The organism is Streptomyces sp. DS1-CR2, from assembly GCF_055760475.1.
Window position 1 is genome coordinate 3,709,773 of record NZ_CM147085.1, and the last position, 57,671, is coordinate 3,767,443.

A 57,671-nucleotide genomic window follows, 5' to 3' on the forward strand; every position below is an offset into this window, starting at 1 on the left:
CAAGGGCGTCGAGGACGTCCGGGGCCGCGAAAGCCGCAGCGGCAGCTCTGACCGCGGGCGCCCTCGCGCTGACGCTGACCGCCTGCGGCGGCGGGGACGGCAAGGACAAGAGCGGCAAGGACAAGAGCGGCGGCGGCGAGAGCAGCAGCGCCTCCGTCAAGCTGCCCAGGCTCGACGGGCAGACCCTGGAGGTCGCGGCCGTCTGGACCGGGCCGGAGCAGGACAACTTCACCAAGGTCCTCAAAGAGTTCGAGAAGCGCACCGGCGCCAAGGTCAACTTCGTGCCGACGGGCAACAACACCGCCACGTTCCTCAGTACGAAGATCGAGGGCGGCAAGCCGCCGGACGTGGCGTTCCTGCCGCAGGTCGGCGTGCTGCACCAGTTCGCCGACAAGGGCTGGATCAAGCCGCTGGGCAGTGACGCGCAGGCCCAGGTCGACAAGAACTTCTCGGCCGGGTGGAAGAACCTCGGGGCGTACAAGGGCAAGCAGTACGGCGTCTATGTGAAGGCCGCCAACAAGTCGCTGGTCTGGTACAACACCGCCGCGTTCGAGGCGGCCGGGATCTCCAAGACCCCGGCGACGTGGGACGACTTCCTGTCCACCGCGCAGACGCTGTCCGACGCCGGCTCCCCCGCCGTCTCCATCGGCGGCGCGGACGGCTGGACGCTCACCGACTGGTTCGAGAACATCTATCTCTCCCAGGCGGGTCCGGAGAAGTACGACCAGCTCGCCACCCACAAGATCAAGTGGACGGACCCCTCCGTGAAGGAGGCGCTGACCACGCTCGCCAAACTGTGGGGCAAGGACGATCTGATCGCGGGCGGCCGCAAGGGCGCGCTCGCCACGGAGTTCCCGAAGTCCGTCACGCAGACGTTCTCCGGTGACACCCCCGCGGCGATGGTCTACGAGGGCGACTTCGTGACCGCCAACATCAACGCCGACACCAAGGCCAAGGTCGGCACGGACGCCAAGGTCTTCCCGTTCCCGGCGGTCGGCGACAAGGCCCCCGTGGTCAGCGGCGGCGACGTGGCGGTGGCGCTCAAGGGCGGCGCGGGCGCCCAGGCGCTCGTCACGTTCCTCTCGTCGACCGACGCGGCCGAGATCTGGGCGGCGCAGGGCGGCTACATCTCCCCCAACAAGGAGATGGACACCGCCAAGTACAAGGACGCGGTCACCCGGGGCATCGCGAAGGCGCTGCTCGCGGCGGGCGACGACTTCCGCTTCGACATGTCCGACCAGGCGCCCGCGGCGTTCGGCGGCACGCAGGGCGTCGGCGAGTGGAAGGGCCTCCAGGACTTCCTGAAGAACCCGAAGGACGTCGCCGGGACCCAGCGCCAACTCGAGGCCGACGCCGCCAAGGCGTACAAGAACGGCTGACGGCGCGGTATGCCGTCCTTCGTGACGAAGGCGGGGGGCGCCGGCGCACTGCCGCCGGCGCCGTCCGCAGCACCGCGCAAGAGCGTGATCGGGACCCGGCCGTGGGTGGCGGCGCTGTTTCTGCTGCCCGCGCTCGTCCTGCTCGGCGCGCTCGTGGTCTACCCGATCGGGTACTCGGTCTGGCGCAGCCTCTACGACTCCGGCGGCTCGGAATTCGTCGGCCTCGACAACTACAGCGACATCTTCCGCGACCACCAGACGCTGACCGCGGTCAGGAACACGGCGATCTGGGTGGCCGTGGCGCCGGCCCTGTGCACGGCCCTCGGCCTGATCTTCGCGGTACTGACCGAACGGGTGCGCTGGGGCACGGCGTTCAAGCTGATCGTCTTCATGCCGATGGCGATCTCGATGCTGGCGGCGGGCATCATCTTCCGCCTGGTCTATGAGCAGGACCCGAACCAGGGCGCGGCCAACGCGATCGTGACGTCCGTGCACGACGCGTTCGCCGACGCCTCCGTGTACCCCAAGGCGCGCCCTGCCATCGGCAGCGACCTCAAGGCGTCCGGCGGCGGTTCGTTCACGACGAAGCAGACCGCTCGGGCCGGTACCCCGGCGTTCCTGCCGCTCGTCGGTATCGCACCCGACAAGGTGCCCGGCAACCCGCGGAACGCCAAGCCGGCGAGCGCCGCGGGCGACAAGGTCACCGGGACGGTCTGGCTGGACTTCAAGCTCGGCGGAGGCGGCACGAAGGGCGCCGTCGACGCGGGCGAGAAGGCCCTGAAGGGCGTCAAGGTGGAGGCGCTGAGGGGCGGCAAGGTCGTCGCGTCCACCACCAGCGGCGACGACGGCACCTTCACCCTGCCCAAGTCGGCCGACGGAGCCCAACTGCGGCTCCCGGGCTCGAACTTCGCGACCGCCTACAATGGCGTCGAGTGGCTCGGCCCGGCCCTGGTGACGCCGTCGATCATCGGCGCGTACGCCTGGATGTGGGCGGGCTTCGCGATGGTCCTGATCGCGGCCGGGCTCGCGGGCATCGACCGTAACCTCCTGGAGGCGGCGCGCGTCGACGGGGCGAACGAGTGGCAGGTGTTCCGCAAGGTCACCGTGCCGCTGCTCGCGCCGGTCCTCACCGTCGTGCTGGTCACGCTGATGATCAACGTGATGAAGATCTTCGACCTGATCTACATCATCGCCCCGCAGCCGTCCCAGGACGACGCCAACGTCCTGGCCCTCCAGCTGTTCCTGTCCGCGTTCGGCGGCCAGGGGAACTTCGGCGCGGGCAGCGCGATCGGCGTGCTGCTCCTGCTGCTCGTCCTCCCGGTGATGTGGGTCAACATCCGCCGGCTGCGGAAGGAGCGTCAGCGGTGACCGCACTCGACACGTCCGTGCGCGCCAAGCGTTCGCTCGCCGCCCGGATCGCGAGCGGCGCGGCGGGCGGGGCGCTGCGTGCCTTCCTGCTCGTGGTCGGCCTGTTCTGGCTGGTGCCGACCTTCGGGCTGCTGGTCTCCTCGTTCCGCGATCCGACGGACATCGCCGCGTCGGGCTGGTGGAAGGTCTTCACCGCCCCGGCCCAGCTGACGACCAAGAGCTATCAGACGCTCCTGGAGAAGGACGAGATCACCCACGCCCTGTTCAACACGATCTGGATCACGGTCCCGGCGACGCTCCTCGTCGTGATCATCGGGTCGATGGCCGGATACGCCTTCGCCTGCATGGACTTCAAGGGCCGCGACGGCTGGTTCATGGCGGTCGTCGGGCTGCTGGTGGTGCCGGTGCAGGTGGCGCTGATCCCGCTGTCCGAACTCTTCGGGAAGATCGGCATCTTCGGCAGCATCATCGGCGTCATCCTGTTCCACGTCGGCTTCGGGCTGCCGTTCGCGATCTTCCTGCTGCGCAACTTCTTCGCGGAGATCCCCCGTGAACTCCTGGAGGCGGCACGGCTCGACGGCGCGGGAGAGGCGCGGCTCTTCGCGACGGTGGTCCTGCCGCTCGGCGGCCCGGCCATCGCGTCGCTCGGCATCTTCCAGTTCCTGTGGGTGTGGAACGACATGCTGGTCGCGCTGATCTTCTCCGACTCCGGCTCGCAGCCGCTGACGGTCGCGCTCCAGCAGCAGGTACGGCAGTTCAGCGGGAACATCGAGATCCTGGCGCCCGGCGCCTTCATCTCGATGGTGATCCCGCTGGCCGTGTTCTTCGCCTTCCAGCGGCAGTTCGTGTCCGGTGTGATGGCAGGAGCGGTGAAATAGCCCGCATCCGCGGGCGAATTGGGGGGCGGGCCGGTCACGGTTCGCCCCTCTTCGGCTACCGAGGGGTCCCTCGTATGCCACATCTGGCGTAACCGGATCACTCCATCGGCCGTTGCCGGGCAGTATGCCCGTGCCGACCCATGGATGCGCCTTGCCCCGGTTCAGTGTCATCGTCCCCGTGTACAAGGTGCAGGCCTACCTGCACGCGTGCCTCGAATCCGTCCTGGAACAGTCGTGTTCCGATCTTGAGGTGATCGCGGTCGACGACTGCTCGCCGGACGCGAGCGGCGCGATCGCCGAAGAGTTCGCGGCGCGGGACAAGCGGGTGCGGACGGTGCGTCTGCCGGAGAACGTGGGGCTGGGCCGTGCCCGCAACGCGGGTCTCGAACACGCCACCGGGGACTACGTCCTCTTCCTCGACAGCGACGACACCCTTACGCCGGGCGCGCTCCAGGCGATCACGGACCGCATCGAGGAGACCGGCGGCCCCGACGTCCTGGTCTACGACTACGCCCGCACGTACTGGACGGGCGAGGCCGTGCGCAACCAGTACGCGGACCGTCTCACGCAGGACGGACCGGCGCCGTTCGCGCTCGCCGACCGGCCCGAGATCCTCCAGCTCCTCATGGTGGTCTGGAACAAGGCGTACCGGCGCGCCTTCATCGAGGAACAGGGCTTCGCCTTCCCGCCCGGCTACTACGAGGACACTCCCTGGACCTATCCGGTCCTGATGTCGGCGCGGACGATCGCCACCCTCGACCGGGTCTGCGTCCACTACCGCCAGCGCCGCCGGGGCAACATCCTGGGCACCACGTCCCGCGGGCACTTCGACGTCTTCGACCAGTACGACCGTGTCTTCGCGTTCCTCGACGCGCACCCCGAACTCGCGTCCCTGTGGCGCCCGTTGCTGTTCCGACGGATGGTCGAGCACTTCGCCACGGTGTTCACGCACCCGGACCGGCTGGCGCGCGGCGCCCGTCCCGACTTCCTGCGCAGGGCCCGCGCGCACTACCGCCGTTACCGCGTTCCGGGCGCGCCCGTCGCCGCCCGCGACCGCCTCCGGCACGGCCTGGTGCGGCTCGGTTCGCACCGCACGTACCGGTCGCTGGCCGCGGCGATGCGTCTCGTGCGGCGGGTCCGGGGGTTCACGGGCCGGCTGCGGCGTACGGCCCGGGCGGCCGTCCTCCAGGCGCACTACCGCGTGCAGCTGCGCCTCCCGGTGCGCGCGGACCGGGCCGTGTTCTCCAGCTACTGGGGGCGCGGCTACGGCTGCAACCCGGGTGCCCTGGAAGCCGCGTTCCGCGCGCACGCGCCGCACGTCGCCACCGCGTGGATTGCCGGGCCCGAGCACCACCACACCCTGCCGTCCGGTACCCGCGCCCTGAGTCCCGGGACCGCCGCCTACTGGACGGCGCTGGCCCGCTCCAAGTACCTGGTCAACAACGTCGACTTCGACCGCAGGCTGGTCAAGCGCCCCGGCCAGGTCGTGATCCAGACGCAGCACGGCACGCCCCTGAAGAAGATGGGCCTCGACCTCCAGGACCACCCGGCGGCGGCCCGCGGGCAGGACTTCGACCAGCTCCTGCGCTCCGTCGACACCTGGGACTACGTCCTGTCCGCCAACCGGCACTCCACCCTCGTGTGGGAGCGCGTCTACCCGTCCGCGTACACGACGCTGGAGTACGGGTATCCGCGCAACGACGCCTTCCACCGGGCGAGTTCGCGGGACATGGCCCGTATCCGCGAGAGCCTCGGCATCCCACAGGGCGCGACGGCGATCCTCTACGCGCCCACCCACCGCGACTACCGCCGCACCCAGCGCTGCGCTCTCGACCTGGAGCGGGTGCTGCGCCGGCTCGGCCCGGACTTCGTCGTCCTGACCCGCGCCCACCCGCTGCACCAGGCACCTTTCGCGCAGGGCACCGGCCGTGTCGTCGACGTCTCCGACCACCCGAGCGTCGAGTCGCTGTGCCTTGCAGCGGACGCGCTCGTCACCGACTACTCGTCCCTGATGTTCGACTACGCCAACCTCGACCGGCCCATCGTGATCCACGCCGACGACTGGGAGGCGTACGAGGCGTCGCGCGGCACGTACTTCGACCTGCGCGCGTCCCCGCCCGGCGCCGTCGCCCGCAGCGAGGACGAGCTGATCGACATCTTCGCGACGGGGCACTGGCGCGGCTCGCGCTCGGCGCAGCTGCGGGCCGCGTTCCGCGAGCGCTTCTGCCCGTACGACGACGGGCGGGCGGCCGAGCGGGTCGTGCGGCACGTCGTGCTCGGCGAGGGCGAGCAGGCGCGGTCCGTGCGCGGGGTGCCGCTCGCCGGGCCGCGCCCGGAGCCCGCGGGTGAGCGGGTCGGCCCGCGCGCCTGAGCAAGGAAAGCGCGGGGCCGGGCCTCACCGCTCCAGCAGGGCGAACAGCTCCTCCCAGCGTTCCAGGACGCGCTCCTCGGAGAACCGCTGCACATTGACCCTGGCCCGCTCCCCCATCGCGTCCCGCAGCCGCGGGTTGCCGGTGAGGCGCAGGAGGCGATCGGCGAGGGCCGCGATGTCACCGGGGGGTGCAAGGAGGCCGTCCTCGCCGTCGCGCACGATCTCCCGCACCCCGGGCGCGCAGTCGAACGCGGCGCACGGCACGGCGCTCGCCATGGCCTCCATGAGCGCGAGGGGGAAACCCTCGCCGCGCGACGACTGGACGAACACGGCGCTCCCGGCGAGCGCCCCCGCCACGTCGTCCGTGCGGCCCATCCACTCCACCGAGCCGTCGAGGCCCAGCTCGGTGCACTGGCGCCGCAGGTCCGGCTCGTCGGCCCCGGCACCGTAGATCCGCAGGGTCCAGCCGGGCCGGCGCGGGGCGACCTCGGCCCAGGTGTCGACGAGCATGTCGATGCCCTTCTGGTCGGCGAGGCGGCCGATGCTGCACACGACCTTCGCGGTGCGCGGCGAGGGGATCTCGGGCAGGTGGGCGAGGGCGTTCGGCATGGCGCCGACGTTGTGCATGCCGTCGGCGATCCAGTCGTCGGCGTCCTCCTGCGTGAGGGCGAGCCAGCGGTCGGCGGACGGGTAGTTCCGCTTGACGGACCGGTAGCGGTGGCAGGCCCGCGTATAGGCGTACGACTCGTGGCTCATGCCGATGATCCGCAGGCCCGCTGTGTCCGCCTCGCGCAGCCACTCCATGGGCCACACCTGGGTCACGACAGCTACGGCGCCGGGGCGGGCGGCGCGGAAGAGCCCCGAGAGGCGGGCGACGGCGCGCCCCCGGTCCGCGCGGCGTGCGGCTTCGCGGCGGTGCGCGGCGGGGCTGAGGCGGGCGAGGCCGCGCACGGGGCGCGGGGTCGGCGGGTGGGTGCGGTAGAGGCTTGTCACGTCGTAGCCGAGGTCGGCGGGGAGGGGCAATTTGAGTTCCGCCTCGTGGACGCCGATGACGTGGACCCGGTGGCCCGCGCGCTGGAAGAGGCGGGCCATCTGGTGGGTCCAGGCGGTGACTCCGCCCAGTTCGTCGACGGTGTTGGCGACGAGGAAGAGGTCGCGGCCCGTGCGCGGGACGGCCGGGGTGGTCGATGCGGACATGCTCAGCCCTTCTTCCCGTGGATGAGGTCGGCGGCCGCGCGGGCGGCGCCGCCGTCGTCGTAGGAACCGAAGCCGGCGGCGAACGCGCGGCGCGCGGCCTGCCATTCCCCGTCGGCCTTTTTGATCCCGTCGATGGTCCGCAGCAGCTCCTCCTGCGTCTCGACGACGGGCCCGGCGGCACGCGTGCGCAGGTCAAAGTAGGTGCCTCGGTCGGCCGCGTAGGCATCGAGGTCCGGCGCGAAGTGGACGAGGGGCCGGTCGAGGAGGGCGTAGTCGAACATGATCGACGAGTAGTCGGTGATCAATACGTCGGCGAGGACGAGGAGTTCACTCACGTCGTGGTGGCCGGAGACGTCGATGACGGTGCCGGGCGGGGTGACGGGCAGGCTCGCCGCCTCCATGTAGTGGGCGCGCACGAGCAGGACGTGCGTGTCGCCGAAGCGCTTGGCGAATTCCCGTACATCGAGCGGTAGCTGGACGGTCCGCCCCTTCTTCGGTACGCCGCGGAACGTGGGGGCGTACAGCACCACCGTGCGGTGGTCCGGGATGCCGAGGTCCGTGGCGGGCGCCGGGCGCGGGAAGCGGCCCTCGCGCTCGTCGCGCGCGCGGGCCTCCACGAGGCGGTCGTTGCGCGGGTATCCGGCGCGCAGCAGCCGCTCCTCAGGGATGCGGTACGCGCGGGCGAGCGTGCGCACGTCGTGTTCCGAGCGGACCATGAAGTGGTCGAACCGATCGACCGCGCGCCGCAGCTTCTCGCGCTCGGGCGCGTTCCGCGTCCTGAGCTGCGCCTCGTCGAACCCCATGCGCTTGTAGGCGGATCCGTGCCAGGTCTGCAGATACGTGGTGTGGCGCGGCTTGTCGAGGGCGTGCGGGAACCCCTGGTTGTCGACCCACCACTCGGCGCGGGCCAGGGCCCACAGATACCGCCAGGACCAGCGGCGCACGAGCCGCGCGCCGTCCGGGAACCCGGCGGGGGACGTGGCGTACGACCAGACGCAGCGCACCCGGGCGCCGCGCGCCAGGAGTTCCTCGTGCACGGCGCGCGGGCTGTCCCCGTAGCTCTTGCCCATGTGGTTCTCGAAGACGACGAGGCCCTTGCTGACGGGCAGCCTGGTCAGGATCCGCCGGTACACACGCAGCTTGACCCGCTGGGAGTGCAGCGCCTCGCGCTTCTTGTTCAGGGCACGCAGTACGGGCTTCAGCTTGCGGGCGGGCCTGAAGTGGGTGACGTAGTGCAGGGCGGCCTGGGCGGTGCGGGCCGCGCGGCGGCGGGGCAGCAGGCAGACGGCCAGGTGGTGCTTGGCCGTGACGTAGGGCTGCCAGGTGTCGGCGGTGAGGCGCGTCAGGCGGGGGCGGGCCGGGAGAGCGGTGGCCCGGGCGGGAACGGCCGCCTTGTCGGCGGCCAGGTCGGTGGTGACGGGAACGCCGTCCACGGTGAGGACGAGCCGCAGGTCCCATACGCGGTCGCCGATGCCGCGCGGTCGCAGCGCGCCGGTGAGGGGCAGCTCGGCCCGCCACACGACGCCCCCGTCCTCCTGGCGTACGTATGCCACCGGCACGGAGAGCGTGTGCGCGCGGCCGTCGCGGACCGAGACGTCGAGGCGGGCGGCGAGCGCGGGCCGGTCGTCCAGGAGGCCGAGCGGCGCGACGAGCCGCCCCTCGACGACAAGCACCGCGCCCTGACGCAGGCAGTGTGTGACGCGGTTCAGGAGACGCAGGTCGGTGAACTGCCGGTACTGGTGGCCGAGTTCGGTGACGTCGAACGTGTCGTCGTCGGCGTGTTCAGCACTCCAGCGGACGCGTCCGCCGCCCGTCATGACGAGCGGGGAGACGACGGTGCCGGGCCGGGCCAGGGCGTACGCGGCGGCCTGCACGCCGTCGGCGTCCCCGTCGACGAGGAGCTGAACGCCGATGCGCTCGACGGGCGGCAGGGCGCGCAGCGCGTCCGGGGCGACGAGGCCTTGCAGGCTCGGGGCGAGAGAGTCCGCCGTCTCCCGGCGGTCTTCGGGGCCGAGCGCCACGAACGCGCGGACGCAGGGGATGACGTGGTCGGTGAGGAAGGCGCTCTCGCGGGCCGCGCGAAGGGCGTCGTCGCCGTCCAGGAGTTCCAGCGTGCCGCGCTGGGCGTCGGCGGCGCGGGGCAGGTCCCGTACCGGGTCGGCCGGGGCGCATCCGGTGGTGATCAGGTTCGGGACGAGCGCGATGCGCCGGGCGGCGAGCGCGGCCCGCACGCCGAGGGGGGCCCGTCCTGCGCCGGACAGCGCGCCGAGTGCGCCGCGCCGCACGCAGAACCCCGCGCTCAGGCTGTCCCGCGTGACGAGTTCGGGCGCGTCCGCGAGGTCCTCGACGACCCGGGACCTGGCGTGCAGCTCCCTGTGCCAGGCGGGCGCCTTGTCCCGGCGGCCCGCGACGAGGTCGGCGTCCGTGCGGCGGCCCGCCTCGAAGAGGTTGCGGCAGGCATGCCGTTCGAGCCGCTCGCCCGGGGCGGCGACCATGACGTACCGGCCGCGGGCGGCGGCGAGGCCCAGGTCGCGCAGGACGCACGCGTGGCTCTCGGCACCGGCGTGGACGAGCCGGATCCGGTGCGGGTCGCCGGCCGCGAGCGACGCGGCCGTCTCGTCCGCCCCGGCCGTGACGAGGACGGCCTCGGTGCCGGCCAGGGTCTGGTCGAGCACGGACCGTACGGTGGCGCGCAGGGCGGCGGTGTCCGTGCCGCAGACGACGACGCAGCTGATGTCGTACACCTCGGGCGTGCTCATCGGCGGCCTCCCGGCAGCATGGCGTCGGCGACATGGGCGGCGGCGCGCCCGTCGTCCAGGTCGCAGAACACCTCGCGGAAGCGGCGGTACGCGTCCGCGTGCCCGGCGGTCGCGGCGGCCGGGTCGCGCAGCGCCTCGACGACCTCCTCGCCGGTGGTGAGCAGCGGTCCCGGCGCCTGCGCGACGAAGTCGAAGTAGAAGCCTCGGAGCGTGTCCCGGTAGTGGTCGAGGTCGTAGGTGTGGAAGAGCATCGGCCGGCCGGTCTGCGCGAAGTCGAACATCAGCGACGAGTAGTCGGTCACCAGCACATCGCTGATCAGGAGGAGTTCACCCACGTCCGGATGACGGGTCACGTCGCGCACGAAGCCGGACGTGGTGCCCGGGACGGTGCCGCCGACGAGGTAGTGGCGGCGCACGAGGAGGACGTGGTCCTCGCCGAGGGCCCGCTCGGCCGCCGCCAGGTCGAGGCGGAGGTCGAGCCCGTAACGGCCGCCCCTGCGCGGCTGGTTCTCGCGCCAGGTGGGCGCGTAGAGGACGACGCGCCTGCCCTCGGGAATGCCGAGGCGTTCACGGACCGCGGCGGCGACCTTGGGGCGGTCCGCCGCGTGCAGCAGGTCGTTGCGCGGATAGCCGGACTCCAGGACCTCGCCGTGGTAGCCGAACGCGCCCCGCAGGACGGGGGTGGAGAAACGGTTCGGGGAGACGAGCAGGTTCCACTGCGCGGCGCGCTCCGGCAGCGTCGCGATGTAACGCTGGTCGCCGGACGGGCTGTCCGCCAGGTCGCGGCCGATGCGCTTGAGCGGGGTGCCGTGCCAGGTCTGTACGACGTACTGGTCCTCGGCGCGCTCGAACCAGTCGGGCAGCTGCGTGTTGGTGACGACGTAGCGGCTGCGGGCCAGGGCCTCGTACCACTCGGTGCTCCACAGGGCCACGGGCCGGCAGCTCGCGGGCACCGTGACCTGCTGGTCGCGCACGACCCAGAGATGCTCAAGGGGTTCGCCGCGGGCGACGAGCTCCTCGTGCACGGCGCGCGGCGAGTCCGAGTACTGGCGGCCGTCGAAGCTGGAGTACAGGACCGTGTCGGTGCGGGGCTCGACGCGCAGGGACGCGTAGCGGGTGCGCAGCGCGCCCTGCTGGGCGCCGCCGCGCTCCGTGACGGCGAGGGCGGATCCCGACTCGATGACGAGACGGTCGTAGTAGCGGCGCCCGACGCTGAAGTCCCGGCCGCCCAGGGCCCGTACGAGGGGCAGGCTCTCGTGCCGGGCAGGCGCGACATGGACCTGGCGGTACCGGCCGGAGTCGGTCTCGCCCGGCTCGCGCAGGAACAGGTACCAGCGGCCCTCGGCGAGCGGCAGGACTCCGGCGGGGCCCGCGACCGCGTCCGGACACAGTGCCGTGTCGAACCGCCCGCCGGACATCTCGACCGGAAGGACGGCCTCCTCGTCGTGGCCGCTGTGCTGGAGCAGCAGCTCCCACGCCGTCCCGGACTCCTCGGGGAAGCTGCCCCCGACGGTGAGCCGCCCGTCGTCGTCCCAGGTCAGGGTGTCGACGAGTGGCCGTACGGTCTGATTGCGCAGCTCGACGTTCCCCGCGGCGTTGGCGAGTACGAGGAGTTCGCGCCCGGCGCCGAGCGGGTACCGGCCCGCCGGGGTGTGCGGGCGGACCGCGAGGGCCGACCACGCGTCGCCCCCGCGCACCAGGCCGACGCCCCACGGGTCGGTCTTGCGGGGCGCGCCGGAGTCGTCGGTCCCGGTATCCGCGATCAGATCGAGGCGCAGCTCGGCGGTGAAGGCGCGGCCCGAGCGCTCCACGGGGAGGTCGTACGCCTCCTTGGTGTGCCAGTTCTCGACGCGCAGCGCCTTGAGGTCGGCGGGCGCTCCCGGGGCGAGCTCCCCCTCCAGCCTGAGGGTGCCGCCGGACTCCTCGTGGCGCACGAGCCGGGCCTTCACGCGCTCGGCCCGCAGCCGGAGCCGGCCCTTGCTGAGCCGGGGAGTGATCCGCACGAAGTCGTCCAGGTAGCGCACGGGCAGCTCGGCGAGCCCGCCCATCCGCACGGGCCCGGTGCGCAGCAGTCCGCCTCCGAACGCGGCCATCTCGACGTTCCAGATGGTGCTCGGCCGCTTGGTGACGAGCCGCGCCGGGTCGATGACCGTCTCGAACCCGGACCGGTCGTAGCTGTGCAGCCGCTGCTTGGAGCGGTACGTCGCCTCGCGGCAGCGGACGGTACGGACCCTCAGGGGCACCGCGCGCCGCTTGCCGGCCCGCAGCCACGCGAACTTGGCGCGCGCCTCGACCCGGCCCGCCGGCAGGTTCCGTACATAGGCGAAGCCCTTGAGCCGCAGCCGTCCGTCCTCGTCCCAGGACGCCTCGGTGATGTGCGACTTCAGCGGAAGATCGGCCTTGCGGAGCGCGGTCACGCCGCGCGGCAGGGGCCCGGTGACGGGCGGGAACTGCGCCCGGCGCCGGCGCGGCCCGCGCGCCACGAACGTCGTGCCGTTGCTCTTCTCGTACGTCATGAACGCGAGCAGCTCGGTCAGGCGGCGCTCCCGGATGAGCTGCCACTTGACGCGCAGGGCCAGCGGAAGACCGGCGAGGACGGCCGGGTCGACGGTGTCCGCGAAGGAGTTGGCGTAGTCGAGGAAGACCTCGTGGTACGCGGCGTCGCCGAGCGGCAACGCCTCCATGAACAGCCACAGGTCCCCGGCGAGCACCGTCGCGTCGTAACGCCGCTTGCCCTCCAGCCAGCGCGCGGCCTCCGGGGTGCCGGCCGTCTCGCGCGCCTTGTCCCCGAGGAAGCCGCTGGCCGAGCGGACGGCGGCGGTGCGGTCGACGACGGCGCGCGGCCTCGCCCGCCGGTTGGTGATGGAGCCGTCCCGGTCGCGCCACAGATAGACGGGCCCGGACAGGACGTCGACGCTGCGGGCGAGGAAGTGCGCGGGGACCATGACCGGGGTGTCCTCGAAGAGCACGCCCACGGGGAACGCGAACGCGTGGCGGTCCCAGAAGTCCTTGCGGAACACCTTGTTGCAGGCGATGCGGTCCCCGAGCAGGCCCCAGTGCCGGGTGACGTGGGTGGCCAAGCGGTCGGAGCCCATCACCTTGCGGAACATGGCCGACTGCTCGGTCGTCCCGTCGACGCGCAGCCGGTGCACGTTGCCGGTGGCGAAGTCGGAGCCCGACTCCTCCAGGGCGTCGAGCATGCGCTCGTACGCGTCGTGCGGCACCACGTCGTCGCTGTCCACGAAGGCGAGATGCGCGCCCGTGGCCAGGGCCGCACCCGCGTTGCGCGCCGCGCCGAGGCCCGCGTTCTGCTGCCCGACATAACAGAAGCGCCGGTCGCGCCCGGCCACGGCCCGGGCGATCAGCGGACTCCCGTCGGTGGAGCCGTCGTCGACCATCACGACTTCGAGGTCGGGCATGGTCTGCGCGGCCAGCGACTCCAGGCAGGCATCGAGGTACGCCTCGACGTTGTAGATGGGGACGACGACGGTCAGTCGTGGTGTCATGCGCTGCGCACATTCCTTCCGGAGAACTGACGGGCACGGCTGCGCGACCCGCGAGGACCTACTGGTTAACAACCGGCCGTGTGGATCCCGGTCACCACGCCTGAGCCGTTCGGGTGATCACGCAAGCGATCCCGCGCAGCGGGCCGGCGGGCGGCCGCGCTGCGCGGGATCGGTCGGGTCGGGGGTGCGGGGCACGGGGGTGCGGGCCGGGTCAGGGCTTGACGGCGATGCGCCCCTCGTCCATGCGCAGGAGCAGCAGCCGCTCGCCGGTCTTCTCCAGGAACTCGTCGACGGCCTGCCGCGAGCCCTGCCAGTAGCCGTAGTCGTCGATGAGGAGGACGCCGCCGGGCACCAACCGGTCGTAGAGATGGTCGAGTTCGTGCTTGGTGGAGGCGTACCAGTCGGTGTCGAGGCGCAGGATCGAGATCTGCTCCGGGGCCTGCTGGGGGACGGTGTCCTCGACCCTGCCCTGTACGAAGTGGAGCCGGTCGGCGGGGTAGGGAACGCCCTGGAAACCGGACTTGACGTCGTCGAGGGTGGCGACGGCCCAGATCGGGCGGTCCTTGCCCTGGGCGGCAAGCAGTTCCCCGGCTGACTTCCCGTCGCGCCTGAGGTCCTCCTCGGTGGGCGGCGTCATGCCCTCGTACGTGTCGAAGAGGTAGAGGCCGCGCTCCGTGTCGCCCTGCGAGAGGAGGGTCTTGGCGCAGGCCTGCATCGAACCGCCGCGCCACACGCCGCACTCGACGATGTCCCCGGGGATGCTGTGCCTGACGATGTGACGTGTGGCGAGGATGAAGGCGTTGAGCCGCTCCGGTGAGGTCATCGTGTACGGCTTGACCGCACGGATGACGGCCTTCGCCTCGTCGTCGTAGTCCTCGGGGAGGACCGGGCCTTTGGGTTTCGGCGTCGGCTTGGGTTTCGGCGCCGGCTTGGGCGCCGGGGGCGGCGGCGCAGGCTCGGACGCGCGGGCGGCCCGCCGGGGAGCGGGCACCGGTACGCGAGTCAGCTGGTACCCGGTGAGCTGCTTGATGACGCCATTCACTGCGCTTCGCCATGCCATGCGCGGCACCTTACGTCCGCGTTGTTCCGCATGTCACTTTTCGTCAACCCGCAGGTGTTTCTCACTATTTGATGCGACGGCGGGCCTGGGAACGGCCAGCGGCCGGCCGCACCGCTCCCGTCCCGCGAGCGGCATCGGCAGCGGCACCCCGTCGACACCGCCGACGCGATTGGCCCACCAGCGCGTCGTCGAGCGCACGAACGCCATGGTCAGGCGCGGGTACGTGGCCGGCTTGCGGAAGACGCCGACGGTGTCGCCCCAGTAGGCGTGCTGGGCGTCGATGCTGCCGTAGGCGTGCCGGATGCCCTTCATCGGCGGGAAGTCGGTGTACACCTCGCTCAGTTCGAGACGCGTGTACGCGGCGAGGGCGCGCATCCCGTCCGGGTAGTAACGCCAGCAGTCCTGCGCGTCGTGCACATGGCCGCGCGAGGGGGCCGTGAGGAACGCGGTGCCCTCCGGCTTGAGGACCCGGGCGATCTCCAGCATCGAGGCCCAGAAGAACGGGATGTGCTCGAAGGCCTGGCCGGACATGAGGAAGTCGGCGCTGTTGGAGCGAACCGGGATGCGGTACGGCTTCGCCATCACCGCGTCCACATTGCGCCCCTCCAGCACGTCGACGCCGACGTACTCGGTGTCGTACCCCTCCAAGAGCGACTTGTGGGTGCGCACCTGCCCGTCCGAGACCCGCGCGCCGAGGTCGACCACCCGCAGCCGCCGCCCGCGCGGCAGGTAGCTCCGGACACAGAGCTCCATCTGTTCGTACGCGGACTGGTGCATGGCGGTCTCCATCAAGGGGTTGGGGTGACTTGACGGCTTTTCAACGCGCATGTCCGCGTGAGGTCACCGTGCGAGACGGCGCGGCGTGTGCCGGGACCACCACTTTCTGGCCGGTTCCTCGATGTACGTGAACAGCGCCCAGGACAGAGTGATCACCGCGACGGCGAGTCCGCACAGCGTGAACAGGGCGGAGTTGTCGGGCCGCATCCGGCCCCAGGTGTCCTGCACGTACCGGTTGAGCGTCTGGTGCAGCAGATAGAACGCGTACGACCACGCGCCGAGCAGCACCATGGGGCGCGAACAGAGCGCTCCGCGGCGCCCGGACAGCTCACGCTGGGCGTACGCGACGATGAAGAGCGCCGAGAACACGGCGACGAACGGCCGCACAGTCCATTGCAGTTGCCCCACCGTGTCCGGCGAGAACCAGACCGTCCGGTGGCAGTACACGGCCGTGTACGCGGCGAAGGCGGCGAGCAGTAGGGCCGGGCGCAGGGCGATGCGGTGGCCGCGACGCAGGGCGATCGCGCACACGAGGCCGACCGCGAACTCGGGAAGGCGCGTCACCGGGTGGCGCATGACCCATTCGCGGGCGAAGGGCGAAAGGTGCGCGGCGGCCCACCAGTTGACGGCCCACATGGCCGCGAGACCGGACGCCGCGAGGAGCGCGAGCGTGCGGGTGCGCAGGCGCAGCGCGGGGCCGATCACCCACGGGAACAGGAGGTAGAAGAACACCTCGACACTGAGCGTCCAGGCCACGCCGTTGCCCGGGAACATCGGCACGACGCCGGGGAACCAGGTCTGCACGAGGAGCAGCGACGTGACGAAGCTGAACGCGTCCGTGGGCACGCCGCCCCAGAGGTAGAACACCCAGATGCACGGGATCGTGGCGGCGAGATGCGCGGGCCAGATGCGGCCGGCGCGACGCCAGTAGAAGAGACCGCGACGCTGGCCGGGGCGGTGCCCCCAGGACAGCAGAAACCCGGACAGCACGAAGAAGAACCCGACGCCGTTGACACCCATGGTCGAGTACGGGAAGAGCACGGGCGCCTGCGCCAGGCCGCTGCCCGGGGCGAGTCCGGTGGTGTGGTGAACGAAGACGGCGAGGGCTGCGATGAAGCGCATCCCGGTCAGCGAATCGAGCCGCGGCGCCCGCGCGTCCGCGCTGCGGGAACGGGCGGGCGAGGGGAAAAGCGTGGCCGTCACAGGGCGGCTCCCTGGCCCGGGGTGAGGGTGGCGCCGCAACCGCCGGTGTGGTCCTGGCTCGCGATCAAGTGGTCGAGGCGGGGTTTGGCCCAGGCGCGTACGGCGGTGATCCGGGCCGGGTCGGGGACCGCGTCGACCCGGACGAAGTCACCGCCGTTCTGCTGCCGGTACAGCGGGACGTACCCGGCGTCCGCCAGGCGTGCGAGGGTCAGGCCCGGCTTGTCCACCCAGGCCGCATGGACGTGCAGGAGTTCGGGGCGCGCGGCGCGAAGGACATGGTCACGCAGGGCGCTCATGTCGCCGGAGGCGTACGCGTTCGCGATGCGGCGGTCCGTCAGGCCGGCCAGGTCCAGTACGCGCAGCCGCGTGGTCAGCAGCGTGCCGCCGAGGTCGGGCAGGGCGACGGTGGCGTGGCGCAGGCCGAGGCGCTCGGCGTACGTGTTGAACACCTGGCCGTAGCGTTCCGCGACGAAGCACATGGAGAGCGTCGGGTGAGCCTTGAACGAGGCCTCGCGCTCGGCCTGTCCGGCGTGCGCGAGCACCAGCGCGCCGGTCAGCGCCGCGGCCAGGACGACCCGGCCGCGTGCCCCCTCCCCCTCCCACAGCACTACGGCCGACAGTGCGGCGACGGCCGCCGCGAGCACCCACACCGGCGTCGCGAACCGGTACAGGGCCATCCAGTCCCGGCCGAGCACCCCGTACGCGAGCAGCGACAGGAGCAGCGGCACGAGCAGCGCCACCAGGGCCCGCCGCCCCTTGCCGGGCCGCGCGAGGACAGCGCCGGCGCACAGCGCGCCGATCAGCGCGAAGGCCCAGCCGGCGTACGTCAACAGGTCTCCCGCCTGGGCGAGTTGGGCGAGTCGCGGGGTCTGCTGCGCCTTGGCGACCGCGGTGTTCGGCACCCACAGACCGAAGACGGCGTGCCGCCACAGAAGGAACGCCCCGTAGGGCACGGCGACGACACCCGCGTGCAGGGCCAGCGCGCGGACCGAACGTGGCAGCTCGCGCCGGCGCACGAAGAGGGCCAGGACAAGGGGGTAGGCGCCTGCGAGTACGGCGCCGTCGGGGCGGGTCAGCGCGGCGAGCAGGGCGATCGTGGCGGCGGCGACTGCGGTACGGGGGGCGGTGAGGTCGCCGCGGGTGACGCCCCGGACGAGGAGCGCGGCCGTCGCGGCGGCGCTCAGCCCGTACAGCGGATTCTCCAGGCCCGAGAAGGACCAGGCCACGTAGGACAGGTTCGTGGCGAGGGCCCCGCCCGCCACGAGTGTCACCGCCCACGCGCGGCCGGGGAGCACGGCGCGGGCCGTCCACGCGATGCACGCGAGCGTGCCGGCCGTGCACAGCAGGGCGAGTGCTTTCGGGTAGAGCACGAGGTCGCTGACGCCCAGGAACGCGCCGTGGTCGAAGAGTCCGAGTCTGCGGCCGAGGGCCATCAGGGCGAGCCAGGACGGGTTGGAGTAGCCCTCCACGGGTGCAGCGCCCGGGAGTTGGACCGGGCCGAGGCCCTCGTCGACGCTGCGCGCGTACGCGAAGGTGACGGCGGCGTCGTCGACGATCCAGCGCCCGAGTCCCGCGGCCCTGACCGCGATCAGCGCCGTCGCGGCGAGGACGGCGGCGGGGTCGGCCCACCGGCGCATGCGGGACGGGGGCGAGGTGCGTGCGGCGTGCACGGTCCGCGACCGGTGGGGGCGGCGGTTGTCGAGGAGGTCAGGGAGCAGGGCGTTCACGGTGACTCCAGCGTGGGCTCGGTGGGCTCGGCGGGCGCGGCACTCGCCCCGGCAGGCGGCCCCGCGGAGGCCGCGCACGTGGGCACCGGGCCGCCCACACGCTCGTACAGGCGCAGCAGCCCGCTGCGGCGTCTCGACTCGGCGAGGGGGGTGAAGTCCCGTTCCAGGAGCGCGAGTTTGGTGCGTTCGACCGCGTTGCGGGTGTGCCAGCCGGGACGGCCCGCCTCCGCGTCGAAGAGGACCCAGACGCGGGTCAGGCACGCCATCCGGGCGCGTAGTTCGGCCGGGCTCGCGTCCACGCCGTACAGGGTTCCGGAGCGGGCGCCCGTCGACTTCAGGGCCACGTCGCGCACGCCGGCCACGGCGTGCGGATACGTCTCCGTCAGGCGCCGGCCGGTCTTCGGCAGGTAGAGCAGCGCGTCGCCGGGCCGCAGGTCCCGCTCCGCCATCCGCGCCACCGACCCGAAGTCGTCCCCGCGGCTCTCGGGCGACCGCTCGCGCAGCTGCGCCGGGAACTGCATCCAGAACGCCACCGCGACCAGTGCGGCCCCGGCGGTCACCTGGACGTACCGGGAAGGGCGCACCCGGTGCGGCAGGCACCGCAGGACCGCGTCCCCGCCGGCCGCCACCAGCAGGGGCAGCCCGGCGAACGCGAAGAACGTGTAGCGCGGCGCGTACAGCGGCTGCCACTGCGAGACGGTCAACAGCAGCGCGGGCGGCACCACGGCCAGCGGCAGCGCGACCGCCACGAGTCCGCACGCCCCGCGGCGGACCGAGGGGGCGAGCACCGCGGCAGCGGCGAGCAGAAGCGTGGTGTTGAAGACAGCACCGGGGTGCCCGGCGGCGAGCCGCAGCAACGCCTCCGCGTCCCCCCAGCCCGGCCTGCGGATCCACGCCACCTGGAAGCTCTGCCCCCGCGCCTCGTCGGCGAGGGGCAGGACAAGCAGGACGGCGGCAGCGGCGGCGGCCGCCCAGCCCCGCCACAGCACGGGGGCGGCGCGCGAGACGAGGAGGGTGACGGCGTGCGCGGCGAGGACGAGCACGGCGAACTCGTGGAGCCACGCGGTCACCGTCACGAGCGCGGCGTACCCGGCCCAGGCGGGCCACGACGGATGCCGTACGCAGTGGACGAGCAGGAGCGTCGCGGCGGCGGCGCCCGCCGCGACGATCGCGTACGAGCGGCCCTCCTGCGCGTAGTAGCCGGTGAACGGCGAGGCGGCGTACAGGAGTCCGGCCCACAGGCCCACGCGGGGCCGGGCCAGGCGGATGCCGAGCGCGGCGACGAGGCAGGCCGCCGCGGTCGCGCCGAAGACCGACGGCAGTCGCATCAGGTAGGCGTCGGTCTGCCCGCCGAGCACGAAGTGGATCAGTACGTAGTAGAGGCCGTGGACGGCGTCGATGTTGCCGAGGAGATGGTGGATCTGGGGCAGGGAGCGGGTGGCGACGAGCATCGTCGCGGCCTCGTCCCGCCAGATCGTGCCGCGGTCGAGCCCCCAGAGTCCGAGGCCCAGCATCACCAGGCCCGGCAGCAGGACCGCGGTCGCGGCGGGTGCGGCGGCGGGAAGAGCCCTGGGGGTGCGGCCGCGCGGACCGTCCGACGAGATACGCACACGCCGATCTTGTCCCAATTGATCGGATTTGTGGTGCAGCCTTGCCGTCATGACCCAGGGGGCGAGCGCAGCAATCAGCCATCATGGGCGCTCGCTTCGCGCGCACGGGCGGGGTGCTCGCGCGGGTCGACGGGGGCCCTAGGGAACGTCGACACCCTGGGAGCAGGACGAGCACCCCACGAACAGGGCGACTACTCGACGACGAGGTCGACGTCGATGTTGCCGCGGGTCGCGTTCGAGTACGGGCAGACCTGGTGGGCCTGCTCGACGAGCTTGCGGCCGGTCTCGGCGTCGACCGTCTCCGGCAGCTCCACGCGCAGCGTCACCGCGAGCCCGAAGCCCTCGCCCTGCTTGCCGATGCCGACCTCGGCGGTCACCGCGGCGTCGCTGACGTCGACCTTCGCGGCGCGGCCGACCAGGCCGAGCGCGCTGGCGAAACAGGCGGAGTACCCGGCGGCGAAGAGCTGCTCGGGGTTGGTGCCCTGACCGCCGGCGCCGCCCATCTCCTTGGGGATGGCCAGCTGGAGGTCGAGGCGGCCGTCGGAGCTGACGGCGCGGCCGTCACGGCCGTGGGTGGCGGTGGCTACGGCGGTGTAGATCGCTTCCATGAAAAACATCCTCCTGCGGTGGGGCCGCGGTGACGTCCGCGGTGGAGTACGTGCTGCGCTGACGGACACAAGTAGAGCACGCAATTCGGTTGTGCACAACTAGATTGCGCGTCGGGGCGCCCCGGTTACCCTGGACCCATGACCACCGAGACGACCGAGACGCCCGGCGACGAGGAATTCCTGCGGCTCGACCGCCAGATCTGCTTCTCCCTGAACGCCGCGTCGCGCGCGTTCGGCGGCGTCTACCGCACGCTCCTCAAAGACCTGGGCCTGACCTATCCCCAGTACCTGGTCATGCTCGTGCTCTGGGAGGACGGCGAGCTGCCCGTGAAGCGGCTCGGGCAGCGGCTGCGGCTCGACTCGGGCACCCTGTCGCCGCTGCTCAAGCGGCTGGAGGCGGCGGGCCTGGTCCAGCGGGAGCGCAGCGCGCGCGACGAGCGCTCGGTGAACGTCCGGCCGACCGGCGCGGGCACCGAGCTGCGGGAGCGCGCGGCGCTGGTGCCGCGCCGGATCGCGGCCGCGACGGGGTTCGACCTGGCGGAGATCGAGGACATGCGCGCCCGCCTGGACCGCCTGACGACTGCGCTGGACGGGGCGGCGCTGGACGGGGCTGCGCTGGACTCATAGCGGGCCATCGGCGCCGGATGCAGCGCCACTCCGCCCGACACGAAAGCCGCATTCGGCCGATTATCACCGCATATACGGGCATTCGCTCGTACGCTCGCACAGGTGACGCTCGAGACTCAGCCTCCCAGCACCTCAGCGCCCGTCCACGCGACCTGGGTCCGCCCAGGACCCCTCGCACGGGCGGCGCTCCTCCTGACCTGGCTGGCCACCCGCGCCGCGATGCTCGCCCTTCTCGTCACGGACGACCGCGCCCCGCTCGGCGTCGGAGGCGTCGCGCACGAGGTGCACACGCTGTACGCCCGCTGGTACGCGACCCTCGCCGGCGGCGCCTTCCCCGCCGGTGACGCGATGTGGCAGTACCCGCCCGGCGCGGGCCCCGTCCTTATGGCGCCCGGCCTGATCCCCGGCCTCACGTACTTCCAGGCCTTCGTCGCGCTCACGCTCGCCACGGACGCCCTGGTCACGCTCGTCCTCGCCCGGACCGGCGCGCGGCCGCGACGCAGTGCGGGCGGCGCCTGGCTGTGGGTGGCCGGGCTGCCGCTCCTGCTCCACATCCCGCTGGCCCGCTACGACATCGAGGTCACCGCGCTCGCCGTGTTCGCGCTGCTGCTCATGAGGCGGTACCCGCGTGCGGGCGGCGTCCTCGCGGCGTGCGGCGCGCTGGTGAAGGTGTGGCCGGCGCTCACCCTGCTCGGCACGCCCCGGGGACGTACCAGCCGGGAGGCGTGGACGGCGGCGCTCATCTCCGCCGCCGCGATCCTGCTCGCCCTCGCGGTCGCGTTCCGCTCGCCGTTCGCGTTCCTGCGCCACCAGGGCGAGCGGGGTGTGCAGATCGAGTCGCTGGGCGGCACGGTCCTGTCGTTCGCGCGGCGGGCGGGCTGGTCCGGACACATCCGCTATCAGTTCGGGGCGATGGAGTACGTCGGCCCGCACGTGGGCGTGGTGGCCGCGGCCTCCCTGGTGCTCACCGCCGTCGTGGCGGCGCTGCTGCTGCTCTGGCGGCTGCGGGCGACGAGCTGGAGCCCCGCGACCCCGTTCGACGCAGCCCTGTGCGCCGTCCTGCTCTTCACCGTCACCAGCCGCGTGATCAGCCCGCAGTACCTGATCTGGCTGCTCGGGCTCGCCGCGGTCTGCCTCACCTCGCACCGCACCACCCAGCGCCTCGTCGCCGTACTCGTCGTGGCGGCGGCCGGTCTGAGCGCGCTCGCGTACCCGGTCCTGTACCGCGATGTCGAGGCCGCCACGTGGACGGGCTCGCTACTGATGCTGGCGCGCAACGGCCTGCTCCTCGGAGGTGCCGTGCTCTCGTTCCGGTCCCTCTGGAAGGGATCAAAGGCGTAGGAACTTTACTTACCGGACAATTACCGCAAACGCCTAGGATTTCCTTCCGTGGAAGCAGTGCAGCCCCAGCCCCAGCAGCCGTCGCCCCCGCAGTCACAGGTTTCCGTCGTCGTCATCGGCTACAACGACGCCGCACGGGTCCCCGACGCCGTACGCTCCGCCCTCTCCCAGGGCCCCGCGGTCCGCGAGGTGATCGCCGTCGACGACTGTTCGACGGACGGCAGCGGCGAGCTGCTCCGGCGCATGGCGGACGACGAGCCACGCCTGAAAGTGGTGCCCCGCGCCGCGAACAGCGGCGGCTGCGGCACCCCGCGCAACGACGGCATCGACACTGCCTCGGCCCCGTACGTCATGTTCCTGGACAGCGACGACGTGCTGCCGCCCGGCGCCGTCGACGCCCTGCTCGGCGCGGCACTCGCCCACGGCACCGAGGTCGCCGCCGGCCTGTGCGTGCGCCGCGAACTCCCCTCGGGCCGCGACACCCCGTGGCAGCCGGAGCTGTACGCCAGGCCCGCCGTGGTCCCCCACCCGGAGCGCCGCCCCCGCCTCGTCCACGACACCCTCTGCGTCAACAAGCTCTACCGCACGGACTTCCTGCGCGAGCACGGGATCCGCTTCCCCGACGGCCGCTTCGTCTACGAGGACTTCGTGTTCACCGCGCGCGTGCTCGCCGCCGGACCGCGCATCGCGCTCGTCCCCGACACGGTCTACATCTGGAACGTGCGCCGCGACGCCGACCGCCTGTCGCTCTCCCTCGACCGGGCCGGACTCGACAACTGGACCGGCCGCATCGAGGCGCACCGCCAGTCCGTCGACATCCTCCTGACCGCCTCGCACAAGCGCCTGGCGCGCGCGGCCCGCACCCGCTTCCTCGACCACAGCCTGCGCATGTACGCCCGCGAGCTCGACCTGCACAGCCCCGAGTACCGCGCCGAGTGGTGGGACCGCACCCGCGCCTACCTCGCCACGTTCGACACGGCCGACATCGACGCGGCACCCGCCCCCGGCCGCGTCGTCGCCCGCGTGATCCTCGCCTCCGACCACCCGCGCGACTTGCCCCGCCTCAAGGAGGTCGCGGCCCGCCCCGCCCGGCTGCGCCCGCCCTACGCACGCGCCGCCGACGGCACGCCCATCTGGTCCGACGGCCTCCCCCAGGTGACCCTGGAGCACCTCCTCGTACGCCCCATGGGCCACCTCCCCATCGCCATAGAGGCGGAACTGCGGCCACGCGCGCGTGGCTCACGGCTGCGGCTGCGCCTGCACGACCTGTACGGGCGCGTCGCCGAGGCGGGCCCCGCCACCGTCGACATCGAGGTCATCGACCGCCGGCGCCACCGCCCCGCCAGGCGCCGCACCGTGACCCTCGCACCCGGGCGCGACGCCGGGACCTGGGAGGCCGAGACGTCCCTGGACCTGTCCGCGCTCGCCGCCGGCACCTGGGACCTGCGCCTCCACGTGAACTTCGCGGACGGCACGAGCCGCGACGCGAGCGCCCACGCCGCCACCGGCCCCGGCCTCCTGCGCCGCACCGCCCTGCCGAGCCTGCGCCACGGCGTGCTGCTCGCCCATCCGTACGCGACCCACTCCGGCGCCCTCGCCGTACGCCTCGCACCGGGCGTACGCGGAGCCCTGGCGGTAGCACGCGGCCGCCTCAACCGCCTGGTTCACTAGAACGCCGACCACACGCGCACGACGAGACACGACACGACCGAGGGGACCCTTAACCGACATGACCTGGCTGATCACCGGCGGTGCCGGATACATCGGGGCGCACGTCGTCCGCGCCATGCAGGAAGCGGGCGAGCGGACCGTGGTCTACGACGACCTGTCCACCGGCGTCGCCGAGCGCGTCCCGGACGGCGTACCCCTCGTCGTCGCCTCGACCCTGGACGCGGACGCCGTGGCGCGCACCATCGCCGGGCACGGCATCACCGGCGTCGTCCACCTCGCCGCGAAGAAGCAGGTCGGCGAGTCGGTGGAGCTGCCGCTGCACTACTACCGCGAGAACGTCGAGGGCCTGCGCGTCCTCCTGGAGGCGGTCACGGCGGGCGGCGTCCCGTCCTTCGTCTTCTCCTCGTCCGCCGCGGTGTACGGCATGCCCGACGTCGACCTCGTCACCGAGGACACCCCGTGCCTGCCGATGAGCCCGTACGGCGAGACGAAGCTCGCCGGCGAGTGGCTGGTCCGCGCGACGGGCCGGGCGCACGGCCTGGCCACGGCCTCCCTGCGCTACTTCAACGTGGCGGGCGCGGCCACCCCCGAACTGGCCGACACCGGCGTCTTCAATCTCGTACCGATGGTCTTCGAGAGGCTCACCGACGGCGAGGCCCCGCGGATCTTCGGCGCGGACTACCCGACACCGGACGGGACCTGCGTACGCGACTACATCCACGTCGTCGACCTCGCCGAGGCCCACGTGGCCGCCGCCCGCCGCCTCTCCGGCGCGGCCCCCGGCACGGACCTCACCCTCAACATCGGCCGCGGCGAAGGCGTCTCGGTCCTGGAGATGGTCGAGCTCATCAACGCGACGACGGGCCATGGCACCGACCCCGTCGTCACCCCGCGCCGCCCCGGCGACCCGGCCCGCGTCGTCGCCTCCGCGGACCGCATCGCGACGGAGCTCGGCTGGACGGCGAAGCGCGACGTACGCGACATGGTCGAGTCGGCGTGGCAGGGGTGGGTGCGGGTGCACAGGACCGCCGTGAGGTGAGTCCCGTGCGGCGCGGTCCCATGAAGCCGAAGACTGCCCGGCGTTCAGCGTGGTCACGGGCTGAACCAGCCGTAGAAGCCAGGGGGAGGGGTTCCCGGACCGGCCCAGGCGTCCTGCCCGGTGCCGCGCTCGTCACCGCCCCGCTGACGCCGACGAGTCAACGGCCGCCGGGGCCCGGTCGAGCCGGGAATTTCAAGGCTCTGGCCGGAGTTCCGTGGCCTCGCAGGTTGCTACCCAGCAGCCACGACCGGGCCGGCCGTGACCTGAGGACGGTTGGGGAGCAGCGACGAGAGGTTGTCCCGCACGAAGTCCGCCGCCGTGTTGATCGACTCTTCGGCCCCGGTCTGGTCTTCAAAGACGCTGGTGGAGACCATCACTCCGTCCCCGGCGTCCACCCAGTAGTAGGCCACGAAACCGGGGGATCGGCGGAGGAGAGGCACGAATCCCTCGTCCACTCGGCGTCCTGCCTCGGCAGAGTCAGTCACTCCTTCGTAACGCCGAATTACTGCGTACATAGCTGATCCCCTCTTGGATCCCAAGGTCGCCTTGCGCCAAACGACCTACCCCCAACGAGCGTCTCTCGCCCGGGGGACGTTCGGACGTGACCCGGATAGGTGATCCCACCAGGGCATCTGCTGTGGCCGGCCAGGACGCCACCACGGCTGGTGTCAGCGGCATCGGGAATATGCGGGATGGCGAGTGGTGGCCCAGATCTGCCAATCCCCCGGGTGAGGCCAATGCCGCCCCAAGGGGGGACTGCGTCCACCCGGCCGGAGACTGCTGATGCCGGAACCATTGGCAGATTCGGGCCAGAAACCCACCACCCAGAGGGCACCAGGGGCAGCCAACTCACCGTCCAAGGCCGCGCCACATGCAGCCAACTCCCCAGCCAAGGCCACGCCATCCGCTTTTGATCAGTTCACCCGGGGCACCAGCAACTCCGCCCACGTCGTCTTCCTCGGCGCCGGCCCATGCGCCACGCCCCAGCGCCCGCCAGCGCCTCGACCAGGAGCAGGCCCCGCCCCGACTCCTCCTCGGCGCCGGGATGGCGCAACTCCGGGACCCGCTCCCCCCTCGTATCCGTGACCTCGATTCGGATCACTCCGTGAGTCGCCAGGAGCGTGAACCGGAAGTCCCGGTCGGGCACCCGTCCATGCGTCACGGCATTCGCCGCCGGCTCCGCCACGACGTGCGCTGCCGCTTCGAACGGGAGTCCCCAGGCGCGCAGTTGCTCCGTCGTGAGCAGCCTGGCCAGGCGCGCTCCGCGTGGCGTGGCCGAGAGCAGCACGGTGAACTGGCGTGCGGTTGCGTGGAGTTGAGTTTCTGTTTCCATGTCACTCAGCGTGTCGGAGCAGAGACGCCTTGAGCAGTCATGACTCCGGTGCGTAGAGGGACTGTCCAGAGCCTGTCCACTCGTGTCCGGGCTGTCCACAGCGGTCCTAGGGGTAACGAAACGTCGGAGGTGGCGCCGGTGAGTGCGGACGAGGCGGGATGGGAAGTCGACCCGGACGACGAGTCGGGTGCGGCGGTGGTGGCAACGGTGGGGCGGCAGTTGCGCATGCGCCGGGAGGCGGCGGGGCTGCGGGTCGGCGAGTTCGCGGTGGCGATCGGGTACGGGGAGGATCTGATCTACAAGGTCGAGGCGGGTAAGCGGATCCCACGCCCGGAGTACCTGGACAAGGCCGACGAGGCGCTCCGCGCGGGCGGGCTCATCTCGGCGATGAAGCATGACGTGGCGGAGGTCCGGTACCCGAAGAAGGTTCGGGATCTGGCCGGCATGGAGGCGCGCGCAGTCGAGTTGGGGGTCTACGTGGCGCACGGCCTGCATGGGCTCTTGCAGACGCCGGGCCACGCGAAGGCCCTGTTCGAGGCCCGGCAGCCGACGTATTCGCAGGACGAGGTCTCGCGGATGGTGGCCGCACGCATGGCACGGCGGTCAATCTTCCAGCGCTCCCCTGCGCCTGCCCTCAGCTTCGTCCAGGAGGAGTCAGCACTCAGGAGGCCCATCGGAGGCACAATGGAATGGCGTCAACAGCTCGAACACCTGTGGGAGGTGGGGCAGTTGCGCAATGTCACGCTTCAGGTGATGCCTACTCACCGCGAGGCTCATCCCGGGATGGACGGGAAGATCGAGGTGCTCAAGTTCAAGGACGGTACGACGGTGGGCCGCTCAGAGGGGATGCTCAACGGCCGTCCCGTATCTGACGCGAAGCAACTTCAGGTCCTTGAACTGCGATATGGCACCATCCGGGCGGAGGCTCTCACCCCTCGGGAGACGCTGACGTTCATCGAGCAACTACTGGGAGAAGCATGATCCTCAAGGCTTCCGGGCTGTCTTGGTTCAAGAGCAGCTACAGCAGCGACGGAAACGAGGGCGACTGCATCGAAGTAGCCACCACCCCCACCACCATCCACATCCGCGACTCCAAATCCAGCCTCGGCCCCCACCTCACGGTCACCCCCACCACTTGGGCCACCTTCGTCGCCTTCGCCTCCGGAAACTGACGCAGTCACAACACCCGCAACCCCGCCGCGGTAGCCCCCGCCAGCCGCCCCAGATACCCCTTGGGCAACGGCGTCCGTACCACCACCGCGCGCCAGTACAGCGGGCCGGAGATCAGGTCGAGGGCGAGGTCCTCGTCGAGGTCCGCCCTGACCTCCCCGCGTGCGGCGGCGCTGCGCACGATGCCGCTCGCCACCCCGTGCTGCCCCTCGCGCAGTGCCTTCTGCATGGCCTCGGCGATTTCCGGGTTGCGGGCGGCCTCGGCCTGGAGGTCGGGGATGATCTGGCCGGCGACCGGATGCCTCAGGGCCCGGGACGTCACCTCGTACAGGAGGCGCAGGTCGCCCTCCAGGGAGCCCGTATCCGGGGCCGGCAGGCCCTGGACCGCTATGGCGGAGACCAGGTCCAGGACCAGGTGCAGCTTGGAGCGCCAGCGGCGGTAGACGGCTGTCTTGCCGACGCCCGCGCGGCGCGCGATCCCCTCGATGGACATGCGGGCGTAGCCCACGGCGGCGAGCTCGTCGAAGACGGCTGCCCGGATGGCGTCGGTCACATCCTCACGGAGGACGGCTGCCCCTGCGGGGGCCCGGCGACGCGCTGGCGATGGGGGTCCCCCCTGCTCGAGCGCAGCCGAGAGCTCGGGGGAGGAGTCGGCGTTGGTCGTCATGGTGAACAGCTTACGGCGTTACGACGATACGGTTGCGTTCCGACGTAGCGACGCCCTACTCTCGCGTCACGACGATACGGACCCGTTCCGACGTCTCCGACCCTTTGAGCGAAAGCAGCGGATGTGAGTCAGGCAGTCGACACACCTCCCCCGCCGGTGGCCACCGCGCCGGTGGAAGATCCCGCACAGCTGGCCGCGCGATACGGCCTCTCGGTCAGCGGCGCGCGCCCGACCCTCGCGGAGTACGTGGGCCGGCTCTGGCAGCGGCGCCACTTCATCACCGCGTTCGCGACGGCCAAGCTCACGGCGCAGTACAGCCAGGCGAAGCTCGGCCAGGTGTGGCAGGTGGCGACCCCGCTCCTGAACGCGGCGGTCTACTACTTCATCTTCGGCGTGCTGATGGGCACGAAGCACAACGTGCCGGACTATGTGCCGTTCCTGGTCACCGGCGTGTTCGTGTGGACGTTCACGCAGAGCTCGATCATGGCGGGCACGCGCGCGATCTCCGGCAACCTCGGTCTCGTACGGGCGCTGCACTTCCCGCGCGCCGCGCTGCCGGTGTCGTTCGCGCTCCAGCAGCTCCAGCAGCTGCTGTTCTCGATGTGCGCGCTGGTGGTGATCCTGCTGTGCTTCGGCGTTCCGGCGGCCCTCTCGTGGTTCCTGGTCCTGCCGGTCCTGCTGCTTCAGTTCGTCTTCAACACCGGTGTGGCCCTCGTGATGGCGAGGATGGGCGCGCGGACGCCGGACATCGCGCAGCTGATGCCGTTCCTGCTGCGTACGTGGATGTACACGTCCGGCGTGATGTGGAGCATCGACAAGGTGCTCAAGAACCAGCACCTGCCGCACGTCGTGCACGTACTGCTGTCCGCGAACCCGGCCGCCGTCTACATCGACCTGATGCGCTTCGCCCTGATCGACAGCTTCCACCGCGGTCAGCTGCCGCCCCACGTGTGGGCGATCGCGGCCGGGTGGGCGCTGGTCGCGGGCGTCGGCGGGTTCATCTACTTCTGGAAGGCAGAGGAGACGTACGGCCGTGGCTGACACCTCCGGGGAGCGGATCCCCACCGTCATCGTCGACAACGTCGACATCGTGTACCGCGTGAACGGCACCGGGGCGGGCCGCGGCACCGCGACCGCCGCGCTCGGCCGCATCATCGGCGGGCGGAAGAAGGCCGAGGCGCGGGCGGGCGTCCGCAAGGTGCACGCCGTCAGGAAGGTCTCGTTCACCGCCTACAAGGGCGAGGCCATCGGCCTGATCGGCACGAACGGCTCTGGCAAGTCGACGCTGCTCAAGGCGGTCGCGGGACTGCTGCCCACCGAGAACGGCCGGATCTTCACCCACGGCCAGCCCTCCCTGCTCGGCGTGAACGCGGCGCTGATGAACGACCTCACGGGCGAGCGCAACGTCCATCTCGGCGGCCTCGCCATGGGCATGAGCCGCGAGGAGGTGCGCGAGCGCTACGACGACATCGTCGGCTTCTCCGGCATCAACGAGAAGGGCGACTTCATCACGCTGCCCATGCGGACGTACTCCTCCGGTATGGCCGCCCGGCTCCGGTTCTCCATCGCCGCCGCCAAGGACCACGACGTGCTGCTGATCGACGAGGCCCTGGCCACCGGTGACCGGTCCTTCCAGAAGCGCTCGGAGTCCCGCATCCGCGAGCTGCGCAAGGAGGCCGGCACGGTCTTCCTCGTCAGTCACAACAACAAGTCGATCCGCGACACCTGCGACCGGGTCCTGTGGCTGGAGCGCGGCGAGCTGCGGATGGACGGCCCGACGGACGAGGTCCTGCGGGCGTACGAGGCGTTCACCAATCCGAACGACCGCAAGGCGGAACCGAAGAAGGCCAAGGTCGCCGTTTCCACCTGAGGCCGATGCGGGCGGCCCACTCCATTTATCCCTTTTATCTGATTGGTGACACGATGGTGCGCCAGGAGGAGAAGGGACGGAGACCGTGCAGGAACTCAGCGTCATCGTGTACGGCCGGGACGTGCAGGGGCATCTCGCCGACTGCCTGGACAGCGTGACCGGCCAGTTGCCCGAGGGGGCGGAGCTCGTCGTCGCCGCCGTGGACGATCCGGCGCCGACCGCCGACGTGCCGGGCAGCGTCACCGTTCTGGCCCTGCCCGGCGGCACTTCCGACGAGGAGGCCCGCGCGGCCGGCGGCGAGCGGGCCTCGGGCGAGTGGCTGCTGTTCGTGCACGCCAAGGACCGCGTGGCCCCGGGCGCGCTGCGGGTGCTGCGGGACCGGGTCGCGGGTCTCCCGGACGGCGCCGACCGTGTGGACGTCGTACTCACCGACCATGTGCACTCGAACTGGCGCACCTCCGGCGCCCCGGGCCCCGACGCCCGTCTGCTCGCCAGGACGGGCGGCCGCGATCTCCCTCTCGCGGACTGCCCCGACCTGCTGCGGGTCACCCCGCTGCTCGGGAACCGTGCCCTGCGCGCCGCGTTCTGGCGGGACCACCGCGGCCGACTGGCCGCCACCGACGAACGGTTCGCGGCCCGCGCCGCCCTCGTCCTCGCCGACCGCGTCACCGCACTCCAGCACGTGGTCCTCGACGAGCGCAGGCTGCGCCCCACGAGCCTGCCGCCGCTCACCCCGGAGAAGTACTACGCGACCGTCGGCCTGTACGAGGACCTCCAGCGCCTGATGGCCGGTCTCGGCACGCCGACCGGTCCCCGCGCGGTCCTCTACGACGTGATGGCGACCGAGTGCATGCGGATCGTGGCGCGCGCCGGGATGCCGGAGCCGGTGGGCCGCGAGTTCTTCCGCCGGGCCTCGCGCGCGGCCGTCGCGTGGCGGCCGGAGGATTACCGAAGGCCCGCGGGGCTCGAAGGCATACGGCGCCGCCTGCTCGAAGAGGACGCGTACTCCCGTTACCGCGCCTTCCAGAGCGTCAACCGCAAACGGCGCGCCCTGAAGTCCGCGGTCCGGGAGCGCAAGCGGCGGATCGGCGCGAAGGTCCGCGGCCACCACTACCGGCGGGAGCTGCGCCGGCCCGTGGACCCGGACCTGGCCGTGTTCTCCGCGTACTGGGACCGCGGGGTCGCCTGCAATCCGGGCGCGATCGCCGCGAAGCTCGCCGAACTGGCGCCGCGCGTCCACCAGGTGTGGGTGGTCCGCGCGGCCGACGCGCCGCTCTTGCCCCCCGGCACCGACCACGTCGTGCCCGGCTCCCGCCGCTACTGGGAGGTCCTGGCCCGCGCCAAGTACCTCGTCAACAACGTCAACTTCGCGAACGCCGTGGTCAAGCGCCCCGAAGCCGTCCACGTCATGACCCACCACGGCACGCCCCTCAAGCGCATGGGCCTCGACCAGATCGAGTACCCGACCGCGTCCAAGGGCCTCAACTTCCGCCAGCTCCTGGCCCGCGTCGACAAGTGGGACTACAGCGTCACGTCGAACAGCCACTCCACGCGGATCTGGGAGCGCGCCTACCCCACGCACTACGTCCCGCTGGAGTACGGCTATCCGCGCAACGACGTCTTCTACAGCGCGACGGCCGCCGACATCCGCGCCGTCCGCGACCGCCTCGGCATCGCGCCGGGCCGGCGGGCCGTCCTGTACGCACCGACGCACCGCGACTACGAGGGCTCCTGGACCCCGCGCCTTGACCTCGCCGCGCTCGCCGACCGGCTCGGCGACGACACCGTCCTCCTCGTGCGCGGCCACTACTTCTACGGCGGGGCGGCCTCGCCGCTCGCGGGCCTGCGCCGCAGCGGGCGGGTCATCGACGTGTCGACGTACGACCCGGTCGAGGACCTCTGCCTCGCCGCGGACACCCTTGTCACGGACTACTCGTCGATCATGTTCGACTACGCCAATCTGGACCGCCCGATCGTGATCTACGCGGACGACTGGGAGATGTACGCGAAGACCCGCGGGGTCTACTTCGACCTGATCGCCGAGGCACCCGGGCCCGTCGCCCGTACGCAGGACGAGCTCACGGACATCCTCGTCTCGGGCGCGTGGCGCGACGAGGCATCAGGGAAGGCGCGGGCCGCGTTCCGGCGCCGGTTCTGCGAGTTCGACGACGGTCACGCCGCCGAGCGGGTCGTACGCCGGGTCTTCCTCGGCGAGAGCGAGGCGGCGCTGCCCCCGGTGATCCCCGTCGACGAGCGCATCCCCGCGCCCACCCCCGAGGAGGCGGCCCGCCGATGACCACGCCCACGAGGACGATCACGCCCGACGTCGCGGTCACCGTCATCGTCTACAACGACGCCGGGCGGCTGCCGCGCGCCGTCGCCTCGGTCCTGGACCAGACGCACGGCAACATCGAGGTCGTCATCAGCGACGACCACTCGACGGACGCCACCCCCGAGGTGGCGCGCCGCCTCGCCGCCGCGGACCCACGGGTGCGCTACCTGCGCCTGCCGGAGAACAGCGGCGGGTGCAGCGCGCCGCGGAACCGCGCGCTCGACATCGCCCGCGCCCCGTATCTGATGTTCCTCGACAGCGACGACGAACTCCCGCCGGAATCGGTGGAGCTGCTGCTCGCGGCGCACCGGGAGCGGGAGATCGACTTCGCGATGGGCGCGGTCGAACGGATCCGCGTCGACACGGGCCGCACGTCGACGTGGATGCCGCACCTGGTCGCGGAGCGCCGCACGGTCGACGGGATCGACGCCGAACCCGGCCTGTTCTTCGAGCACTTGTCGACGAGCAAGATGTACAAGCGGGAGTTCCTCGACCGCACCCAGCTGCGCTTCCCCGAGGGCATCCACTACGAGGACCAGCTGTTCTCGGCGCAGGCGTACTGCCTCGCGAAGTCCTTCACCGTCATCCCCGAGCCGGTCTACCGCTGGTACATCGCGCCGTTCGCCGAGGCGGACACCGCGTCGATCTCCAACCAGCGGCACAAGCTGACCAACGTCCGCGACCGTGTCCACGTGCAGGAACTCATCGACGATTTCCTCGCGGCGGGCGGCCACACGGGGGTGCGCGAGGACAAGGACTACAAGTTCCTCAAGCACGACTTCCGGATGTACGCGGGCGATCTGCCCTACCGGGACGACGCGTGGCTGGCCGGGTTCGCCGAGATCGTGAACCCGTATCTGGCGACGCTGTCCCCGAGCGCGTACGCCCGGCTGCCGCGCCCCGAGCGGGTCGTCCTGCAACTGGTGCGCGACGGCCGCCTCCGCGACGCCCGGCTCGCGGCGCGCGGGCTCGGCCATGTGGTGGCCCCGCGCGAGACTGCCACGGACGCGTCCGGTGCCGTCTACTGGGGCGCGGTGGTCCCGTCGTCGGACGAGGCGCGTGCTGAACTCGACCTGTCCGACCAGGAGTTGTACTCGCGTCCGTTCCCCGGCGCCCAGTTCCGCCACGAGATCACGCGGATCGAGCGCGGCCCCGGCGCCGGCGTCGACCTGTCGGTGCGCACGTACGATCCCGGTCTGCGCCTCGCCGTCGGCCCGCACGTCGCCTCGCTGGTCGTGGCGCCGGGGGGGCGCCGTATGACGACGCGGCTGCGGCTCGACCCGGTGCGGCCCGGCGTCTTCGAGGGCCGGGTGCGGCTCGACCTGGCGGCGGCCCCGCTGCCGGTGCACGGCTTCGACGGCGTACGGCATCCGTTGCTCCAGCTCCAGGACCACGGGCTGCGCAACACCTCGGTCCTGCTCGCGCCGCTGGACTTCCCCGCGCTCACCGCGCGTGTCGGCTACCACTCGGGGGCGGCCCCGCACCGGGTGACGCTGGAGCCGGAGGGCCGGGGCGGCGGGCGGCTCCAGATCCGCTGGGAGCCGGCCGGGCTCACGGCCCGGGTGACGCACCCGGTGGCGCGCAGGCTGGCCACGGCTTCGGACGGGCGCGTACGGAACGCGGTGCGCCTGGTGAGGAGCGCGCTGCGCTAGCGCGGGTCGCCGACGACCTCGTACAGGGTCTGGCCGCCCGGGCCCGTTGTGACCTTGTGCAGTGCGGGGTCGGTGGCGGCGAGGCCCGCGTCGCCGCGGTGGCTCACGATCCACCGCACCTCGTAGCGGCGCAGGACGTCGAGGCGCGCGGCCCGCTCGGTGGCGGGGGCGAAGTAGGTCCCGACAGCGCTGGTGCGGGCCGCCTCGTCGGGCAGGAAGAAGTCCGGGTAGCCGGGGGCCACGGTGTAGGGCCCGTACGCGGGGATCTGGCGCGCGGGGAAGTCCGTGGCGAGGACCACGTCCCCGTACTTCACCCAGGGCGTCACCCAGTAATAGCCGCGCCACGGTGGCTTGTAGCGGTCGGCGAGCGGCTTGGGCAGGACGTCTCGCGGGACGACATAGCCGAGTACGCCCGACTGGGTCCACGCACCCGCGAGGAGCGCCGCACCGAGCACCGCCGCGAACGCCGTGCGTACCGCCCCGCGACCCGCCCCGCGCTCTGCCCCGAACACCTCCAGGCCCGCCGCGACCTGCGCCGGGATCACGGCGGCCGGCACCACCCGGCCCCACGAGTAGTGCCCGCTCACCCGGCCTGCGGCGAACATCAGCGCCCCGAGCGCGAAGAAGACCACGAGCGGATCGCGCCGGTCCCTGCGCCACCGCAGGGCGAGCGCGAACACGCCGGGCAGCAGGAGCCAGTACCGGCCGGGCAGGTTCCGGTACAGGGCCTGGTGGATCTCCTCCAGGCCCTGCGCGTGGAAGAGGCCGAAGAACGAGTAGTACGGCCACGCGGCGAGCACGACCGCGCCGAGGGCGAGCCCGGCCACGAGCCGCGCCCACACCGCGCGTGCCGGCCAGGGCCGCGCCCCGGCCACCATCGCGAGGGCACCGAACGACGCGACGACGCCCGAGAACTGATGGCTCAGCAGGATCACGGACCACAGCAGTCCGAGGCCGAGGAACCCGGGCAGGCCCGAGCCGCGCGCGAGCGCCCCGCGCAGCAGCGCCCAGAAGTGGAAGGACAGCCCGAGCGCGAAGGTGCTGGGGTAGGAGACGGTCAGGGCAAGGGAGTTGAGGCCGAGGAAGCCGCTCCAGTTGAACAGGCTCGTGCCCCACAGGAGGAGCAGACACAGCAGGACGAGCGCGGTGACCGCCGTGCGCCGGGAGCGGCTCGCGGACGCTTCGGTGAACGTGCCGGTGAACCGCCACACGCCGGTCACGAGCAGCGTCAGCGAGATCAGCGCGGCGATGCGCAGGACGGTGAAGGTGCCGAGGCCGGTGGCGTCGGCGAGGACGCCGAGGAACACCGTCCACGGCGAGTAGTACGGGCTCGGCGTCTTCTCGTCGACCAGCGGGTTGCCCGGGTCGAGGAGGTCGTGGCGCAGGCGCTCGACGGTGGCCGCGTGGATGCCGAGATCGCCCGCCCAGGGCAGCCGGATCGCGACGGCCACGAGCAGGACGACGAGCAGCAGGAGGACCAGCGGGGCCGCGGCCTTGAGGGCCGCGTTACTCGCGGCGCGCATCGTGCTGGAAGACCCATGTCCGGTAGACGAGGAAGCGGAACCCCGAGGCGAGGACGATGGACAGGGCCTTGGCGATGTTCGACGCGAGCGGGCCCGTCATCGAGGCGCCGTGGTATCCGGCGTAGAACAGGACGCTCTCCATCAGGACGCCGAGGGCGCTGAAGCCGAAGAACAGCGCGATCTGGCGGCCGGTGCGCGAGGCGCGGTCCCGGTAGGCGAAGAAGCGGAAGCCCAGGTAGTTGGTGCCCATGGCGACGCAGCTGGCCAGGACCGTCGCGGCCATCGGGGCCCCGCCGATGCCGTGCAGCAGGAGGTTGAAGACGAGGAAGTTGACGGCGACGCCGCTGCCGCCGACGACGCCGAACTTGGCGACCTCCATGGACAGGCGGCGCACCCGGACCCGGACGGGAACGACGACGGGCGCCTCACGCGCGGCGGTCTGCACCGTCATCGGCGCGCCCTCGCCCGCAGCTTCCACGGCATGGTGACGGATTCGAGCTGCACCATCAGGTTCATCTTGGACTCGCCGACCGTGCGGTCCTCGAAGTGGATGGGTACCTCTATGACGCCGAACCCGCGGCGCACCGCCCGGTACTTCATCTCGACCTGGAAGCTGTAGCCCGCGCTGTCGACGGACGCCAGGTCGATGGCGCGCAGGGCGTCCTCGCGCCACAGGTTGAAGCCGCCGGTGATGTCGCGGACGCGGGTGCCGAGAATGACGCCCGCGTAGGTATTGGCCCAGCGGGACAGGAGCCTGCGGTGCACGCCCCACGCCTCGGAGAGCGTGCCGCCCTGGACGTAACGGCTGCCGATGGTGACTGCGGCGCCGGTGGCGAGGGCGGTGCCGAGGAGAGCGGGGACCTTGTCGGCGGGGTGGCTGCCGTCGGCGTCCATCTGGAGGACGTAGCGCGCGCCGTCGGCGACGGCCCGCGCCATGCCGGCCGCGTAGGCCCGGCCGAGGCCCTCCTTGCCGGCGCGGTGCAGGACGCTCATCCGGTCACGCCCGTGCCGCTCGGCGTACCGCTCGGCGATGTCGCCGGTGCCGTCGGGGCTGGAGTCGTCGACGACGAGGAGGCGCAGGCCCGGGAGGGGGAGCGCCATGAGGGCGTCGGCCATGCCGGGCAGGTTGCCCGCCTCGTTGTACGTCGGCATGACGACGGTGAGGGGGGTGCGGGCCCAGTCGTCGGGCAGTGGCCTGGCGGCGGCCGGTGTGGCCCCGATGTCGCGAGAGTTCATGTTCACTGTTCGTTCAGCCCTTCTCCGGCGAGCGAGGAGAAGCGGACGGCCCGGTCGGGCAGTACGGCCTCGCACCACACCCGGGTTCCGTTCCGCAGTTCGTTGTGGGCGCCGACGTGGGCGCCGTCACCGATGACGCTGCCGTGCAGGACGGAGCGCCGCCCGATCCGCGCACCCGCGCCGACCAGGCTCTTCCTGACATAGGCACCGGCGCCCACGGTCGCGCCGTCATGCAGCACGGAAGCGTGGACGACGGCCCCCGAACCTACCCGGACGCCCGCCCCGACGACGGTGCCTTCGGCGAGCCAGGCGTCGGCGGCCACCTTGGCGCCGGGCAGTACGAGGGACTCGCCGCGCACACCGGGCACGGCGGGTGAGTGGATGACCCCGCGCACGAGGTCGGCGGAGGCCTGCACGAAGGTTTCGGGCCGGCCGAGGTCGAGCCAGTAGGAGTCCTCGACCATGCCGTGCAGATAGGCACCCGAGGCGAGCAGGCCGGGGAACGTCTCGCGCTCGACGGAGACGGCCCGCCCGGCGGGGATGTGGTCGATCACGGACCTGCGGAACACGTAGGAGCCCGCGTTGATCTGGTCCGTGACGATCTCCTCGGCCATCTGCGGCTTCTCGGTGAAGGCGAGCACGCAGCCGTCGGCGTCGGTCGGTACGAGCCCGAAGGCGCGGGGGTCGTCGACGCGGGCGAGGTGGAGGGTGACGTCGGCTTCGCGCTCGCGGTGCCGGTTGATGAGGGCGCGGGCGTCGAGGCCGGTGAGGATGTCGCCGTTGCAGACGAGGACGGGTTCCTCGGGAGCGGAGATCAGGCGGCGCGCCGCGTGCCGGATCGCGCCGCCGGTCCCCAGCGCCTCGTACTCGACGGCGTACTCGAGGTGGACCCCGAACGCCGATCCGTCGCCGAAGTACGGCTCGAAGACCTCGGCGAGATAGCAGGTGGCGAGGACGATGTGGCGCACGCCCGCGCCGGCGAGCCGGGCGATCTGATGGGCCAGGAAGGGGACTCCGGCCGCGCGCACCATGGGCTTGGGTGTGTTGACCGTGAGCGGCCGCAGCCGGGTGCCCAGCCCGCCGACCAGCAGAATCGCTTCCGTCATGGACCCTTCCCGACCTCTCCGCCGCGCGCCGTTAATCTGACAATCGGGTCCACTTTAGACGTAATGCCCGAGTTGATGGCTTATGACGAACCTCATGGGGCCGACGCGCCTGAAGGAGCAACCGATTGGGCGCGCGGTCCATCAGGCCAGAACCGGTCAAGAGGCGGGCCGGAGAAGGGAAAGAGAACGGAAAGAGTCCGGAAGGTGACATGGGGGCGCCCCGCACCGGAGTTCCGGTGCGGGGCGCCCCCATCGCTTCGAGGGGACCCTACGAGTGCGCGCGCAGCAGCGTCCTCATCGTGCGCATCGCGACCGACAGGTTCGCCAGGTCGAAGGCGTCCGAGCTCTGGATCTCCTCCAGGGTCGTCCGCGCGCGGCCCAGGATCGGCGCGTTCTTCTCCTGCCACGCGTCGAAGCGCTGCTCCGGAGTGGACACGCCGTTCCCGGCGGCCAGCACATCGGCCGTGAGCGCCGCGTGCGCCGCGTACAGGTCCTCGCGGATCGAGGCGCGGGCCATCGACTGCCAGCGGTCGGTCCGCGGCAGCTCGATGATCCGATCCATCAGCTGCGCGATGGACAGCCGGTCCGCGAGGTCGTAGTACACCTCGGCGACGGCCAGGGGGTCCTTGCCGGTGCGGTCGGCGATCGCCACGACGTCGAGCGTCGGGAAGGCCGAGGAGAACCCGGCGACCCGCTGGGCCAGCTCCTCCGGCACACCCGCCGCGGTCAGCTCGTCCAGGATCGACTGGTACCACTCGGCGTCCGCGCCACGCAGCATCTTCGGCATGGCCGACCACACCTCGGCGACACCCTCGCGGAAGAAGTCGATGGTCTCGGCGAGCTGGAGCGGCTGCGGCCGGTTGTTGAGCAGCCAGCGCGTGCCGCGCTCGACCAGGCGGCGCGAGTGCAGCCTGATCCGGGTCTGGACGTCCGCGGCGACGACATTGTCGAGCGACTCGACCGCGTCCCAGACCTCACCGAGGCCGAAGATCTCGCGCGCGGCGAGCTGCGCCCGCACGATCTCCTCCAGGGACGCCCCGGTCTCCTCGCGCAGCCGGTGCAGGAACGTCGAACCGCCGGTGTTCACCGTGTCGTTGACCAGCACCGTGGTGATGATCTCGCGGCGCAGCGCGTGCCCGTCGACCGCGTCGGCGAACCGCTCGCGCAGCGCCTGCGGGAAGTAGGCGTGCAGGAGCCTGCGCAGGTACGGGTCGTCCGGCAGCGAGGTCTGGATCAGCTCGTGCGCGGCCGTGATCTTCGTGTACGCGAGGAGGACGGCCAGCTCGGGCTGGCTCAGGCCGCGCCGGGAGTTCAGCAGTTCCTTGACCTGCCGGTCCGCCGGCAGGAACTCCAGGGCCCGGTCCAGGCTCCCTTCACGGACCAGGCGGCGCATGAAGCGCTGGTGGGCGTGGAGCAGGTCGGGCGCCTGGGCGACCGCGTTGGCCAGGGCCGTGTTCTGCGCGTAGTTGTTGCGCAGGACCAGGGCGCCGACCTCGTCGGTCATCTCGGCGAGCAGCTTGTTGCGCTGCTTGACGGTCATGTCGCCGTCGGTGACGAGCGCGTTGAGCAGGATCTTGATGTTCACCTCGTGGTCGGAGGTGTCCACGCCCGCGCTGTTGTCGATGGCGTCGGTGTTGACCTTGCCGCCGCTGCGCGCGAACTCGATACGGCCCAGCTGGGTCGCGCCGAGGTTGCCGCCCTCGCCGATCACCTTGGCCCGCACGTCCTGGCCGTTGACGCGGATCGCGTCGTTGGCCTTGTCGCCGACGTCCGCGTTCGACTCGGCGGACGACTTCACGTACGTGCCGATGCCGCCGTTCCACAGCAGGTCGACCCGCGCGCGCAGGATCGCCTTCATCAGGTCGGCCGGCGTCATCTTCGCGGCGCCCGACTGGATGCCGAGTGCCTCGCGGATGTGCGCGTTGAGCTGGATCGCCTTGGCGGAGCGCGGGAAGATCCCGCCGCCCGCGGAGATCAGTTCCTTGTTGTAGTCGGCCCACGAGGAGCGCGGCAGGTCGAACAGGCGGCGGCGCTCGGCGTACGAGGTGGCCGCGTCGGGCCGCGGGTCGATGAAGATGTGCCGGTGGTCGAACGCGGCGACCAGGCGGATGTGCTCGGAGAGCAGCATGCCGTTGCCGAACACGTCACCGGACATGTCGCCGACGCCGACGACCGTGAAGTCCTCGGTCTGCGTGTCGGTGCCCAGCTCCCGGAAGTGCCGCTTCACGGACTCCCAGGCGCCGCGGGCGGTGATGCCCATGCCCTTGTGGTCGTAGCCCGCCGAGCCGCCGGAGGCGAAGGCGTCACCGAGCCAGAAGTTGTACGACTCGGCGACCGCGTTGGCGATGTCGGAGAACGTCGCCGTGCCCTTGTCCGCCGCGACCACGAGGTACGTGTCGTCCTCGTCGTGGCGCACGACGTCCGCCGGGGGCACGACCTCGCCGGCCACCAGGTTGTCGGTGATGTCGAGCAGCGCCGAGATGAAGGTCTTGTACGACGCGACGCCCTCGGCCAGCCACGCGTCACGGTCGACGCTCGGGTCCGGCAGGTTCTTCGCGACGAAGCCGCCCTTGGCGCCGACCGGCACGATGACGGTGTTCTTCACCATCTGCGCCTTGACCAGGCCGAGGACCTCGGTACGGAAGTCCTCACGCCGGTCGGACCAGCGCAGACCACCGCGCGCGACCTTGCCGAAGCGCAGGTGCACGCCCTCGACCCGCGGCGAGTACACCCAGATCTCGTAGGCCGGGCGCGGCGCGGGCAGGTCGGGGATGGCCTGCGGGTCGAACTTCATGGAGACGTACGCGTGCGGCGTGCCGTCGTCGCGCTTCTGGAAGAAGTTCGTCCGCAGCGTCGCCTTGATGACGGTCAAGAAGGACCGCAGGATCCGGTCCTCGTCCAGGCTCGCGACCTGGTCGAGCGCGCCGTCGAGCTCCTCCAGGAGCCCGTCGATCAGCTCGGTCCCGGCCCGCTGGCGCTCCGGCGACATACGCGCCTCGAAGAGGCTGACCAGGAGGCGGGTGGTGTGGACGTTGTTACGGAGGGTGTCCTCCATGTAGTCCTGGCTGAATGTCGCACCGGCCTGGCGCAGGTACTTGGCGTACGCGCGCAGCACCATCGCCTGCCGCCAGTTCAGGCCGGCGCTCAGGACGAGGGAGTTGAAGCCGTCGTTCTCGGCGGCGCCGGTCCAGGTCGCCGTGAAGGCCCCCTGGAAGCGCTCGCGGCCGTCGTCACCGATGTAGTCGCCGTTGCCGTTGGACATGGGCATCCGCAGACCGAAGTCGTAGATCCACGCGGTGGTCCGGTCCGAGCAGCGCAGCTCGTACGGGCGCTCGTCGATGACCTCGACGCCGAGCTGGTTGAGGACCGGCAGGACGGACGACAGGGAGACCGGCGCGCCGGTGCGGTAGATCTTGAAGCGGCGCTCGCCGGGGGCCGCGCCCACGGGCTCGTACAGCGAGAGCGCGAAGTCCCTCTCGCCGCGCTTGAGCGCCTCGAGGTGGACCAGGTCGGCGACCGCCGCGCGCGGCGAGTGGTCGGCCTTGTAGCCCTCGGGGAAGGCGCCGGAGTAGCGGCGGCCCAGCTCGGCCGCGCGCTCCTCGCCGCACTCCGCGTTCAGCGCCTCGCCGAAGCCGTCGGCCCACGAGCGGGCGGCGTCGACGAGCCGCGCCTCGATGCGCTCGGTGTCGGCCTCGGTCAGCACGGGCAGCTCGGTGCCCGGCTCGACGCGGATGACGAAGTGCAGCCGGGACAGGATCGACTCGGTGTTCCAGGCCGTGAAGTCGACGCTGGTGCCGTTGAGCTCCTCCTTGAGGATGTCGATGATCCGCAGGCGGACACCGGTGGTGTAGCGGTCGCGCGGCAGGTAGACGAGGGCCGAGTAGTAGCGGCCGTACTCGTCCTGGCGCAGGTAGAGCCGCAGCCGGCGGCGCTCCTGGAGGTAGAGGACGCTGGTGACGATGGCGCGCAGCTCGTCGGCCGGGGTCTGGAACAGCTCGTCGCGCGGGTACGTCTCCAGGATCTGGAGCAGGTCGCGGCCGTCGTGGCTGTTGGGCGAGAATCCGGCGCCCCGCAGCACTTCCTGCACCTTGCGGCGCACGACCGGGACGCGCCGGACGGACTCCGTGTACGCGGCGCTCGAGAAGAGGCCGAGGAAGCGGCGCTCGCCGATGACGTTGCCCTCGGCGTCGAACTTCTTCACGCCGACGTAGTCCAGGTACGACGGGCGGTGCACGGTGGCGCGGCTGTTGGCCTTGGTCAGCACGAGGATCTTGTGCTCGCGGGCCTTGGCGCGCGCGTCGGCGGGCAGCCGGCTGAAGGACGGGCTCACCGGGTGGTGGTCGTCGCCGCCGTGCTGCGGGTCGGAGCGCAGGATGCCGAGGCCGGTGCCGGGCACGGCGGACAGCGAGTCGTCCTCGCGCAGCTCGTACTCGCGGTAGCCGAGGAAGGTGAAGTGGTCGGCGGACAGCCAGCGCAGCAGCTCGCGGGCCTCCTCGACGTCCTGGGTGCGCAGGTCGTCGGCGGTGGGCTCGCTCGGCAGGTCGTCGGCGATACGCAGCGCCGAGTCCCGCATCTTCTCCCAGTCCTCGACGGCCTCACGGACGTCGGACAGGACACGCAGCAGGTCGGAGGTGATCTGCTTCAGGTCGGCGCGGTCGGTCTCCCGGTCGATCTCCACGTGGATCCACGACTCGGTGAGCGTGTCGTGGCCGTCGGCGGCGCTGCCCGCGGGCAGGACCTCCAGGAGCTTGCCGGTCAGGTCGCGGCGCACGGTGACCTGCGGGTGGATCACGACGTGGATGCCGCGGCCCTGGCGGGACAGCTCGTTGGTGACCGAGTCGACCAGGAACGGCATGTCGTCGGTGACGACCTCGACGACGGAGTGGCTGCAGGTCCAGCCGTTCTCCTCGACGGTCGGCGTGTGGACCCTGACGTTCGCGGTGCCCTGCGGGCGGACCTCCGCGAGCCGGTAGTGGGAGACGGCCGCGCCGAAGGCGTCGACCGGGTCGCGGTCGGCCAGGTCCTCGGGGGCGGTGTGCAGGTAGTAGCGCTGGAGGAACGCGAGCACGGACTCCTCGTCCGGAGCCCCCTCGCCATTCGTCCCGGCCGGGAGATGGCCCCCAGCCGGGCTGTTCTCAGCTACCCGGGCGGCCCGTGCGAGCAGCTCGGCCTTGGCTTCGTCCAGCTTGGTCTGCATTGTCCTCTGGCTCCTGTCGCGCGCCGTTGCGTGACGTTGAAGAAAGTGATGCGGCACAACGCCACGACGCGGGGTCTCCGGTCGATGTCGACGGTATGCCGGGATGAGAGATGAGCGGGCGGTTATCCGCCATTTTTGGCGTATTTCCTGCCCGGAGCCGGGACGGCATCCATGTTCCGCCCCGAAGGGAATGGTCAGCGGAGCGCCGGGCACGGATGTAGATCTCCGTGTGCTCCCGGCGCGGGCAGAGGGCGACGATGCCCCCGCGAGATATCGCGCTGATCACGGGTCAAGGCTATCGCCCCTCCCCCGGGAGTCGTCATGAGCCGTATGTGTACAAATACAGCGGTCGAACTTTGACACTCTGCACAGGGACAGCGACGCGGATGGATGCGTCGGGGGGTTGCCTAACGGTCCGGCCGGGTCCACGTTGAGGAGGAGACACCCCGGCCCGAAGGCTCCGAGGGGAGCGCACAGCCATGGCACCCAAGATCCTCCTGGTGACCGGCGACGCCGCCGAGTCACTGGAAGTCCTGTACCCCTACCAGCGCCTGCGCGAGGAGGGCTACGACGTCCACATCGCCGCCCCGGAGCGCAAGAAGCTGCAGTTCGTCGTCCATGACTTCGAACCGGGGTTCGACACGTACACGGAGAAGCCCGGCTACACCTGGCCCGCCGATCTCGCGTTCGCCGAGGTCGAGCCGGAACAGTACGTCGCTGTCGTGATCCCGGGCGGCCGCGCCCCCGAGTATCTGCGCAACGACCCGGAGCTGCGCAAGATCCTGAAGTCTTTTTTCGACGCAGACAAGCCCGTGGCCCAGATCTGCCACGGTCCGCTGCTGACGGCGGCGGTCGACGGTCTGCGCGGACGCCGCGTCACGGCGTATCCGGCGCTTGAGCCCGACATGCAGGCGGCGGGCGCGGTTTTCCGGGACGCGGAAGTCGTGGTCGACGGGACGCTGGTGTCGTCGCGCGCCTGGCCGGACCACTCGGGGTGGATGCGGGAGTTCCTCACGGTCCTGCGCGCCAAGGCGCCGGTGACCTGAGGTCCGAGGAGCTGAGGGGCCTCACGGGACCGTGGGTGGCTGCCCCGTCGACGAGGGCAGCCACCCACGCATGGCGCTCCTGGACGACACGACGGAGCTTCGTTGCCACGACGGCCGAGGGAGTTGACCGGATTACTGCCCGGCCCTCCGCCGCGCCGGACCACCCGGGGAACGGCACGCCCCTAGCTGACGTGCGCTTGGAAATGACGAGCCGCTCGGCGATCTCCCGGTTGGACAGGCCCTGCGCCACCAGCGCGGCGACCTCGCGCTCGCGCCGCGTCAGCGCGTCCGCGCCACCTCCGCCCCGCGCGGCCGGCACCGCGGCCGGCGTCGACTTGGGCTTCGGGTAGAGGCGCGTGGACAACTCCCGGCCGACGTCACCACATTCGCTCGCCACGGTGCGCAAACGATCCCACCACTGCGTACGCAGCCAGCAGCGGAGCGTGAGCGCATTCGCTCACTCCGCCAGGCGTTGTGCCACCCCCACGGCCTCGGCGAGAGTGTCCACGACCGGCGCCCCGACGCCTTCGAGACTGGCCCTGCTGTGTGATCCGCCGGTGTAGAGCACGGCCCGCGCGCCCGCGTGCAGCGCCGCCACCGCGTCGTCGGCAGCGTCCCCGATCACCACCGTGCGCCCCGGCGCAACCCCCGCGCCGGCCAGCGCTCCGAAGTGGCGGACCATGTGCTCGGCTTTGCTGCCGCCGGAGGGGCCGGTGCGCCCGTCGATCCGCAGGAAGTGCGACTCGATCCCGAACTCCCGTACCAGCGGGACGAGTTCGTCATGTCCGTACATGCTGAGGATCGACTGGCTGCGGCCCGCCGAGCTCCAGTCGGCGAGGAGCAGCTCCGCCCCGTCGGCGAGCCCGCAGGCCGTGCGGTGGAGCGTGTAGTGCCGCTGAAAGGCGGTGTCCATGCGCTCCCACTCGGCCTCAGTGGGCAGCCGCCCCATCAGCCGCTGGTAGAAGCGGGGTATCGGCACGCAGTACAGCTCTCTGTACCGCTCCAGGGTGATCGGCTCGAGTCCGATCTCCCCGAAGGCGGCGTTCGTCGCGCTGATGACGGCGTCGTTGTCGTGGAACAGCGTCCCGTTCCAGTCCCAGACGATGTGTGCTCCGGCTGCGTGCTTCCCCATGCCAAGAACGTACCCGCCGGGACCGACAATCGTACGTTCGCGCAGGTCAGCCGCTCAGGCCGAGCAGGTTCGGGATCTCCTGCGTGGCGAACCAGAGGAGCTCGTGGTCCTCGGCGCCGTCGACGACGAACTGCGCGTCGTCGTCGCCCTGGTCCGCCGCCCCGAGCGCCGCGGCCGCCGCGGTCACGTCCTTCTCGGCGTCGGCCGAGTCCACGTGCACCGCCGCCGCCTTGGCCAGGGGGACCGCGTTCGCGATCCGCACCTCGCCGAGCGCTCCCGGGTCGAGCCCGCGGTCCGGGTCGGCCACGGCGGCGCCGTCCGGCACGTCGAGGGCGGCCACGACCCGCTTGCGGGGCGCGTCCGGCTCCCCGGCGATCAGCCGCAGCGACGCCGCCGCCGCGCGGCTGAGGGCCGCGTACTCCAGTTCCTCGATGTCGTCGGAGACGTACCACTCGCGCAGCGCGGGCGTCACGGCGTACGCGGTGAGCGGTCCGGGCCCCAGTTCGCCCGCCTTGTGCGCCTCGGCGAGACGGGGCAGGGACAGGGGGACGTACACGCGCATGGCTGGCCACTTTCGTCGGCGAGAGGGGCTTCAGGATACGTGCGGGAGTCCCCCTTCGGGGTGCCGGTCGGCGCGGTCCGCACGTCCACGCCGGACCCCCGCGTGACCCTCCCGAGACCGGTCCGCGCATGGGTCGTCCGCCGTCCGATCACCCGGATAGGTGATTCTCCCGGCCACCCGCGCCGGGCCCCTGTGGGCTTGTGAGCGGCGACGCAGAACACGTACAAGATCTCCAAGCGAAGTTACCGATCGGTATCCACCGGTCGGAAGCCGAACGTGCCGAACGGGGACCCAGACATGCACGAGCCCACCTCCCAAGAGCCGCCGCTGCGCAAGGTGATGGACCAGCCGCGCCGCCGCCCCAGGACGACCCGGCCCCCGGGCGGCCGCCCGCCCGGCAGGCAGGACGCGAGGCGCCCCGGCGCGCGGCCCGTGCGCGTCCCGCCCCAGCTGCCGCCGCACCCGGCCGAGCTCTTCACCGAGCGCCTCCTGCTGATGCTCAGCGGCCAGCGCCCCGTCCACTGGGCCTCCCGCCACTTCGCCGGATCCCTCTACGACGCCCTGATCCGGCTCGCCGAGAACCAGCCCCTCAGCGACCGGGGACGCCGGCCCGTCGTCCGCGGCATCGGCCACTACGAGCCCGAACCCGGCGTCTACGAAGTCTTCGCCCGGATCAGCGCGGGCCCCCGGCTGCACGCCCTCGCCTTCCGCCTGCACCGGGGCGACGACCACCGCTGGCTCTGCACGGCCGTCGAAATGGGCAGCGGCTCGGGGTTCACGCCACAGGACCGGTGACACCAGGGACGACGGAAGAGGCCGGACACCAGGTGGTGTCCGGCCCCTTCACACACGCTCGGTCACAGCGCGCCGCGCACTACTTCTTGCGGCGGCGCCCGCCCTTCTGCTGCTTACGACGCTCCGCGCGCGTGAGGCCGTCGGCCTCGGAGCGCGCCGGGCCGTCCTGGGTGACGTAGTCCATCTCGTCCACGCCGCCCTCGGCGTTCGGCGCCTGGAAGTGCAGGCGGTCCGGACGCTGCGGGGCGTCGAGGCCCTTGGCGTGGATCTCGGGACGCCCGACACCGGCGGGCACCGCGTCCTGCTTGTCCAGGGACGGCGCCGCGTCCTGCACGGGGACCTCCTCGACCTGCTGCTCGACCTGGACCTCCAGGTTGAACAGGTAGCCGACGGACTCCTCCTTGATGCCCTCCATCATGGCGGTGAACATGTCGAAGCCCTCGCGCTGGTACTCGACCAGCGGATCCTTCTGCGCCATGGCGCGCAGGCCGATGCCCTCCTGGAGGTAGTCCATCTCGTAGAGGTGCTCACGCCACTTGCGGTCCAGGACCGAGAGAACCACGCGGCGCTCCAGCTCACGCATGATCTCGGAGCCGAGCTGATCCTCACGCGCCGCGTACTGCGCGTGGATGTCCTCCTTGACGGACTCGCCGATGAACTCGGCCGTCAGACCCGCGCGGTCACCCGCGGCCTCCTCCAGCTCGTCGACGGTGACCTTCACCGGGTAGAGCTGCTTGAAGGCGCCCCACAGCCGGTCCAGGTCCCACTCCTCGGCGAAGCCGTCGGCGGTCTCCGCGCCGATGTACTCGTCGATCGTGTCGTCCATGAAGTGCTGGATCTGCTCGTGCAGGTCCTCGCCCTCCAGGACGCGGCGCCGCTCGCCGTAGATGACCTCACGCTGCCGGTTGAGGACCTCGTCGTACTTGAGGACGTTCTTCCGGGTCTCGAAGTTCTGCTGCTCGACCTGCGACTGGGCCGACGCGATGGCGCGCGTGACCATCTTGTTCTCGATCGGCACGTCGTCCGGGACGTTCGCCATCGACATGACGCGCTCGACCATCTGGGCCTTGAACAGGCGCATCAGGTCGTCACCGAGCGACAGGTAGAAGCGGGACTCGCCCGGGTCTCCCTGACGGCCGGAGCGGCCGCGCAGCTGGTTGTCGATACGGCGCGACTCGTGCCGCTCCGTGCCGAGGACGTAGAGCCCGCCGAGGTCCTTGACCTCCTCGAACTCGGCCTTCACCGCCTGCTCGGCCCGCTCCAGGGCGGCCGGCAGCGCCGCGGCCCACTCCTCGACGTGCTCGACCGGGTCCAGGCCGCGCTGGCGCAGCTCCGCCTCGGCGAGGTCGTCCGGGTTGCCGCCGAGCTTGATGTCGGTGCCTCGGCCGGCCATGTTCGTGGCGACGGTGACGGCGCCCTTGCGGCCGGCCTGGGCGACGATCGTCGCCTCACGGTCGTGCTGCTTCGCGTTCAGCACCTCGTGCTGCACACCGCGCTTGGACAGCTGCTGCGAGAGGTACTCCGACTTCTCGACGGACGTCGTACCGACGAGGATCGGCTGGCCCTGCTCGTGCTTCTCGGCGATGTCGTCGACGACCGCGTCGAACTTGGCGACCTCGGTGCGGTAGATCAGGTCGGCCTGGTCCTTGCGGACCATCGGCTTGTTCGTCGGGATCGGGACGACGCCCAGCTTGTAGATCTGGTGGAACTCGGCGGCCTCGGTCATGGCCGTACCGGTCATGCCGGAGAGCTTGCCGTAGAGACGGAAGAAGTTCTGCAGGGTGATCGTGGCGAGCGTCTGGTTCTCGTCCTTGATGTCCACCCCTTCCTTCGCCTCGATCGCCTGGTGCATGCCCTCGTTGTAGCGGCGGCCGGCGAGGATACGGCCGGTGTGCTCGTCGACGATCATGACTTCGCCGTCGATGACGACGTAGTCCTTGTCCTTCTTGAACAGTTCCTTCGCCTTGATGGCGTTGTTCAGATAGCCGACGAGCGGGGTGTTCACCGACTCGTAGAGGTTGTCGATGCCCAGCCAGTCCTCGACCTTGGCGACGCCGGGCTCATGGATGGCGACGGTGCGCTTCTTCTCGTCGACCTCGTAGTCGCCGGTCTCCTCGATGCCCTTCAGCGGATTACCGGCCTCGCCCTTCTTCAGGCGGGTGACCAGCTTCGCGAAGTCGCCGTACCACTTGGTGGCCTGGTCGGCGGGGCCGGAGATGATCAGCGGCGTACGGGCCTCGTCGACGAGGATCGAGTCGACCTCGTCGACCACCGCGAAGTTGTGGCCGCGCTGGACGAGCTCGTCCTGGGACCACGCCATGTTGTCGCGGAGGTAGTCGAAGCCGAACTCGTTGTTCGTGCCGTACGTGATGTCGCAGTTGTACTGCTCGCGACGCTGCGCCGGCGTCATGTTCGCCAGGATGCAGCCCACGCTGAGGCCGAGGAACTTGTGGACGCGGCCCATCATTTCGGAGTCGCGCTCGGCCAGGTAGTCGTTCACCGTGATCAGGTGGACGCCCTTGCCGGACAGCGCGTTCAAGTACGTCGGGAGCGTGCCGACGAGGGTCTTGCCCTCACCGGTCTTCATCTCGGCCACGTAGCCGAGGTGGAGGGCGGCGCCGCCCATCAGCTGGACATCGTAGGGACGCTGGCCGAGCACACGCCTGGCCGCCTCGCGGACGGTGGCGAAGGCCTCGGGGAGCAGGTCGTCGAGGCTCTCGCCGTCGGCGAACCTCTCCTTGTACTCGTCGGTGAGGGCCCGCAGCTCGGCGTCGGAGAGGCTGACGAAATCCTCTTCGAGGGAGTTGACCTGGTCCGCGATGCGGTGCAGCTTGCGCAGGATCTTGCCTTCGCCTGCACGCATGATCTTCGAGAGGACGGACACGGGGGTTGGTCTCCTTGCCGGTCGGGCCTGGCACGGTCGGGTGTGACGGTATAGAGCAACGGCCATCGTATGCGAGGACCCCGGCGCGCCGGGAGGTCTGCCGTAACCACAGCCACAGGGACAACGCACGAGGACCGCTCAAGGTGCCGCACGAAGCTGTGCACCCCGACTGCGAAAGGTAACAGCGCGCTCACCCCGCGATACCTGCTGGCGTCATCGCGGGCCTCCGAGCAGAATCGGCCGATGGAACCCGTCGCACTCACCACCGACCGCCTCCGGCTGCGCACGTTCACCGCCGAAGACACCCACGAGGTGTATCTCGCGGCCCAGGACCCAGACATCCAGCGCTGGACCACGATCCCGTCGCCCTACGCGCGCGTGGACGCCGAACAGTTCGTCGGCCACATGGTCCCGGACGGCTGGCGGGCCGACACGGAGTACACCTTCGCCGTGCGGCTCCAAGACGACGGCCCGGTGATCGCCGCCGCGAGCCTGCACCACCCGCGCGCGGGCGCCTGGGAGGTCGGCTTCTGGACCGGCAAGGAGTACCGCGGCCGCGGCTACATGACCGAGACGGTCCTCGCCCTGGCCCGCTGGGCCTTCACCGACCTGGCCTGTACGCGACTGGAGTGGCGCGCCGAGGTCGGCAACGTCGGCTCGCGCACCGTCGCCGAGAAGGCCGGCTTCACCATGGAGGGCGTCATGCGGGCGGGCCTGCCCAACAAGGGCGTACTGCGCGACTGCTGGGTCGCCTCACTCCTCCCCTCGGACCTCGGCATCCCGGCAGTGCTGCCCTACCTCCCGGCGCCGGCGTGACACTTCCGGCGCCGGCCCCGGCCCCCGCCGGCCAGGCCCGACTGTCAGTGCCGCGCCCTATCGTTCGGAGCATGACGACCACGCCGCGCCCCGCCGCCGAACTCTCCGCCGACGAGGCCCGCCGCATCGCGCTGCGGGCCCAGGGGTTCCTCGGCGCGCCGGACCGCAAGGGCGGGGTCCGCGGCGTGCTCCGTCACCTCGGCGCTGTCCAGCTCGACACCATCTCGGTGCTGGCTCGCTCGCACGAACTCATCCCGTACGCGCGCCTGGGCGCGGTCGGCCGCAGAACGGTCGAGGACGCGTACTGGACCCCGGGCGCGGCCGGCGCGCCGCACGCCTTCGAGTACTGGTCGCACGCCGCGTGCATCCTGCCCGTCGAGGAGTGGCCGCACTTCGCCTTCCGCCGCCGCGCCTACCGCACCCGCCCGCACTGGCACCACGACCTGCCCGACGGCGCGTACGAGCAGGTCATCAAGCAGCTGCGCACCGAAGGCCCGCTCACGGCCACGGAGTTGGGCGGCGCGAAGAACAAGGGCGAGTGGTGGGACTGGTCCGCGGCGAAGGTCGCCGTGGAGCGCGCCCTCATGTACGGCGAGGTGGTGTGCACACAGCGCCGCAGCTGGAAGCGGGTGTACGACCTCGCAGAGCGCGCCGTCCCGGCCGAGCTGCTCCATGACGACCTGGACGACAGGGAGTGCCTGCGCCGCCTGGTCCGCCTCGCCGGACAGTCCCTCGGCATCGGCACACGCTCCGACATCGCGGACTACCACCGTCTGAAGCACGAGCAGTTCGACGCGGTCGTCGAGGACGCGGGCCTGGTTCCCGTGACCGTGCAGGGCTGGGGAAAGCCGGCGTGGGCGGACCCGGAGGCACTCGACACCGCCCCTCGCGGCCGCCACCGTACGACGCTGCTCTCGCCCTTCGACTCCCTGATCTGGGAGCGGGCCCGCACGGAGCGGATCTTCGGCTTCACGCACCGACTGGAGGCGTACGTCCCCAAGCCGAAGCGGGTGCACGGCTACTTCGCGATGCCGGTCCTGGCGGGCGGGTACCTGGTGGGCCGCGTCGACCCCGCGCGCGACGGGAGCACGCTGGTCGCCAGGCAGGTCTCCCTGGACGGCCCGAAGGCGGTCCCGGCCGTGGCACAGGCGCTGCGGGAGGCGGCGGAATGGGTGGGCTGCGACGCGGTCCGGATCGAGCGCGTCGACGCCCCGGACCTCAAGCCGGCCCTGGTCACCGCCCTCGGCTGACCACCCTCGGCTGACCGCCGTCACCCGGTGGCGGTCACCGGATCGCCGTCACCGGATCTCGAGGATCTTCTCCCGCATCGCGTACACCACGGCCTCCATCCTGGAGTGCAGCTGAAGCTTCTCCAGGATGTTGCGCACATGGTTCTTCACGGTGTTCTCGGAGATGAACAGCTCCTTCGCGATATCGCGGTTGTTCATGCCCGTGGCAACCAGCTTCAGGACTTCCAGCTCGCGGTCGGTCAGCCGCGGCGCCGGAACGAGGCGCCGCTCGTCCGTGCGCTGGATCATCGACTTGAATTCCGTGAGGAGCTTCGACGCCATCGAGGGGCTGATCTGCGACTGCCCGTCGGCGACGGCACGAATGGCCGTCGCCACCTCGTCCGTGGAGATCTCCTTGAGCAGATAGCCCGTCGCGCCCGCCTTGATCGCGTCGTAAAGATCCGCTTCCTCGTCACTGATGGTCAGCATGATGATCTTGGCGCTGGGAGCGACCTCCTTGATGGAGGTGCATGCCTCGATCCCGCCGCGCTTGGGCATCCGCACATCCATCAGGATGATGTCGGGCAGCAGGTCGGCTGCCTTGTCCACGGCCTCCGCGCCGTCACCCGCCTCGCCGACGACCTGGATGTCCTCCTCGGCCGCGAGAACGATCTCGAGCCCGCGCCGGAACAGCGCGTGGTCGTCCACCACGAGGACCCTGATCGGCTCCTTGCGCGGCGCGCTCTCGTCCGGGCCCATGCCCTGGACACCGTCACCGGCCGTACCGGCGCCGTCGTCCCGCATCGGTCCGAAGCTGTCCGCCATCGTTCCTCCCCCTGAAGGCCATGGCCCGTCTTCCAGTGCCACGCCAACCCGAGGCAGCGGCACACCGGTTGACCCGGCCCGGCCATGATTTCATGCCTTGGCGCCGGTGCGGTGACCGAGCGGTGCGCAGAGGGGTCGCACGAGGGTGCCCCTGGGGCGCACGCGCTCCCAGGGGCACCCTTCACGGCTGTCTCCCGCGGGCTCAGCGGCGTGGTTCCGCCGGCCTCAGCCGCCGAGCGCCCCGCCCGCTTCGGACGACTGCGCCTGGGTGACCATCGGGTCGGTGTTGAGGTGGATCACGCCGTAGTCGTAGGCGTGGCGCCGGTAGACGACGCTGGGCTCCTTGGTCTCGGAGTCGACGAAGAGGTAGAAGTCGTGCCCGACCAGCTCCATCTCGTAGAGCGCCTGGTCGAGCGACATGGGCGCAGCGACGTGCGTCTTCTCGCGAACGATGAGCGGGCCTTCGCCCTGGACCTCGAGGGAGCCGATCCTCGTGGTCGGTACCCCGCCGGTCTCCTCGTTGTTGACCACCGAGCCGTCCCCGTTCAGAGTCGCCGTGGCGACGACGTCGGGGACTTCCGCGGCCGTGAGCCTGCCGCTCCCGCGGCGGGTGGTCCGCTTGCTGTGTTCCTTGCGCAGGCGCGCCTCGAGCTTGTCCGTTGCCAGGTCGAGCGCCGCATACGGGTCGCTGGCCGCGGCTTCCGCCCTGATGACCGGACCACGGCTGCGGAGTGTGATCTCTACGCGGTCGGAGCGGTCGGCCTGTCGGGGGTTGGGCTCCTTGGACACCTCCACGTCGAGGCTGATCACCTTGCCGTCGAACTTCTGGATCTTCTCCAGCTTCAGCTTCTCGGCCACGTGCTTGCGGAACCGCTCGGGCACCTCGGTCTTGCGGCCCTTGACGACGATGTCCACGCAGAACTCCGTTCCCGGATCGCTCCGCTCCATCGGCGGAGCATCTCCCTCTTGCACCAGACTCCGGCCACTGCCGGAGTCCCTGACTCGGCGACTTCCACCTCCTCCTCCCCCATGGACAAGATCTACACCCCATCATCGCGGGTGATTGCCGAAAAAACTGCGGCGCCCACGACACTGGCATTCCTGATTGCTGGGGATGGCGTCCGCCATTCCTCACAACCGAACATATCTCGCCCGGACGGATGTCGTCACCCTCTACTGACGCGTACCTCCATTCAGGTGAATTTACCCCCTCACCACCTGCAACGACGCAGGTTTCCGCTCAGTTCCGGTTTATTTCGAAAGAACCCGGAGAGGCTGCGACCACTGCCGCACTGATCGAGTTGCGCGCGGGCAATTCCCGTGCAGTTTCCACCCATCCCGGCGTGATCCCGTCTCTCTCGTCCTCTGCCGTCCCGGCCACTGCGGCACGTATTGCGCGGGCCGCCTCCGCCAATGAGGCGCCCGTGGTCATGACGTCGTCGACCAGCACGATCCGGCCACCCGAGGCGACGAGCGCACGCGCTCCCGCGGGCACCTCCAGAGCCCCGGCGAGGTTGGCCAGACGCTGCCGCGAGTTGAGCCCGGCCTGATCGGCAACAACCCGCCGCTGACGCAACGCGGCGCACACCCTCGCGTGAACCCCCACCCGACGCAGCTCAGCCGCCGCGGCATACGCAATCCGCCGCGCAGGATCATGCCCCCGCGCCCGAACAGCCTTCCGAGCGGAGGGGACGGGGATCAGGAGGAGGGGGGTGGTGGGGGGAGGGGGTGACGGGGTTGATTGGGGGCGGGCGGTTGGTCGGGGCAGGGCGCCGGGTTGGGGGCGGGCGGTTGATTGGGGGCGGGCGCCGGGTTGGAGGCGGGCGCCGGGGTGAGTGCGTGCGGGTGATTGGGGGCGCACGCCTGCTTGGGTGCGCGCGCTTACTGGGGTGCGGACGCCACCCGCCTGTGTGCGCATGTCTTGCGGCGTACGCGCATCTGCCTGTGTGCATCCAGCTGCCCCTGTACGCCTGTCTACGGGGCCCCCACCCCCGCCCCCTCCCCCATCCTCCGTTTCGCCGAGTCCCGCCCGCACCGCCCCCGCGAGGGCCGCGCCCAGGGGCTCCGCGAGCCCCAATGCCCCCCGCTCCTTGTGCGCGAGCAGTACGGCGCGCACCGCGTCCTGGTACGGAGCGGCCGCGTGCACCACCGGCAGCCCGGGCGGCTCAGGGTTCGGCCGCACCCGGCCCGGCGCGCCACCGCACAGGGCGTCCCCGCAGCGCGCGCAGAGCGTCGTACGCGGCCGACCGCAGCCTCCACACTCGGCCGGCAGCACAAGATCTCCGAGGTCCTGCAACCACCCCCGCATGTCCACCACTGTGCCAACAGGGGCGCCCTGCGGCCACCCCTGTGGATAACTGCCTGTGGACAACCCCCGGACGTGCACACTCCGTTGCAACCGGAGGACTCAACTCCGTCCGGCGAGGGGGAAGTACGGCGCGTCTCACGGCCGCCGCGCCCCCAGCCCCTACCCCGGATAAACCGGCGCTGTCCCGTCCTTGAGCACCGTCTGCCACGGCAGACCCGGCGGCAGCCGGACGATCCCGTCGTCCGAGTGGGCGACGAGTGGCAGGCGGTCGTCCTCGGACGCCGCGATCTCCTTCACGCCCGTCAGGCCGGGCAGCGCCTGCCCCGTCGGCGCCGAGCCGTCGCACTGGACGTAACTCAGCTGCTGCACGCCCCCGGACTCGCGTCCGACCACGACGAGGCGGCTTCCGCCGGCCCACGACATGGCCGTGACCTCCTCCATCTGGGGTGCCGCGGCGCGTAGTTCGTCGACCGAGACCGACAGCTTGCCGTCCGGTCCAAAGTCGCGTTCGACCCGTCCGATCCGCAGCGTGGTCTTGCCCTCCTCGGCCACGAGCAGCGCGATCCGCACCCCGTCGGCCGACACCTTCACGGCTTCGATCCGCCCGCCGTCGAGCCCGGAGACGTCGACTTCGTGGATCTCGTCCGCCATGCCCCGGCCGAACATCAGCAGCCGCGGCTTCTTCGGGTCGCGGTCGGCCACCCACAGGTCGCCGAGCCCGTCCCAACTGGGCGTCGTGAGCCGGTCCTTCTCGGATTTGGCGTTGCTGCGTACGACCGCGTCGCCGAGCGAAGCACCCGACACGAACGACCCGACGAACAGGGCGCTCCCGTTGTTCGACACGGCCGCGGCCTGTGTCTCGTCGCGCGAGACGGCGACCGAGCGCATCCGCTGCTCGCCGTCGCCGAGCGGCCCCGGCACCCGCTCCGGGTCCTTCGTGGTGCGGGATGCGCCCGACATCTGCACGAGCCTGCCCTTGTCGTCCAGGAAGTACTGGTCGTCGGCGGACCCGGAGGTGCGGGGTTCCACCAGGGCCTCGGCATCGCTCTCGCTCAGGACGCACAACTGCGACCCGTTCGACCGTTCGAGCTCGATCTGTGACACGTTTGCCGACGTCACATCCCGTAGGGAGAACAGGAGTTGGGCGGCCATCTCCTTGCAGCGGGTCTGCCCGACGTGGTCGGCCTTCGCGTTCAGCGGGACCTTCAGATTGTTCTCGTCGTCGGGCGCGAGCGATTTCACGCCTTTGCGCAGCCGCGTGTCGGAGGGGAACATCGTGGTCACGACCGGGTTCAGCCAGTGCGTGGGCCCCGAAAGCAGGGCGCGCACCGTCTGTGTGAGGGGGTCTATCCACTGACGTACGTACACGGGGTCGGCGACCAGCCTCTTCTGACGGCTGGTCGAACCCGAGCCCGATGCCCCACCGCCCTCCGTGCCGCCGGAGGACTCGTCCAGCGCGTAGTAGTACTTGTTGACGGACTGGTAGATGCGCTGGAAGTCGGACTGCCCGAGGACGACGCCCTGCGGCAGCCCGTCGATGCGCCACTGCTTGCCCTTGGGGCTGTTCTCCTGCACGAGGTGCAGCGTCTTGCTGTACGAGGTGCCCTCGGGCCGGTACGCCTGCTGCTGGTCCACGAACGCGACCTGATGGCCGCTCAGTCTGAATGTACGACCCTCGTCGCCGGCGCTCGGCCTGCTCGCCTGTCCCGTGCTCGGTCCGTCCGTGAGGACGGTGGTGCGCTCCTCCGGGTGCCAGCCCTTGGCGGCCTTCTCCGTGAGGTACTTGCGCGCCATCGTGTACTGCGGATCGTCGCTGGTCAGCGCTTCGAGAAAGCCCTCGACGATACTGACGGGCCCGGCGTTCTCGCGGGGTGGCATCGCGAAGACGCGCACCTGCGAGTCGGGCCGCTGTGACGCCTCCACGGCCTGGAGTCCGCCGTTGTCCGGCATGGACGCGCAGCCGGTGAGCACCAGAGCGCCGCAGCCGAGCAGCACACCTGTTCGCAGCCTGCGCCGCCGTCCGGCCAACTGTGGCCGCCCCCGCTCACCGCGCACGCCCGCCCCCACTTCCGTCGCCGCTGCCGCCGGTCCCCTCGGCCGGTCCGGCCTGCTCGTCCCAGGGTCTCTCCGGACCCCCGGTGTCCTGACTGCGTGCCGCCGGTGCGGCCGCGTCACTGCGGGCCACGACCCGCGAGCCGTTCCCGGGCAGCGCCGCGGGGTCGACCGCGTACCGGAGCACGGCCGGTTCCTTCGCCGGTACGGGCGACGGCACGCGGGGCGCGCCCGCTGCCTGCGCCGGGACCGTCGCCAGCTTGCCGGCGCCGCCGCCGAGCGGAAGTCCTGCCTCGCTCAGGCCGCGGTTGCGCCGCGAGTCCTCCGGCTCCAGCGGTATCGGGGACCCGCGCAGGGGTTCGTCCGCCGTCCGCGGCAGTGTCAGCCGGAACTGCGATCCGCCGCCGGGCTCGCCCCACGCCTGGAGCCAGCCGCCGTGCAGCCGGGCGTCCTCGAGGGCGATGGACAGGCCGAGGCCCGTACCGCCGGTGGTACGCGCGCGTGCCGGGTCGGCGCGCCAGAAGCGGCTGAAGACGCGGGTGGCCTCGCCGGGTTTCAGGCCCACGCCGTAGTCGCGTACGGCGACGGCGACCGCGCCGCCGGCCGCGGCGAGCCGCACGACCACGTCCCTGCCCTCGCCGTGCTCGACGGCGTTGACGACGAGGTTGCGCAGGACGCGCTCCACGCGCCGCGCGTCCGCCTCGGCGACCACGGGCTGCTGGTCCCCGACGATCCGCATGTGTGTGCCCTTGCGGTCGGCGAGCGGCTCTGCACCGCCCACCACACGCCGTACGACTTCCCGCAGGTCTATCGGT

At 71.4% G+C, this 57,671-nt stretch carries 42 protein-coding genes and 2 pseudogenes (2 of these 44 cut by a window edge); 18 read left to right on the top strand and 26 right to left on the bottom strand.

Going from position 1 to position 57,671, the window contains the following annotated elements; genetic code table 11:
- The 4 genes from ACY0PA_RS18065 to ACY0PA_RS18080 form a co-directional block, all read left to right on the top strand.
- Nucleotides 1–1,379 carry the 3' portion of an ABC transporter substrate-binding protein gene (locus ACY0PA_RS18065; RefSeq protein ID WP_473085584.1) on the top strand. It extends 28 nt beyond the left edge of the window, so the window shows 1,379 of its 1,407 coding nt (coding positions 29–1,407); its start codon lies beyond the left edge, outside the window; its stop codon occupies nucleotides 1,377–1,379.
- A gap of 9 nt (nucleotides 1,380–1,388) precedes the next feature.
- Entirely contained in the window at nucleotides 1,389–2,747 is a 1,359-nt protein-coding gene (locus tag ACY0PA_RS18070) for a carbohydrate ABC transporter permease (RefSeq protein WP_473085585.1), read from the top strand.
- Nucleotides 2,744–3,625: a carbohydrate ABC transporter permease gene (locus ACY0PA_RS18075; RefSeq protein WP_100598930.1), complete on the top strand. Its 882-nt coding sequence runs from the start codon at nucleotides 2,744–2,746 to the stop codon at nucleotides 3,623–3,625. The genes ACY0PA_RS18070 and ACY0PA_RS18075 overlap by 4 nt, the downstream gene beginning before the upstream one ends.
- 151 nt (nucleotides 3,626–3,776) lie before the next feature.
- The gene (locus ACY0PA_RS18080; RefSeq protein WP_473085586.1) at nucleotides 3,777–5,996 is read left to right on the top strand and encodes a bifunctional glycosyltransferase/CDP-glycerol:glycerophosphate glycerophosphotransferase; all 2,220 of its coding nucleotides are present in this window, start codon (nucleotides 3,777–3,779) and stop codon (nucleotides 5,994–5,996) included.
- Nucleotides 5,997–6,020: 24 nt separating this feature from the next.
- On the opposite strand, the gene ACY0PA_RS18085 is transcribed toward ACY0PA_RS18080, so the two are convergent.
- The 9 genes from ACY0PA_RS18085 to ACY0PA_RS18125 all read right to left on the bottom strand — a co-directional run bounded on the left by ACY0PA_RS18085 (nucleotide 6,021) and on the right by ACY0PA_RS18125 (nucleotide 20,443).
- Complete coding sequence (locus ACY0PA_RS18085) at nucleotides 6,021–7,193, bottom strand: glycosyltransferase (protein WP_473085587.1); 1,173 nt, start codon at nucleotides 7,191–7,193, stop codon at nucleotides 6,021–6,023.
- Nucleotides 7,194–7,195: 2 nt separating this feature from the next.
- Entirely contained in the window at nucleotides 7,196–9,952 is a 2,757-nt protein-coding gene (locus ACY0PA_RS18090; protein WP_473085588.1) for a bifunctional glycosyltransferase/CDP-glycerol:glycerophosphate glycerophosphotransferase, read from the bottom strand.
- Complete coding sequence (locus ACY0PA_RS18095; RefSeq protein WP_473085589.1) at nucleotides 9,949–13,458, bottom strand: CDP-glycerol glycerophosphotransferase family protein; 3,510 nt, start codon at nucleotides 13,456–13,458, stop codon at nucleotides 9,949–9,951. The genes ACY0PA_RS18090 and ACY0PA_RS18095 overlap by 4 nt, the downstream gene beginning before the upstream one ends.
- Nucleotides 13,459–13,669: 211 nt before the next feature.
- Entirely contained in the window at nucleotides 13,670–14,518 is an 849-nt protein-coding gene (locus ACY0PA_RS18100; RefSeq protein ID WP_473085590.1) for a TylF/MycF/NovP-related O-methyltransferase, read from the bottom strand.
- Nucleotides 14,519–14,551: 33 nt separating this feature from the next.
- The gene (locus tag ACY0PA_RS18105) at nucleotides 14,552–15,295 is read right to left on the bottom strand and encodes a methyltransferase domain-containing protein (protein WP_473085591.1); all 744 of its coding nucleotides are present in this window, start codon (nucleotides 15,293–15,295) and stop codon (nucleotides 14,552–14,554) included.
- Between the two features lie 63 nt (nucleotides 15,296–15,358).
- Nucleotides 15,359–16,498 (bottom strand): acyltransferase family protein, encoded by a 1,140-nt coding sequence (locus tag ACY0PA_RS18110; RefSeq protein WP_473085592.1) that lies wholly within the window; start codon nucleotides 16,496–16,498, stop codon nucleotides 15,359–15,361.
- Nucleotides 16,495–18,225: a hypothetical protein gene (locus ACY0PA_RS18115; protein WP_473085593.1), complete on the bottom strand. Its 1,731-nt coding sequence runs from the start codon at nucleotides 18,223–18,225 to the stop codon at nucleotides 16,495–16,497. The genes ACY0PA_RS18110 and ACY0PA_RS18115 overlap by 4 nt, the downstream gene beginning before the upstream one ends.
- Complete coding sequence (locus tag ACY0PA_RS18120) at nucleotides 18,222–19,835, bottom strand: glycosyltransferase family 39 protein (protein ID WP_473085594.1); 1,614 nt, start codon at nucleotides 19,833–19,835, stop codon at nucleotides 18,222–18,224. Before ACY0PA_RS18120 ends, ACY0PA_RS18115 begins: the two co-directional genes overlap by 4 nt.
- A gap of 191 nt (nucleotides 19,836–20,026) precedes the next feature.
- Nucleotides 20,027–20,443 carry an organic hydroperoxide resistance protein gene (locus ACY0PA_RS18125; RefSeq protein WP_473085595.1) on the bottom strand — a complete coding sequence of 139 codons (417 nt, stop codon included), beginning with the start codon at nucleotides 20,441–20,443 and terminating at the stop codon, nucleotides 20,027–20,029.
- A gap of 138 nt (nucleotides 20,444–20,581) precedes the next feature.
- Between ACY0PA_RS18125 and ACY0PA_RS18130 the strand changes: the two genes are divergently transcribed.
- The 4 genes from ACY0PA_RS18130 (at nucleotide 20,582) to galE (ending at nucleotide 25,121) form a co-directional block, all read left to right on the top strand.
- Nucleotides 20,582–21,070, top strand: coding sequence for a MarR family winged helix-turn-helix transcriptional regulator (locus ACY0PA_RS18130; protein ID WP_473085596.1), 489 nt, complete (start codon nucleotides 20,582–20,584; stop codon nucleotides 21,068–21,070).
- 102 nt (nucleotides 21,071–21,172) lie between these two features.
- A complete protein-coding gene (locus tag ACY0PA_RS18135) occupies nucleotides 21,173–22,411 on the top strand; it encodes a glycosyltransferase 87 family protein (protein WP_473085597.1) in 1,239 nt (412 codons plus the stop codon).
- Nucleotides 22,412–22,459: 48 nt separating this feature from the next.
- Entirely contained in the window at nucleotides 22,460–24,082 is a 1,623-nt protein-coding gene (locus ACY0PA_RS18140; RefSeq protein WP_473085598.1) for a glycosyltransferase family 2 protein, read from the top strand.
- Between the two features lie 58 nt (nucleotides 24,083–24,140).
- Nucleotides 24,141–25,121 carry a UDP-glucose 4-epimerase GalE gene (gene galE, locus ACY0PA_RS18145; RefSeq protein WP_473085599.1) on the top strand — a complete coding sequence of 327 codons (981 nt, stop codon included), beginning with the start codon at nucleotides 24,141–24,143 and terminating at the stop codon, nucleotides 25,119–25,121.
- A 230-nt stretch (nucleotides 25,122–25,351) separates the two neighbouring features.
- Here galE and ACY0PA_RS18150 read toward each other — a convergent pair whose 3' ends face one another.
- Both ACY0PA_RS18150 and ACY0PA_RS18155 read right to left on the bottom strand, forming a co-directional pair.
- On the bottom strand, nucleotides 25,352–25,561 hold the full coding sequence (locus tag ACY0PA_RS18150) for a hypothetical protein (RefSeq protein WP_473085600.1): 210 nt from the start codon (nucleotides 25,559–25,561) through the stop codon (nucleotides 25,352–25,354).
- A gap of 474 nt (nucleotides 25,562–26,035) precedes the next feature.
- Nucleotides 26,036–26,454, bottom strand: a pseudogene (locus tag ACY0PA_RS18155) (ATP-binding protein).
- 138 nt (nucleotides 26,455–26,592) lie between these two features.
- Between ACY0PA_RS18155 and ACY0PA_RS18160 the strand changes: the two are divergent.
- Complete coding sequence (locus ACY0PA_RS18160; RefSeq protein ID WP_473085601.1) at nucleotides 26,593–27,435, top strand: helix-turn-helix domain-containing protein; 843 nt, start codon at nucleotides 26,593–26,595, stop codon at nucleotides 27,433–27,435.
- Nucleotides 27,432–27,626, top strand: a complete 195-nt coding sequence (locus ACY0PA_RS18165; RefSeq protein WP_473085602.1) for a DUF397 domain-containing protein — start codon at nucleotides 27,432–27,434, stop codon at nucleotides 27,624–27,626. Before ACY0PA_RS18160 ends, ACY0PA_RS18165 begins: the two co-directional genes overlap by 4 nt.
- A gap of 5 nt (nucleotides 27,627–27,631) precedes the next feature.
- Here the strand turns inward: ACY0PA_RS18165 and ACY0PA_RS18170 are convergent, their stop codons facing one another.
- Nucleotides 27,632–28,291 carry a TetR/AcrR family transcriptional regulator gene (locus ACY0PA_RS18170; protein WP_473085603.1) on the bottom strand — a complete coding sequence of 220 codons (660 nt, stop codon included), beginning with the start codon at nucleotides 28,289–28,291 and terminating at the stop codon, nucleotides 27,632–27,634.
- Nucleotides 28,292–28,414: 123 nt separating this feature from the next.
- On the opposite strand from ACY0PA_RS18170, the gene ACY0PA_RS18175 reads away from it, so the two are divergent.
- The 4 genes from ACY0PA_RS18175 (at nucleotide 28,415) to ACY0PA_RS18190 (ending at nucleotide 34,145) form a co-directional block, all read left to right on the top strand.
- Nucleotides 28,415–29,332: an ABC transporter permease gene (locus ACY0PA_RS18175; protein ID WP_473085604.1), complete on the top strand. Its 918-nt coding sequence runs from the start codon at nucleotides 28,415–28,417 to the stop codon at nucleotides 29,330–29,332.
- The gene (locus ACY0PA_RS18180; RefSeq protein ID WP_473085605.1) at nucleotides 29,325–30,161 is read left to right on the top strand and encodes an ABC transporter ATP-binding protein; all 837 of its coding nucleotides are present in this window, start codon (nucleotides 29,325–29,327) and stop codon (nucleotides 30,159–30,161) included. Before ACY0PA_RS18175 ends, ACY0PA_RS18180 begins: the two co-directional genes overlap by 8 nt.
- Nucleotides 30,162–30,246: 85 nt before the next feature.
- Nucleotides 30,247–32,457, top strand: coding sequence for a bifunctional glycosyltransferase/CDP-glycerol:glycerophosphate glycerophosphotransferase (locus tag ACY0PA_RS18185; protein ID WP_473085606.1), 2,211 nt, complete (start codon nucleotides 30,247–30,249; stop codon nucleotides 32,455–32,457).
- The gene (locus tag ACY0PA_RS18190; RefSeq protein WP_473085607.1) at nucleotides 32,454–34,145 is read left to right on the top strand and encodes a glycosyltransferase family 2 protein; all 1,692 of its coding nucleotides are present in this window, start codon (nucleotides 32,454–32,456) and stop codon (nucleotides 34,143–34,145) included. Before ACY0PA_RS18185 ends, ACY0PA_RS18190 begins: the two co-directional genes overlap by 4 nt.
- Here the strand turns inward: ACY0PA_RS18190 and ACY0PA_RS18195 are convergent.
- The 5 genes from ACY0PA_RS18195 to ACY0PA_RS18215 all read right to left on the bottom strand — a co-directional run bounded on the left by ACY0PA_RS18195 (nucleotide 34,142) and on the right by ACY0PA_RS18215 (nucleotide 43,207).
- Complete coding sequence (locus tag ACY0PA_RS18195) at nucleotides 34,142–35,668, bottom strand: hypothetical protein (RefSeq protein ID WP_473085608.1); 1,527 nt, start codon at nucleotides 35,666–35,668, stop codon at nucleotides 34,142–34,144. The two genes, ACY0PA_RS18190 and ACY0PA_RS18195, sit on opposite strands and share 4 nt — an antisense overlap.
- Nucleotides 35,652–36,119 carry a GtrA family protein gene (locus ACY0PA_RS18200; RefSeq protein ID WP_473085609.1) on the bottom strand — a complete coding sequence of 156 codons (468 nt, stop codon included), beginning with the start codon at nucleotides 36,117–36,119 and terminating at the stop codon, nucleotides 35,652–35,654. Before ACY0PA_RS18200 ends, ACY0PA_RS18195 begins: the two co-directional genes overlap by 17 nt.
- Nucleotides 36,116–36,904: a polyprenol monophosphomannose synthase gene (locus ACY0PA_RS18205; RefSeq protein WP_473085610.1), complete on the bottom strand. Its 789-nt coding sequence runs from the start codon at nucleotides 36,902–36,904 to the stop codon at nucleotides 36,116–36,118. The genes ACY0PA_RS18200 and ACY0PA_RS18205 overlap by 4 nt, the downstream gene beginning before the upstream one ends.
- Nucleotides 36,905–36,906: 2 nt before the next feature.
- A complete protein-coding gene (manB, locus tag ACY0PA_RS18210; protein WP_473085611.1) occupies nucleotides 36,907–38,010 on the bottom strand; it encodes a mannose-1-phosphate guanylyltransferase in 1,104 nt (367 codons plus the stop codon).
- A gap of 268 nt (nucleotides 38,011–38,278) precedes the next feature.
- Nucleotides 38,279–43,207 carry an NAD-glutamate dehydrogenase gene (locus ACY0PA_RS18215; protein WP_473085612.1) on the bottom strand — a complete coding sequence of 1,643 codons (4,929 nt, stop codon included), beginning with the start codon at nucleotides 43,205–43,207 and terminating at the stop codon, nucleotides 38,279–38,281.
- A gap of 479 nt (nucleotides 43,208–43,686) precedes the next feature.
- Here ACY0PA_RS18215 and ACY0PA_RS18220 point away from each other — a divergent pair, with 479 nt between their 5' ends.
- Nucleotides 43,687–44,253 (top strand): DJ-1/PfpI family protein, encoded by a 567-nt coding sequence (locus tag ACY0PA_RS18220; protein ID WP_473085613.1) that lies wholly within the window; start codon nucleotides 43,687–43,689, stop codon nucleotides 44,251–44,253.
- Nucleotides 44,254–44,440: 187 nt separating this feature from the next.
- Here the strand turns inward: ACY0PA_RS18220 and ACY0PA_RS18225 are convergent.
- The 3 genes and pseudogenes from ACY0PA_RS18225 to ACY0PA_RS18235 form a co-directional block, all read right to left on the bottom strand.
- Nucleotides 44,441–44,575 (bottom strand): annotated as a pseudogene (locus ACY0PA_RS18225) (LuxR C-terminal-related transcriptional regulator); the annotation flags it as partial.
- A 135-nt stretch (nucleotides 44,576–44,710) separates the two neighbouring features.
- Nucleotides 44,711–45,385 carry an HAD family hydrolase gene (locus ACY0PA_RS18230; protein ID WP_473085614.1) on the bottom strand — a complete coding sequence of 225 codons (675 nt, stop codon included), beginning with the start codon at nucleotides 45,383–45,385 and terminating at the stop codon, nucleotides 44,711–44,713.
- A gap of 46 nt (nucleotides 45,386–45,431) precedes the next feature.
- The gene (locus tag ACY0PA_RS18235; protein ID WP_473085615.1) at nucleotides 45,432–45,947 is read right to left on the bottom strand and encodes a DUF6912 family protein; all 516 of its coding nucleotides are present in this window, start codon (nucleotides 45,945–45,947) and stop codon (nucleotides 45,432–45,434) included.
- A 297-nt stretch (nucleotides 45,948–46,244) separates the two neighbouring features.
- Here ACY0PA_RS18235 and ACY0PA_RS18240 point away from each other — a divergent pair, with 297 nt between their 5' ends.
- Nucleotides 46,245–46,742, top strand: a complete 498-nt coding sequence (locus ACY0PA_RS18240; RefSeq protein WP_473085616.1) for an Rv3235 family protein — start codon at nucleotides 46,245–46,247, stop codon at nucleotides 46,740–46,742.
- Nucleotides 46,743–46,821: 79 nt separating this feature from the next.
- Here the strand turns inward: ACY0PA_RS18240 and secA are convergent, their stop codons facing one another.
- Nucleotides 46,822–49,626, bottom strand: a complete 2,805-nt coding sequence (secA, locus tag ACY0PA_RS18245; RefSeq protein ID WP_473085617.1) for a preprotein translocase subunit SecA — start codon at nucleotides 49,624–49,626, stop codon at nucleotides 46,822–46,824.
- Nucleotides 49,627–49,869: 243 nt separating this feature from the next.
- Between secA and ACY0PA_RS18250 the strand changes: the two genes are divergently transcribed.
- Together ACY0PA_RS18250 and ACY0PA_RS18255 are read left to right on the top strand one after the other, a co-directional pair.
- Nucleotides 49,870–50,442 (top strand): GNAT family N-acetyltransferase, encoded by a 573-nt coding sequence (locus ACY0PA_RS18250; RefSeq protein ID WP_473085618.1) that lies wholly within the window; start codon nucleotides 49,870–49,872, stop codon nucleotides 50,440–50,442.
- A gap of 71 nt (nucleotides 50,443–50,513) precedes the next feature.
- A complete protein-coding gene (locus tag ACY0PA_RS18255; protein ID WP_473085619.1) occupies nucleotides 50,514–51,692 on the top strand; it encodes a winged helix-turn-helix domain-containing protein in 1,179 nt (392 codons plus the stop codon).
- A 48-nt stretch (nucleotides 51,693–51,740) separates the two neighbouring features.
- On the opposite strand, the gene ACY0PA_RS18260 is transcribed toward ACY0PA_RS18255, so the two are convergent.
- The 5 genes from ACY0PA_RS18260 to mtrB all read right to left on the bottom strand — a co-directional run.
- Complete coding sequence (locus ACY0PA_RS18260; protein ID WP_116512656.1) at nucleotides 51,741–52,496, bottom strand: response regulator; 756 nt, start codon at nucleotides 52,494–52,496, stop codon at nucleotides 51,741–51,743.
- 225 nt (nucleotides 52,497–52,721) lie between these two features.
- Nucleotides 52,722–53,411 carry a ribosome hibernation-promoting factor, HPF/YfiA family gene (gene hpf, locus ACY0PA_RS18265; protein WP_473086351.1) on the bottom strand — a complete coding sequence of 230 codons (690 nt, stop codon included), beginning with the start codon at nucleotides 53,409–53,411 and terminating at the stop codon, nucleotides 52,722–52,724.
- A 325-nt stretch (nucleotides 53,412–53,736) separates the two neighbouring features.
- Nucleotides 53,737–54,414 (bottom strand): ComF family protein, encoded by a 678-nt coding sequence (locus ACY0PA_RS18270; RefSeq protein WP_473085620.1) that lies wholly within the window; start codon nucleotides 54,412–54,414, stop codon nucleotides 53,737–53,739.
- Nucleotides 54,415–54,963: 549 nt separating this feature from the next.
- Nucleotides 54,964–56,859 (bottom strand): LpqB family beta-propeller domain-containing protein, encoded by a 1,896-nt coding sequence (locus ACY0PA_RS18275; RefSeq protein ID WP_473085621.1) that lies wholly within the window; start codon nucleotides 56,857–56,859, stop codon nucleotides 54,964–54,966.
- Nucleotides 56,849–57,671, bottom strand: the 3' portion of a protein-coding gene (gene mtrB, locus ACY0PA_RS18280) for an MtrAB system histidine kinase MtrB (protein ID WP_473085622.1). Its footprint extends 1,259 nt past the window's final position; the window shows 823 of its 2,082 coding nt (coding positions 1,260–2,082); its start codon lies off the right edge, out of view; its stop codon occupies nucleotides 56,849–56,851. Before mtrB ends, ACY0PA_RS18275 begins: the two co-directional genes overlap by 11 nt.

Excerpts from the sequence above, each read along its gene's own strand:
- ACY0PA_RS18070 (WP_473085585.1), top strand. The coding sequence starts at position 1,389 with ATGCCGTCCTTCGTGACGAAGGCGGGGGGCGCCGGCGCACTGCCGCCG.
- ACY0PA_RS18085 (WP_473085587.1), bottom strand. The coding sequence starts at position 7,193 with ATGTCCGCATCGACCACCCCGGCCGTCCCGCGCACGGGCCGCGACCTC.
- ACY0PA_RS18090 (WP_473085588.1), bottom strand. The coding sequence starts at position 9,952 with ATGAGCACGCCCGAGGTGTACGACATCAGCTGCGTCGTCGTCTGCGGC.
- ACY0PA_RS18095 (WP_473085589.1), bottom strand. The coding sequence starts at position 13,458 with ATGACACCACGACTGACCGTCGTCGTCCCCATCTACAACGTCGAGGCG.
- ACY0PA_RS18100 (WP_473085590.1), bottom strand. The coding sequence starts at position 14,518 with ATGGCATGGCGAAGCGCAGTGAATGGCGTCATCAAGCAGCTCACCGGG.
- ACY0PA_RS18105 (WP_473085591.1), bottom strand. The coding sequence starts at position 15,295 with ATGCACCAGTCCGCGTACGAACAGATGGAGCTCTGTGTCCGGAGCTAC.
- ACY0PA_RS18125 (WP_473085595.1), bottom strand. The coding sequence starts at position 20,443 with ATGGAAGCGATCTACACCGCCGTAGCCACCGCCACCCACGGCCGTGAC.
- ACY0PA_RS18130 (WP_473085596.1), top strand. The coding sequence starts at position 20,582 with ATGACCACCGAGACGACCGAGACGCCCGGCGACGAGGAATTCCTGCGG.
- galE (WP_473085599.1), top strand. The coding sequence starts at position 24,141 with ATGACCTGGCTGATCACCGGCGGTGCCGGATACATCGGGGCGCACGTC.
- ACY0PA_RS18165 (WP_473085602.1), top strand. The coding sequence starts at position 27,432 with ATGATCCTCAAGGCTTCCGGGCTGTCTTGGTTCAAGAGCAGCTACAGC.
- ACY0PA_RS18170 (WP_473085603.1), bottom strand. The coding sequence starts at position 28,291 with ATGACGACCAACGCCGACTCCTCCCCCGAGCTCTCGGCTGCGCTCGAG.
- ACY0PA_RS18190 (WP_473085607.1), top strand. The coding sequence starts at position 32,454 with ATGACCACGCCCACGAGGACGATCACGCCCGACGTCGCGGTCACCGTC.
- ACY0PA_RS18195 (WP_473085608.1), bottom strand. The coding sequence starts at position 35,668 with ATGCGCGCCGCGAGTAACGCGGCCCTCAAGGCCGCGGCCCCGCTGGTC.
- ACY0PA_RS18200 (WP_473085609.1), bottom strand. The coding sequence starts at position 36,119 with ATGACGGTGCAGACCGCCGCGCGTGAGGCGCCCGTCGTCGTTCCCGTC.
- ACY0PA_RS18205 (WP_473085610.1), bottom strand. The coding sequence starts at position 36,904 with ATGAACTCTCGCGACATCGGGGCCACACCGGCCGCCGCCAGGCCACTG.
- manB (WP_473085611.1), bottom strand. The coding sequence starts at position 38,010 with ATGACGGAAGCGATTCTGCTGGTCGGCGGGCTGGGCACCCGGCTGCGG.
- ACY0PA_RS18215 (WP_473085612.1), bottom strand. The coding sequence starts at position 43,207 with ATGCAGACCAAGCTGGACGAAGCCAAGGCCGAGCTGCTCGCACGGGCC.
- ACY0PA_RS18220 (WP_473085613.1), top strand. The coding sequence starts at position 43,687 with ATGGCACCCAAGATCCTCCTGGTGACCGGCGACGCCGCCGAGTCACTG.
- ACY0PA_RS18230 (WP_473085614.1), bottom strand. The coding sequence starts at position 45,385 with ATGGGGAAGCACGCAGCCGGAGCACACATCGTCTGGGACTGGAACGGG.
- ACY0PA_RS18235 (WP_473085615.1), bottom strand. The coding sequence starts at position 45,947 with ATGCGCGTGTACGTCCCCCTGTCCCTGCCCCGTCTCGCCGAGGCGCAC.
- ACY0PA_RS18240 (WP_473085616.1), top strand. The coding sequence starts at position 46,245 with ATGCACGAGCCCACCTCCCAAGAGCCGCCGCTGCGCAAGGTGATGGAC.
- ACY0PA_RS18250 (WP_473085618.1), top strand. The coding sequence starts at position 49,870 with ATGGAACCCGTCGCACTCACCACCGACCGCCTCCGGCTGCGCACGTTC.
- ACY0PA_RS18255 (WP_473085619.1), top strand. The coding sequence starts at position 50,514 with ATGACGACCACGCCGCGCCCCGCCGCCGAACTCTCCGCCGACGAGGCC.
- ACY0PA_RS18260 (WP_116512656.1), bottom strand. The coding sequence starts at position 52,496 with ATGGCGGACAGCTTCGGACCGATGCGGGACGACGGCGCCGGTACGGCC.
- ACY0PA_RS18270 (WP_473085620.1), bottom strand. The coding sequence starts at position 54,414 with ATGCGCACACAGGCGGGTGGCGTCCGCACCCCAGTAAGCGCGCGCACC.